45 protein-coding genes (2 of these 45 running past the window's edge) are annotated in these 57,671 nt (G+C 65.2%); 35 read left to right on the top strand and 10 right to left on the bottom strand.

Annotated features, from left to right (window positions below; genetic code table 11):
* A protein-coding gene (locus ACW5CM_RS06930; protein WP_457124595.1) for a nitroreductase family protein crosses the window boundary here: on the top strand, positions 1-170 show its 3' portion. It extends 652 nt beyond the left edge of the window; only the last 170 of its 822 coding nucleotides appear in the window; the start codon falls outside the window, past its left edge; the stop codon is at positions 168-170.
* On the opposite strand, the gene ACW5CM_RS06925 is transcribed toward ACW5CM_RS06930, so the two are convergent.
* A complete protein-coding gene (locus ACW5CM_RS06925; protein WP_457124594.1) occupies positions 156-1,685 on the bottom strand; it encodes an FAD-dependent oxidoreductase in 1,530 nt (509 codons plus the stop codon). The genes ACW5CM_RS06930 and ACW5CM_RS06925 overlap by 15 nt on opposite strands.
* A 102-nt stretch (positions 1,686-1,787) precedes the next feature.
* On the opposite strand from ACW5CM_RS06925, the gene ACW5CM_RS06920 reads away from it, so the two are divergent.
* From ACW5CM_RS06920 to ACW5CM_RS06910, 3 genes are all read left to right on the top strand, one after another.
* Positions 1,788-2,168 (top strand): fluoride efflux transporter FluC, encoded by a 381-nt coding sequence (locus ACW5CM_RS06920; protein ID WP_457124593.1) that lies wholly within the window; start codon positions 1,788-1,790, stop codon positions 2,166-2,168.
* A complete protein-coding gene (locus tag ACW5CM_RS06915) occupies positions 2,165-2,524 on the top strand; it encodes a fluoride efflux transporter FluC (protein ID WP_457124592.1) in 360 nt (119 codons plus the stop codon). The genes ACW5CM_RS06920 and ACW5CM_RS06915 overlap by 4 nt, the downstream gene beginning before the upstream one ends.
* Before the next feature lie 93 nt (positions 2,525-2,617).
* A complete protein-coding gene (locus ACW5CM_RS06910; RefSeq protein WP_438252877.1) occupies positions 2,618-5,773 on the top strand; it encodes an efflux RND transporter permease subunit in 3,156 nt (1,051 codons plus the stop codon).
* 52 nt (positions 5,774-5,825) lie between these two features.
* On the opposite strand, the gene ACW5CM_RS06905 is transcribed toward ACW5CM_RS06910, so the two are convergent.
* Complete coding sequence (locus ACW5CM_RS06905; protein ID WP_457124591.1) at positions 5,826-6,722, bottom strand: aldose 1-epimerase family protein; 897 nt, start codon at positions 6,720-6,722, stop codon at positions 5,826-5,828.
* Positions 6,723-6,958: 236 nt separating this feature from the next.
* Here ACW5CM_RS06905 and ACW5CM_RS06900 point away from each other — a divergent pair, with 236 nt between their 5' ends.
* The 12 genes from ACW5CM_RS06900 to ACW5CM_RS06845 all read left to right on the top strand — a co-directional run bounded on the left by ACW5CM_RS06900 (position 6,959) and on the right by ACW5CM_RS06845 (position 20,832).
* Entirely contained in the window at positions 6,959-9,331 is a 2,373-nt protein-coding gene (locus tag ACW5CM_RS06900; protein WP_457124590.1) for a DEAD/DEAH box helicase, read from the top strand.
* A gap of 231 nt (positions 9,332-9,562) precedes the next feature.
* Positions 9,563-10,399, top strand: coding sequence for a MurR/RpiR family transcriptional regulator (locus ACW5CM_RS06895; protein ID WP_457124589.1), 837 nt, complete (start codon positions 9,563-9,565; stop codon positions 10,397-10,399).
* 3 nt (positions 10,400-10,402) lie between these two features.
* Positions 10,403-11,368, top strand: a complete 966-nt coding sequence (locus ACW5CM_RS06890) for a phosphate/phosphite/phosphonate ABC transporter substrate-binding protein (RefSeq protein ID WP_439255645.1) — start codon at positions 10,403-10,405, stop codon at positions 11,366-11,368.
* A 61-nt stretch (positions 11,369-11,429) separates the two neighbouring features.
* Positions 11,430-12,263 (top strand): phosphonate ABC transporter ATP-binding protein, encoded by an 834-nt coding sequence (gene phnC / locus ACW5CM_RS06885; protein ID WP_438252882.1) that lies wholly within the window; start codon positions 11,430-11,432, stop codon positions 12,261-12,263.
* Between the two features lie 2 nt (positions 12,264-12,265).
* Positions 12,266-13,996, top strand: coding sequence for a phosphonate ABC transporter, permease protein PhnE (gene phnE / locus ACW5CM_RS06880; RefSeq protein WP_438252883.1), 1,731 nt, complete (start codon positions 12,266-12,268; stop codon positions 13,994-13,996).
* Positions 13,997-14,034: 38 nt separating this feature from the next.
* On the top strand, positions 14,035-14,469 hold the full coding sequence (locus ACW5CM_RS06875; RefSeq protein WP_457124588.1) for a phosphonate C-P lyase system protein PhnG: 435 nt from the start codon (positions 14,035-14,037) through the stop codon (positions 14,467-14,469).
* Entirely contained in the window at positions 14,466-15,110 is a 645-nt protein-coding gene (gene phnH / locus ACW5CM_RS06870) for a phosphonate C-P lyase system protein PhnH (RefSeq protein ID WP_457124587.1), read from the top strand. The genes ACW5CM_RS06875 and phnH overlap by 4 nt, the downstream gene beginning before the upstream one ends.
* Positions 15,110-16,231: a carbon-phosphorus lyase complex subunit PhnI gene (locus ACW5CM_RS06865; RefSeq protein WP_438252886.1), complete on the top strand. Its 1,122-nt coding sequence runs from the start codon at positions 15,110-15,112 to the stop codon at positions 16,229-16,231. The genes phnH and ACW5CM_RS06865 overlap by 1 nt, the downstream gene beginning before the upstream one ends.
* On the top strand, positions 16,231-18,039 hold the full coding sequence (locus ACW5CM_RS06860; RefSeq protein WP_457124586.1) for an alpha-D-ribose 1-methylphosphonate 5-phosphate C-P-lyase PhnJ: 1,809 nt from the start codon (positions 16,231-16,233) through the stop codon (positions 18,037-18,039). Before ACW5CM_RS06865 ends, ACW5CM_RS06860 begins: the two co-directional genes overlap by 1 nt.
* A gap of 8 nt (positions 18,040-18,047) precedes the next feature.
* Entirely contained in the window at positions 18,048-18,818 is a 771-nt protein-coding gene (locus tag ACW5CM_RS06855) for an ATP-binding cassette domain-containing protein (protein ID WP_438252888.1), read from the top strand.
* Complete coding sequence (locus ACW5CM_RS06850; RefSeq protein WP_438252889.1) at positions 18,815-20,029, top strand: alpha-D-ribose 1-methylphosphonate 5-triphosphate diphosphatase; 1,215 nt, start codon at positions 18,815-18,817, stop codon at positions 20,027-20,029. The genes ACW5CM_RS06855 and ACW5CM_RS06850 overlap by 4 nt, the downstream gene beginning before the upstream one ends.
* Positions 20,023-20,832: an alkaline phosphatase family protein gene (locus ACW5CM_RS06845; protein WP_457124585.1), complete on the top strand. Its 810-nt coding sequence runs from the start codon at positions 20,023-20,025 to the stop codon at positions 20,830-20,832. The genes ACW5CM_RS06850 and ACW5CM_RS06845 overlap by 7 nt, the downstream gene beginning before the upstream one ends.
* Before the next feature lie 3 nt (positions 20,833-20,835).
* Here ACW5CM_RS06845 and ACW5CM_RS06840 read toward each other — a convergent pair whose 3' ends face one another.
* Together ACW5CM_RS06840 and ACW5CM_RS06835 are read right to left on the bottom strand one after the other, a co-directional pair.
* A complete protein-coding gene (locus tag ACW5CM_RS06840) occupies positions 20,836-21,384 on the bottom strand; it encodes a YaeQ family protein (RefSeq protein ID WP_438252891.1) in 549 nt (182 codons plus the stop codon).
* 46 nt (positions 21,385-21,430) lie between these two features.
* Complete coding sequence (locus ACW5CM_RS06835; RefSeq protein ID WP_438252892.1) at positions 21,431-22,477, bottom strand: Rv2578c family radical SAM protein; 1,047 nt, start codon at positions 22,475-22,477, stop codon at positions 21,431-21,433.
* Positions 22,478-22,561: 84 nt separating this feature from the next.
* Between ACW5CM_RS06835 and ACW5CM_RS06830 the strand changes: the two genes are divergently transcribed.
* Both ACW5CM_RS06830 and ACW5CM_RS06825 read left to right on the top strand, forming a co-directional pair.
* On the top strand, positions 22,562-23,488 hold the full coding sequence (locus tag ACW5CM_RS06830) for a M15 family metallopeptidase (protein WP_457124584.1): 927 nt from the start codon (positions 22,562-22,564) through the stop codon (positions 23,486-23,488).
* Between the two features lie 141 nt (positions 23,489-23,629).
* On the top strand, positions 23,630-24,793 hold the full coding sequence (locus ACW5CM_RS06825) for an acyl-CoA dehydrogenase family protein (RefSeq protein WP_438252894.1): 1,164 nt from the start codon (positions 23,630-23,632) through the stop codon (positions 24,791-24,793).
* A 118-nt stretch (positions 24,794-24,911) separates the two neighbouring features.
* Here the strand turns inward: ACW5CM_RS06825 and ACW5CM_RS06820 are convergent, their stop codons facing one another.
* The 5 genes from ACW5CM_RS06820 to ACW5CM_RS06800 all read right to left on the bottom strand — a co-directional run bounded on the left by ACW5CM_RS06820 (position 24,912) and on the right by ACW5CM_RS06800 (position 29,515).
* Entirely contained in the window at positions 24,912-25,745 is an 834-nt protein-coding gene (locus tag ACW5CM_RS06820; RefSeq protein ID WP_457124583.1) for an energy-coupling factor transporter transmembrane component T family protein, read from the bottom strand.
* Entirely contained in the window at positions 25,742-27,526 is a 1,785-nt protein-coding gene (locus ACW5CM_RS06815) for an ABC transporter ATP-binding protein (RefSeq protein WP_457124582.1), read from the bottom strand. Before ACW5CM_RS06815 ends, ACW5CM_RS06820 begins: the two co-directional genes overlap by 4 nt.
* 95 nt (positions 27,527-27,621) lie before the next feature.
* A complete protein-coding gene (locus ACW5CM_RS06810; protein ID WP_438252897.1) occupies positions 27,622-28,164 on the bottom strand; it encodes an ECF transporter S component in 543 nt (180 codons plus the stop codon).
* 95 nt (positions 28,165-28,259) lie between these two features.
* On the bottom strand, positions 28,260-29,192 hold the full coding sequence (locus tag ACW5CM_RS06805) for a pirin family protein (RefSeq protein WP_457124581.1): 933 nt from the start codon (positions 29,190-29,192) through the stop codon (positions 28,260-28,262).
* The gene (locus ACW5CM_RS06800) at positions 29,189-29,515 is read right to left on the bottom strand and encodes a GNAT family N-acetyltransferase (RefSeq protein ID WP_457124580.1); all 327 of its coding nucleotides are present in this window, start codon (positions 29,513-29,515) and stop codon (positions 29,189-29,191) included. The genes ACW5CM_RS06805 and ACW5CM_RS06800 overlap by 4 nt, the downstream gene beginning before the upstream one ends.
* A 105-nt stretch (positions 29,516-29,620) precedes the next feature.
* Here ACW5CM_RS06800 and recQ point away from each other — a divergent pair, with 105 nt between their 5' ends.
* The 6 genes from recQ (at position 29,621) to ACW5CM_RS06770 (ending at position 39,625) form a co-directional block, all read left to right on the top strand.
* Positions 29,621-31,639: a DNA helicase RecQ gene (recQ, locus tag ACW5CM_RS06795; RefSeq protein ID WP_457124579.1), complete on the top strand. Its 2,019-nt coding sequence runs from the start codon at positions 29,621-29,623 to the stop codon at positions 31,637-31,639.
* 270 nt (positions 31,640-31,909) lie between these two features.
* Positions 31,910-35,824, top strand: a complete 3,915-nt coding sequence (locus ACW5CM_RS06790) for a choice-of-anchor G family protein (protein ID WP_457124578.1) — start codon at positions 31,910-31,912, stop codon at positions 35,822-35,824.
* A 76-nt stretch (positions 35,825-35,900) separates the two neighbouring features.
* The gene (locus tag ACW5CM_RS06785; RefSeq protein ID WP_457124577.1) at positions 35,901-36,725 is read left to right on the top strand and encodes a DUF5819 family protein; all 825 of its coding nucleotides are present in this window, start codon (positions 35,901-35,903) and stop codon (positions 36,723-36,725) included.
* Positions 36,722-37,813, top strand: a complete 1,092-nt coding sequence (locus ACW5CM_RS06780) for an HTTM domain-containing protein (protein WP_457124576.1) — start codon at positions 36,722-36,724, stop codon at positions 37,811-37,813. The genes ACW5CM_RS06785 and ACW5CM_RS06780 overlap by 4 nt, the downstream gene beginning before the upstream one ends.
* 59 nt (positions 37,814-37,872) lie before the next feature.
* The gene (locus tag ACW5CM_RS06775; protein ID WP_457124575.1) at positions 37,873-38,640 is read left to right on the top strand and encodes a DUF5819 family protein; all 768 of its coding nucleotides are present in this window, start codon (positions 37,873-37,875) and stop codon (positions 38,638-38,640) included.
* Positions 38,585-39,625, top strand: a complete 1,041-nt coding sequence (locus ACW5CM_RS06770) for an HTTM domain-containing protein (RefSeq protein ID WP_457124574.1) — start codon at positions 38,585-38,587, stop codon at positions 39,623-39,625. Before ACW5CM_RS06775 ends, ACW5CM_RS06770 begins: the two co-directional genes overlap by 56 nt.
* Here the strand turns inward: ACW5CM_RS06770 and ACW5CM_RS06765 are convergent.
* Entirely contained in the window at positions 39,614-40,030 is a 417-nt protein-coding gene (locus ACW5CM_RS06765; protein ID WP_457124573.1) for an OsmC family protein, read from the bottom strand. The two genes, ACW5CM_RS06770 and ACW5CM_RS06765, sit on opposite strands and share 12 nt — an antisense overlap.
* 74 nt (positions 40,031-40,104) lie before the next feature.
* Between ACW5CM_RS06765 and ACW5CM_RS06760 the strand changes: the two genes are divergently transcribed.
* The 11 genes from ACW5CM_RS06760 to ACW5CM_RS06710 all read left to right on the top strand — a co-directional run.
* Positions 40,105-40,866: a methionine ABC transporter ATP-binding protein gene (locus tag ACW5CM_RS06760; RefSeq protein ID WP_457124572.1), complete on the top strand. Its 762-nt coding sequence runs from the start codon at positions 40,105-40,107 to the stop codon at positions 40,864-40,866.
* Complete coding sequence (locus ACW5CM_RS06755) at positions 40,866-41,537, top strand: methionine ABC transporter permease (protein WP_439255659.1); 672 nt, start codon at positions 40,866-40,868, stop codon at positions 41,535-41,537. Before ACW5CM_RS06760 ends, ACW5CM_RS06755 begins: the two co-directional genes overlap by 1 nt.
* Positions 41,538-41,589: 52 nt before the next feature.
* A complete protein-coding gene (locus ACW5CM_RS06750) occupies positions 41,590-42,414 on the top strand; it encodes a MetQ/NlpA family ABC transporter substrate-binding protein (RefSeq protein WP_457124571.1) in 825 nt (274 codons plus the stop codon).
* 175 nt (positions 42,415-42,589) lie between these two features.
* Positions 42,590-44,650 carry an acyl-CoA dehydrogenase family protein gene (locus tag ACW5CM_RS06745; protein WP_457124570.1) on the top strand — a complete coding sequence of 687 codons (2,061 nt, stop codon included), beginning with the start codon at positions 42,590-42,592 and terminating at the stop codon, positions 44,648-44,650.
* 31 nt (positions 44,651-44,681) lie between these two features.
* The gene (locus tag ACW5CM_RS06740; RefSeq protein WP_457124569.1) at positions 44,682-45,251 is read left to right on the top strand and encodes a DNA-3-methyladenine glycosylase I; all 570 of its coding nucleotides are present in this window, start codon (positions 44,682-44,684) and stop codon (positions 45,249-45,251) included.
* Positions 45,252-45,413: 162 nt separating this feature from the next.
* Complete coding sequence (locus ACW5CM_RS06735) at positions 45,414-51,449, top strand: Ig-like domain-containing protein (protein ID WP_457124568.1); 6,036 nt, start codon at positions 45,414-45,416, stop codon at positions 51,447-51,449.
* Between the two features lie 30 nt (positions 51,450-51,479).
* A complete protein-coding gene (locus ACW5CM_RS06730) occupies positions 51,480-52,451 on the top strand; it encodes an AAA family ATPase (RefSeq protein ID WP_457124567.1) in 972 nt (323 codons plus the stop codon).
* Positions 52,451-53,713, top strand: a complete 1,263-nt coding sequence (locus ACW5CM_RS06725; protein WP_457124566.1) for a DUF58 domain-containing protein — start codon at positions 52,451-52,453, stop codon at positions 53,711-53,713. Before ACW5CM_RS06730 ends, ACW5CM_RS06725 begins: the two co-directional genes overlap by 1 nt.
* Positions 53,710-56,094, top strand: a complete 2,385-nt coding sequence (locus tag ACW5CM_RS06720; RefSeq protein WP_457124565.1) for a transglutaminase TgpA family protein — start codon at positions 53,710-53,712, stop codon at positions 56,092-56,094. The genes ACW5CM_RS06725 and ACW5CM_RS06720 overlap by 4 nt, the downstream gene beginning before the upstream one ends.
* Positions 56,091-57,308, top strand: a complete 1,218-nt coding sequence (locus tag ACW5CM_RS06715; RefSeq protein ID WP_457124564.1) for an RDD family protein — start codon at positions 56,091-56,093, stop codon at positions 57,306-57,308. The genes ACW5CM_RS06720 and ACW5CM_RS06715 overlap by 4 nt, the downstream gene beginning before the upstream one ends.
* On the top strand, positions 57,305-57,671 hold the 5' portion of the coding sequence (locus ACW5CM_RS06710) for a PP2C family protein-serine/threonine phosphatase (RefSeq protein ID WP_457124563.1). It continues 446 nt past the right edge of the window; only the first 367 of its 813 coding nucleotides appear in the window; its start codon is at positions 57,305-57,307; its stop codon lies beyond the right edge, outside the window. Before ACW5CM_RS06715 ends, ACW5CM_RS06710 begins: the two co-directional genes overlap by 4 nt.

The following is a 57,671-nucleotide window of genomic DNA, read 5'->3' as shown; positions in this document are numbered from 1 at the left end:
TGGCCGTCTACCGGCTCGGATATCTGCCACCAGAGGAGCGCCGACCGGCGATCGACTGGTCGAGCAGCCAGCGCAAGCTCGTCTCGCAGTACGTCTATCGCGAGAACTGCGAGACACCGCAGCAAGGCTGGGATGCTGCCACACCCGGGGCTGCGTCAACTCTGCCCTGACCTCGGGAGATTCGGCAGGTTTCGCAGCGCCGGGCCCTCGATGCGCGTCCCGTCCGGCGCGAAGCGCGACGCGTGCAGGGGGCAGTCCCACGTGCACTCCGCATCGTTCCAGTCCAGGACGCCGCCGAGGTGGGTGCATACGGCACTGACAGCGCGGGTGACGCCGTCGACAGTCGAAACGCCGACCGGGCGGCCCGCACGATTGGCCACTACACCGCTGCCCTCGGCTGGCCGCGGAACCGGTGCTGGCCGAGACTGGGCTCCGGACCATCCCGAGGCGAGGGCGGCTGCGGCGCGGCCGGTCTCGGCGGCTCCTCTGCCGATGTCGGCGGGCACCGTCAGACGCGTCCCGATCGTCCTCATCCAATCCGGACGGTCACGCCGCCTGGTACCGACGATCTCGGCGGCCAGTCGCATGGCGGCAGCCGGAGCGTTCGACAGCCCCCATTTGGCGTATCCGGTTGCGAAGCGGATGCGGCCGAGTCCGCGCGGCATCGCGCCGACGAAGGGGATGAGGTTGTGCGATTGGTAGTCCTGAGCCGACCAGCGGTGCGTCTCCTCGGCATCGGGAAAATGCTGCCGGGTCCAGGAGATGAGGTCGTCGATGGCCGCGGTCTCTCCGTGAGATCGTCCAACCGGATGCCCGTTGCCGCCGACGATGAGCTGTGCGGCGCCGCCCGGCCCATCCTCGTCCGAGACCGGACGGAGGGAACGCGTCGGCCCGTCCACGGAGATGAACGTGCTGTCCGGTACGTTCCCCGGCACCCGGAACGAGACGCAATATGACCTCAGCCCCCGCACCTTCGCGAAGTAGAGGCCGCGGTCGATGACCGGCGTTCCGGTCGCGAGCACGATGTGTGTGCTGAACAGCGGTCCGGCCGCGGTCTCGACGCGCGGTTGCGGAAGTGCGTGCGCTCCGGTGACGCGGATGCCGGTGTGCAGCGTGCCTCCTTCAGCGAGCAGCTCCCTCGCCATTGCGTGCGTGACGAGTACCGGATCGATTGTCACCTGATCGTCGAGAGCGACAGCGCCGGTGATCGGGAACGATGCCGCCGGCATGTCTTCGGCCGCTAGCATCCGGGCGGGAAGTCCGGCTTCGCGAGCGGCGGCGTGCTGGGCGCGCAGCGCATCGACGCCGCTCGCCGTCTGCGCGTACGAGTGATCTGTCCGGCGGGCGTAGGGCACGCCGGCAGTGTCGGCGAAGTCGGTCAGCCACTGCATCCCCGCGCGGTTCGCGTCGACATACGCGCGCACGAGAGCAGCCGGGTGGTGGCGACGGATATTCGCCAGTGTCAGGCCCTGGAGGAGCGACACTTTTCCGGTGTTCCCGCCCGAGGCGAGTTCGGCGACCTCGCCAGAGTCCACGACGGCCACATCCAAACCCTCCCGCGCCAGCATCACGGCGGTCGCAAGCCCGGTCAGGCCTGCGCCGACGACGATCACGTCGTGATGCACGCCGGGTTCGAACGGAGAGCGGGGAGGGGCCGTCGGGGAGACCTTCCAGAGCGGTGTCATGGCGTCAGTCAACGCCGTTATCTGCCTCGCTCACACCGCCTTGACATCGCCGTGGCGCACTGGCAAGGGAGGGGATCGGATGCCACGACTAGAGTTGCCGACGTGACCTTTCGCCGGCTGTTCCTCGTCATCGCCGGCGGCACTGTGGGAACTGCGGCTCGGCTCGGCATCGCCCTGCTGATCGCGGATGCTGGGGGCATACCGCTCGGAACGCTCGCGATCAACGTCACCGGAGCCCTGCTCATCGGTGTGCTGGCAGCCCGGATGCCACAAACATCTGACCTGCGAGTCTTCTTCGGCGCCGGCATCCTGGGCGGCTTCACGACCTACAGCGCGTTCGCGGTCGGTGCTGTCGGGCTGTGGGCGGACGCGCCTCTCGTGGCAGCGGCATACGTCGTGCTGACGCTGGCGGGTGGGATCGGCGCTGTCATTCTCGGTCTGCGCCTCGGTCGGCGCCTCGGTCGGAAGCGGGCGATCGCGTGACGCCGCTTCTGTTCGCACTCGCATCCCTCGCCGGTGGCGTCGGCGCAGGCCTGCGCTACCTCGTCGATCTCGGCGTCATGTCGGTGACGAAGGGGCGCTTCCCATGGGGGATCGTCTTCGTGAACGTCACCGGATCGTTCGCGCTCGGGGTGGTCACAGCATCCATCCCAGAGTCGGCATTCATCGTCGGCGCCGGTCTTCTCGGTGGGTATACGACCTTCAGCACCGCGATGCTCGACACGCTCGCGCTGTGGAACGACGGGCGCCGGCCCGCCTCGGTCATGCACCTGGTGGGCACACTGGTCGCATCCGTGATCGCCGCAGTCGCCGGGCTTGGAGTGGGCGCACTGCTGTGACCGCGGAATCGCTCACAGCATCCTGAATATTTGCTGTGGAATACTGACCGCGCACCTTTGTCGAGCATTTTCCTCAATCGAGAGTCTCCTGCCTTGTCGAAACTCGCTTTCTTCAGCCTGCGCAATCGCGCGCTGATCGCCCTCATCACGATCGTCGCTGCCGTGTTCGGCGGTTTGGCGTTGACCAACCTCAAGCAGGAGCTCATCCCGACGCTCGAGCTGCCGGCGCTGATCGTTATGACGACCTACCCGGGGGCGTCGCCTGAAGTTGTGGAGAACGACGTCTCGACGCCGATCGAGACTGCGATCCAGGCCGTTCCAGGCCTGGAATCCACGAGTGCCACGAGCACGACGAACGCCTCGATCATCCAGGCGATGTTCACCTATGGCGAGAACCTCGCCACGGCAGAGCAGAAGATGCAGCAGGCGATCAACCGCATCTCCTCGCAGCTGCCGGCCGATGTCGAACCGCAGGTGATGACCGTCTCGCTCGATGATCTGCCGGTGATCCAGATCGCTGTCACCGGCTTCGGTGAAGCGGATGCTGCGCAGACCGAGCTCGAGAACGTCGTGGTGCCCGAGCTCGAAGATGTCGATGGCGTGAACACCGCCGCGATCATCGGCGGCACGGGGCAGCGCGTCACGATCACCCCGGACAACGCCAAGCTCGCGGCGGCAGGTGCCAGCACCCAGGCGATCAGCAGCGCTATGGAACAGAACGGCATGCTCTTCCCCGGCGGCGACATCACCGAGAACGGTGAGACGCTCACGGTGCAGACCGGATCGAAGATCACCTCCGTCGAAGAGATCGCAGCCCTTCCTCTCATCGGCGCGGGCGTCACGATCGCCGATGTCGCCACAGTCGCACTGGAGAACGACGCGATCTCCTCGATCTCCCGCGTCAACGGCGAGGATGCCCTCTCGATCTCGATCTCCAAGCTTCCTGCCGCGAACACGGTGGAGGTGTCGGACGGGGTCATCGCCGCGCTCGACGAGCTCTCCAAGACATTCCCGGATGCCGAATTCACGATCATCTTCGATCAGGCGCCGTTCATCGTGCAGTCCATCGAGACTCTCGCCGTCGAGGGGCTGCTGGGCCTGGTGTTCGCGGTTGTCATCATCCTGGTGTTCCTGATGTCGATCCGTTCGACCCTGGTGACGGCGATCTCGATTCCCACCAGCGTGCTGATCACGTTCGTCGGGTTGCAGGCCTTCGGATACTCCCTGAACATGCTCACCCTCGGTGCGCTGACGATCGCCATCGGACGCGTGGTGGATGACTCGATCGTTGTCATCGAGAACATCAAACGTCACTACGTCGGCAGCGCCGACAAGGGCAAGTCGATCCTGCTCGCCGTGCGCGAGGTCGCCGGGGCGATCACGGCATCGACTGTCACGACGGTTGCGGTGTTCCTGCCGATCGTCTTCGTCGGCGACATGGTCGGCGAGCTGTTCCGACCGTTCGCGATGACGGTCACAATCGCGATGGTGGCATCGCTTCTGGTGTCGTTGACGATCGTGCCGGTGCTGGCGTACTGGTTCCTGCGTCCGGGTAAGGAACTCGCGGATGCGAACGGCGTCGCGATCGACCCCGAGCACCCGGATGCTCCGCCCACACGCCTGCAGCGCTCCTACCGGCCCATCCTCACCTGGACGCTGAAGCACTCCGGCGTCACGCTGGTCATGGCGCTCGTCGTTCTGGGGGGAACCCTGGCTGCGGCGCCGCTGATGAAGATCAACTTCCTCGGCGACACCGGCCAGAACACCATGACTGTCACGCAGGATCTCGGTCCGACCGCGAGCCTGGAGACCAAGGACGCCGCCGCGGCTGTCGTGGAGGAGGCGCTGCAGGGCATCGACGGAATCGAAGCCGTGCAGGTCTCGGTCGGCTCGAGCGGTTCGCCGCTGGCAGATGTGTTCTCCGGCGGCGCAGGTGTGACGTATTCGATCATGACGGCTTCCGGCGCGGATCAGGAGCAGATCCGTGCGGACGTCGCTGACGCGGTCGAGCCACTCGAAGACGTCGGCGATATCGATGTGAGCGCCGCAGCCGGATTCGGATCCACCGACATCGCCGTGAACATCTCCGCACCGAACGGAGAGACCCTCACCGAGGCGACGGAGGCGGTGACTGCAGAGCTCGACGGACGCGAGGGCATCGGCGCAGTCTCGAACAACCTCGCAGCATCCCTGCCCTACATCGCCGTGGTCGTGGACCGTCAGGCGGCAGCCGACGTCGGTCTGTCCGAGGTCGCCGTCGGCTCGATCGTGTCGAGCACGATGCGTCCGCAGCAGATCGGATCGATCGAGCTGGACGACTCCGCCCTGACGGTGTATCTCGCGGCCACCGAGCCGCCAGCGAGCCTCGAAGCCCTGCAGACGCTGGTGATCCCGAGCGCTCTCGGAATGATCGAGCTGCAGGACATCGCGGTCGTCGAGCAGCGCGAAGGCCCCACCTCGATCACCACCGAGCAGGGTCGTCGCACTTCGACGGTCACTATTCCTCCGGCGTCCGACAACCTCGCCGTCGCGACCGCTTCGGTCACCGCGGCGCTGGAAGCCGTCGACCTGCCTGATGGTGCCCGCGCCGACGTCGGCGGTGTCGCTTCGCAGCAGGCTGATTCGTTCTCGCAGCTCGGCTTGGCCATGCTCGCGGCTATCCTCATCGTCTACGTCGTGATGGTGGCGACATTCAAGTCGCTGCGTCAGCCGCTGCTTCTGCTGATCTCCGTGCCGTTCGCGGCTACCGGCGCGATCCTGCTGCAGATCATCACCGGCGTGCCGCTGGGGGTGGCCTCCCTCATCGGTGTGCTCATGCTGATCGGTGTGGTGGTGACGAATGCGATCGTGCTCGTCGACCTCGTGAACCAGTACCGCGAGAAGGGGCTCTCCGCGGTCGATGCCGTCATGGCCGGCAGCGAGAAGCGCCTGCGGCCGATTCTCATGACGGCGCTCGCGACGATCTTCGCGCTCATCCCGATGGCGCTGGGCATCACCGGGCACGGCGGGTTCATCTCGCAGCCGCTCGCCATCGTGGTGATCGGCGGTCTGATCTCCTCCACCGTGATGACCCTGATCGTGCTGCCGACGCTCTACAACCTCGTGGAGGGCGCCAAGGAGCGTCGTCGTGCGCGTAAGGGCGGACCGGATGCTGCCGCCGCTGACTCTGCCGATGGCGACGAGCCGACACCCGAGGCGCCCGCAGGGCAGCTGACACGCCGCGAACTGCGCGAGCAGCAGTCAGTCTGAGGCGTTTCGGCTCGCCCCGCTCGCGACGGTCGGGGCGAGCCGAAACGCGGCTCTAGCTGAGTTCGACGCCCCAGGACACGCTCCAGCTCTCGCCGGTTGCGAGGCGGCGGATGCCGAGACCGCTGTTGAGTGCATCGGCTGGAGCCGTCATCGGCTCGATAGCGACGGCGAGCGACTGGCCGGGGTAGCTGCTGGTGGTGTACACCTGCACGAAGTCGAAGCCCTCGCCCTGCCAGAGGGAGACCCGGCGGCCATCCGGTGCGGTCAGACTATGGCGCACACGTCTATCGGAGTCACGGTCCAGGTCGGTGAATCCGGTGTCGAGTGTGATGTCGCCCAAGCGCACACCGGCACGCAGATTCTCCGGCGCGGCGGATGTTCGCGTCGGCAGCATCCGCTCGTCGGTCTCGAACTGCGTTGCGGCGGGAATCGTGAGCATGAGATCGTGCGGATCAACGTCGCCGATCGTGACGAACGGGTGGGTTCCGAGGGCGACCGGAGCTGCGGCATCCGATCGGTTCGTCAGCGTGTGTGTCACTTCGATGCCGGCATCCGTCAGCGCGTACCTGACGGACGTTTCGACCTCATAGGGGTAGCCGGTCTGTGGGTGGATCGTCGCGCTGAGAGTAGCCGTGGCATCCGTCTGCTCGATCTCATAGGCGCTGAATCGGAGGAGTCCGTGACTGGCGTTATCGAGCTTCGGCTCGGTGAGCGCCAACTGCTGCCCGGTGCCATTGTCGTCCCAGCGTCCGTCGCGCACGCGATTGGGCCAGGGTACGAGCACGACCCCGGAGCAGGAGGGGGTAGGAATGTTCTCGGGATAGCGCGCGATGAGATCGACGCCGCCGACGGTGAGGCCGCGAAGTGATGCTCCGACCTGAGCGATCTGCGCCGTGACGGCGCCGTGCTGCAGGTGGATCTGGATGCCAGTGGGAGAGAGAGATGTCACCACGCAATCGTACGGGGGTCTTTCCCAGGTCGCTCGGATAAACTTGTGGGGTCGGCTTCGGGCAGCCGCGCTACTGCGCGGGTGTTTTTGTTCCAGTGTGAGCCCAGGGGCCGATGGTTCAACAACCATCACATGAATGGCCCCGGCCGACGAACGCCCGGGTATATCCGCCGTGCGCTGATCTCTGTGCGCCGGAGCGGACGCTGTTCTCGTGTCAGAGACAGTCAGGAAATACCATGCCCAAGAACGGCAAGCCCAAGGGCGGACGCCCCGCTCGCAACTTCGAGCCGCGTTACGCCAAGAAGACTCCCTTCCACGAGCGTCACGCTGGCGGACGTCCGGCACGCGATGAGCGGTCGGATTCCGGTGAGCAGCGCTCATCGTCGACGCGCGGTGGTTACGACCGCCGTCCGGGAAGCACAAGTCCCAATCACCGCGGCTTCCGCACCGATGAGGGCGGTGCCCCCAAGCGCCGCTGGACCGATCAGGAGCGCGCCGGACGCGATGAGGCCCGGGGCATCCGTGGCCGCGCCGAGTCCGGACGCCGCGAGACCCCTCACCACCGTGATGAGCGCCCGCGCTATGACGAGCGTCCTCGCACTGAGGGTCGTCGCTCGAACGACGACCGTCCGCGTCGCGATGATCGCGGTGGCGCCGGTGAGCGTCCTCGGTACAACAGCGAGCGTCCGCGGTTTAACAACGATCGCGGTGGCGAGCGTCCTCGTTTCAACGACGATCGTGGCGGTGACCGTCCCCGTTTCAACAACGACCGTGGTGGTGACCGTCCGCGTTACAACAACGATCGCGGCAACGACCGTCCTCGCTTCAACGACGATCGTGGTGGTGACCGCCCCCGTTACAACAACGACCGTGGTGGCGACCGTCCCCGTTACAACAACGACCGTGGTGGTGACCGTCCCCGTTACAACAGCGACGACCGTCCCCGTCAGGGCAACGACCGCGGCGAGCGTCCCCGTTACAACAACGATCGTGGAACTGAGCGCCCCCGCTTCAGCGACCGCCCGCGTTTCAACAGCGATCGCACGAACGAGCGTCCCCGCTTCAACGATGACCGCGGCGGTGACCGCCCGCGTTACAACAACGACCGAGGCAGCGATCGTCCGCAGTTCAACCGCGACGAGCGTCCGGCACGTGACACCCGTCCGAACCGTGACACCCGTCCGAACCGTGACGCGGGCGACGACCGCCCCCGGTACAACGCGCGTCCCCGTGTCGAGGGGCGTCGTTTCGAAGACGACCGTCCCCGCCGTGATGACCGCCCCCGCCGCGACGACCGCCGCGAGCAGCGCCCGAGTCGCGACGACTGGAACAAGACAGCTGCGAAGCCGTTCGAGCGGACTGAAGACGTCGTGCACGAGCGTCTTGAGGCTAAGACCATTGCCGCTCCGGAGGTCGAAGGCGCGTCATTTGCTGGCCTGGGACTTGGGGCCAATATCGTCGAGACGCTGAACACCCTGGGTGCGGCGGCGCCGTTCGCGATCCAGGCGGCGACGATCCCCGCGATTCTCGCCGGCCGCGACGTGCTCGGCCGTGGCCGCACCGGCTCTGGCAAGACCATTGCCTTCGGTGCGCCTCTTGTTGAGAACGTACTGAAGTCGCAGGCCGGCAAGCGTCGTGAGTACGGGCGCAAGCCTCGGGCGATCATTCTCGCTCCGACCCGCGAGCTTGCCCTGCAGCTGGATCGCACGATCCAGCCGATCGCCCGGAGCGTCGGCCTGTTCACCACGCAGATCTACGGTGGTGTCCCCCAGGGGCGTCAGGTCGGTGCGTTGATGAAGGGCGTCGACATCGTGATCGGAACCCCCGGTCGTATCGAAGACCTCATCAAGCAGCGCAAGCTCGACCTCTCGGAGTGCCGCATCGCAGTTCTCGATGAGGCCGACCACATGTGCGAGCTCGGCTTCGTTGAGCCGGTGCAGCGGATCCTCCGCCACACCGCAGACGGTAGCCAGAAGCTGCTGTTCTCGGCGACGCTGGACCGTGAAGTTGCAGCTCTTGTCGACGAGTTCCTTGTGGACCCGGCTGTGTATGAGGTTGCTGGCGAAGACCAGGACTCCAGCACGATCGAGCACCGTGTGCTGGTGATCGAGCACCGCGACAAGGCTGACATCCTGAGCTCTTTGGTCGACCGTGAAGGCAAGACGCTTGTCTTCGCCCGCACCCGTGCGTACGCCGAGATGCTCGCCGAGCAGTTCGATGATGCCGGCATCCCGGCGGTTTCGCTGCACGGTGATCTCAACCAGGCCAAGCGCACGCGCAACCTTGAGCGACTGACCTCTGGTCGCGTCAACGTTCTCGTTGCCACGGATGTCGCAGCCCGCGGCATCCACGTCGACGACATCGATCTGGTGATCCAGGCCGATGCCCCTGACGAGTACAAGACATACATGCACCGTTCTGGTCGTACCGGTCGCGCCGGCCGTTCAGGCCGTGTGGTCACGTTGATCACGCGTCAGCGGCAGCGTCGCATGACCGAGCTGCTGGATCGCGCCGAGATCGACGCCCCCTTCGAGCCCGCTCGTATGGGTGACGACATCATCGAGGAGATCACCGGGCGTCTGCTCACGAACTCCCAGCTGACCGCGTAACCCCGCAAGCGTTCACAACTCCTGAGAATTTGGCAGGATCTGGGCCCCGGAAGCGATTCCGGGGCCCTTCTGCGTCGTTCTTCAGGAGCTATGAACCGCGCCGCGCAACGCGAACCGCAGAATCCACCAACGCACGGAACGATCTTCCATTTCCCAATGGCAAACGGAATGTTCGTTCCATAGCCCCAGCGCGACACCTGCCTGTAACCGTCGATTCTTAGCGTCGTAGACATGCACACGGCGATCGAACGGGAACGGGCTTGGGCGCGTGCCGACCCTGCGCCGATCGGCGTGCTGGAGAGTCTGCGCGCAGCGCTCCCCTCGCTGTCCGCACGCAGTCGCCAAGCGGCCGGTTTCGTGCTCTCTCATCCCGACCGCATCGTCGGGATGTCAGCCGCCCGAATCGCTGGAGCAACGAACACCTCTGTCGGCACGGTCGTGCGGCTGTGCCACGCCGTCGGACTTCCCGGCATCCAGGAGCTCAAGCTCCGGTTGATCTCTGAACTCGGACTTGGCCGCATCGCCGACTCCGTGCCGACCGACAGCCAGGGCGCAGCAACCCTGGCGCGCATCATCGAAGACCTCTGCCGCACTGCCGCCGCGCTTGATCACGATCTCATCGAGCGACTTGCCGCCGCTCTCGGGGGAGCGGATCGCGCGCTCCTGGTCTCCAGCGGCACATCTCAGCCGCTCGCGATTGAGTTCGGCAACTGGCTGAGCTCACAGGGCCGCGCGGTGTCCTACCCGACCGACAGTGGCACCCAAGCGGCAGTCTCCCGTCAGCTGGGACCCAGTGATGTCTGCTTCGCCATCAGTCACTCGGGCGTCACCGAAGCCACGCTCGCTCCGATGCGCACGGCCGCTGCCAACGGCGCACGCACCGTCGCCCTGACGAGCTACTCCGGCGCGCCCCTGGCCCACCTGGCGGATATCGCGATCGTCGCTGGCGCCGCCGCTGACGGCGCGCGCAGCGAGGAGATGGCAAGCCGCATGGTGCACCACGCCGTTCTTCAGGTGCTCAGAACACTTCTCTCCGTCTCCCACCGCACCCCTCTCCCCAAGGAGTAATCGATGTCCAAGCGCATTCTCACAACAGTGGCCGCCGGTGCCCTCGTGCTCGCCACCACTCTTCTCACTGGTTGTGGCCCCAGCGCCGCAGGCGATGAGGCCACTCCCGCCGAAGACGGGGCATGGCCCGAGAAGATCGTCATCTCGCAGATCCCGACCGAAGATCAGACGGAGCTCGACATCGAGAGCTCTCTGGCTTTCGAGATCCTCGAACGTGAACTCGGCATTCCGATCGAGTTCCACATGGCAACCAGCTATGCGGCGACCATTGAGGCGCAGCGCGCGGGCAAGGTCGATATCGCACGGTATGGTGCCTTCTCGTACGTGCTCGCCAAGGACAGCGGCGTGAACATCGATATCCTCGGCGCGCAGGCATCGACGGCCGACGGCGAACTCGGCTACTACTCGGTCGCCAGTGTTGCTGCCGGCAGCGACATCACCTCGCTCGAGGATGCTGCGGGTAAGACGGTCTGCTTCGTCGACCCGGCCTCCACCTCGGGCTACCTCTTTCCTTCCGCCGGCCTGATCGAGGCGGGCATCGACCCCGAGGTCGATATCACGCCGATCTTCGCGGGCGGACATGACGCCTCGGTCCTCGCTCTCGTGGACGGCCAGTGCGACATCGCCTTCAGCACGGAGGGGATGGCCACCAAGCAGCTCATCGAGAGCGGTCAGGTCACCGAGGGGCAGCTCACCCAGATCTGGGAGTCGGAGCTCATCACCCCGACGCTCGCGACGGTCAGCAGTGAGCTGCCCGCTGACCTGGTCGAGAAGATCAAGGCCGTCTACCTCGAGCAGCTGAACGTGCCGGCGCTCACGGCGAGCGGCGAATGCGACACCAGCGATCCTGACGAGAAGTGCGGCATCGGCGTGTACAGCTATGAGCCGATCGAGGACGCGGACTACGACGGCGTGCGCAAGGTGTGCGAGGTCACGAAGTCCGAGGCGTGCGACATCACAAATCAGTAAGCAGATCATCCACCGGTAAATAACGGATCACTCCGCCGAGCAGTACCAGAGGAGAACAGACATGACGCACACGCCTGGCGAAATCGCCATTCGCCTCAGCAACGTCACGAAGCAGTTCAACGAGGACGTCCGCGGCCTCGATGATGTCTCCTTCGCTGTCCCCAAGGGGCAGCGACTGGTGCTGCTCGGAAAATCCGGATCCGGCAAGTCGACGATGCTGCGCACCATGAACCGGCTGCAGCAGCCGACTTCCGGAACCGTCGAGATCAACGGACGCGATATCAACGAAGTAGGGCGTCGCGACCTGCGCCGTACGCGTCGGGAGATCGGCTTCATCTTCCAGAACTTCCATCTCGTGGGCAGTATCACCGCCCTCGAGAACGTCTGCACCGGGTTCCTCGGCGGGCTTCTCGGGCCTCGCTCCGGACTCTGGATGTACCCGAAGTCGGATCGGCGCAGGGCCCTGGAACTTCTGGATCGCGTGGGACTCGCCGATCGCGCGTTCCAACGCACCGACACGCTCTCCGGCGGACAGCAGCAGCGCGTCGCGATCGCTCGAGCACTGGCGCAGAACCCGTCGATCCTGCTCGCGGATGAGCCGGTGGCATCCCTCGACCCTGACTCGAGCGCGGCGGTGCTCGAGCTGCTCACTCGCGTCAGCGACGAAGACCGGTTAACGGTCGTCTGCAGTCTTCACCAGGTGGAATATGCGCTCGGTTTCGGCGAGCGCATCATCGGTCTCAAGGATGGACGGGTCGTGCTCGACAAGACCACCGAGGGACTGAGCCGCGAAGAGGCCATGACGATCTATCGTGAGCCGATGAGCGCTGAGGGTCTGCCCACCACTGCGCAGATCACGCAGGCGACCCAGCCCAGCGCGGCAGCCGCGGTCTGACCATGAGCATCCTCCTTGAGCGTGCTGTCTCGTCGAGTGCGCAGCCTCCGATGCCCAAGAAACCACCGATGTCGTGGAGCAAGCGCGGCCTCATCGTCGTGATGCTGGGTGTGCTGGGGCTGGGCATCTGGTCGACTGTCGAGCTGCGCATCAACATCGCCACCTTCATCGACGGCTGGGACAATGCCGTCAACTTCCTCAGTCGAACGGTGCCGCTGAAGTTCCCCGAGCCGCTACGGCTCGTAGAGATGATCGGCCAGACGATCGCCATCGTCGTACTCGCCACCGTTCTCGGGCTCGTGCTCAGCCTGCCGATCGCCTTCCTTGCGGCGAAGAACACCACGGTCAACTCGACGGTGCGCGCCGTCGCCCGCTCGCTCATCGTGCTCGAACGCGCGGTTCCTGACTTCATCATCGCCATCTTCTTCGTGCGGGTGTTCGGTCTCGGCGCCCTCCCCGGCATCCTCGCCCTCGGCATCGGGTCGATCGGCTTCATGGCGAAGCTCTTTGCGGATGCCATCGAAGAGGTCGATCCCGGTCCTCGCGAGGCACTGCGCGCTGCCGGTGCCAGTACGTTCCAGCAGATCGTTGGCGGGGTCCTGCCGGGGCTGCGCCCCACCCTCGTGGCGACGACCCTGCACGCCTTCGACATCAACCTGCGTGGGTCAGTGATCCTCGGGTTCGTCGGCGTTGCCGGCATCGGTATGTACATCTCGGCTGCGCTGGACACGATGAACTATCAACTCGGCCTCGGGCTGACGCTGGTCCTGCTGATCCTGTGTCTGATCGCGGAGCTCGTCTCCGGCCTCGTACGCAAGGCCCAACTCGGGCACGAGTCTGCGTCTTCATCGAAGTCGCGACGCTGGCTCACCGTTCTGCTTCCGCATCTGCCGGAGAAGGGCTGGGCGAAGGGTAAGACGACTCCCGCCGAGCGTCGCGCCGCGGCCGCAGGCCGCGTCTCGCCGCCGTGGAATCGCCAGCGCATCAACCGGACCTGCTGGAGCGTCTTCACCGCGCTGCTCGTGCTCGGCTCGGCGATGGCATCCGGTGTCTCTCTCAGCCAGCTCGCCGGCGGTTTCGCCAAGGCGCTGGAGACCATCGGGCTGTACTTCCCGCCGTCGGACGGTGGCATTCCGGAGAAGCTGATTTTCTCCATGCTCGAGACCGTGCAGATGGGCCTGGCTGGTACTGTCATCGGTCTCATCGTCGCGATTCCGTTCGGGCTGCTCTCGGCCCGCACGATCGCGCCGAATGACACGGTGGCCGCGATCTTCCGTGGCATCGTCGTAACCATTCGAGCGGTGCCCGGAATCATCGTCGGTATCTTCTTCGTGGTGATCACCGGCCTCGGCGCGACGGCAGGAGCGCTCGCGCTCGCGGTTGGAGCCATCGGATTCTTCAGCAAGGTGATCGCTGATTCGCTGGAGGAGGTCGATGTGCGAGTCGCGCACGCCATTCGCTCCTCCGGGGCGAGTAGTACGCAGACCTTCTTCGCGGCCACGCTGCGCCAGGTCGCCCCCGCTCTCTCGGCACACACGCTGCATCAGCTCGACTCCAACCTGCGTGCTGCCACCGGCCTCGGCATCATCGGGGCCGGTGGCATCGGCTTCTACATGATGAACGCATCTCGAGTGCTCGAGTACGGCGTCGTCACCAGCTGCCTCATCCTCGTCGTGATCACCGTGCTGCTCTCCGAAGCGCTCGCGGTGTGGGCGCGACGCGAAGTCCAATGACCCCGTCCACGGACGGGGCCGAAGAAAGAAGGGTCACCATGACCGATTCGCTCACCAGGGCGGAGATCACCTCCGAACTGAACATGGCGGATGCCACAGCCGTGATTGCGCTCTCGCACGCGTGCCTGGCGGATGACGCAGATGTCGTCATCACCCGCTCGCCTGTCGTCGGCACCGTCGTCACCCAGGTGCGGGAGCCGGTCGCAGAGGAGCGCTTCATCCTCGGCGATGTGCTCGTCACGCAGGCAGAGGTGCGCCGTCGCGGCGTCGACGGTTGGACGATGCGCATGGGCGCCGACCGCCTCGCCGCGCTCGCCGCGGCGATCTGCGCCACCGAATACCTCGCGGACGGACCCCGCAGTGGCGAGGTCGTCGCACTCTGCGAGAGCACTCGCACCGCACGCGAGACGGCGCGCGCGGCGGAATGGAAACGGCTGTCCGCATCCATCGTCGAATTCGAGGAGATCCCGTGACTTTCATCGACGTACCCCGGGTTGCACCCGCCTGGGATCAGCTGCGTGAGCTCACCCCGACCGTCTCGCAGCAGGTCTTCCGGGCGATCATGGATGCTTTCGCTCGCCCAGGAACCGTGCAGCGCGTCTCCACCGAGGGTCTTCCCGAAGGCGTGCCTGCCGCAGCGCTGCCGCTGCTGGCGCTGGCCGACATCATGACCCCGATCGGTGCCCTGCGTTCTGCGGATGATGCACACCTCGACGCGGAAGCCGTCACCGCTGCGATCGCGGCGATCGGACGTGTCGTCGCCGCGCGCGTCGTCGATGCCGCCGACGCCCGCTACGCCTTGGCTCTCGCCGAGTCCGCCGAGTTGGGACTGCTCTCTCCCGGCATCCACTGGGCGCCCGAGAAAGGGACGACGCTCGTGCAGCGCGTCGAGGCGATTCACGTCGGCGCGGCCGCTCCGCGGTGGCGACTCACCGGCCCGGGCATCCCGCCGCATGCTCCCGTCGAACTGAGCGTCGACGGGCTCGGCGATCGCTTCGTCGACGCCCGCGACCTGCTGGTCTCCGACTACCCGGCGGGCATCGACAGCATCCTCATGGCTGATGACGGCGAGCTCATCGCGCTGTCCCGGACCACCCGAATCGAGAAGATCTGATGTACGCAGGAACCAACAAGGGCGGCACGGAGGCGATCATCGCTGCCGAGCGCCTCGTGCTCGAGCGTCGTTCCAGCCTCGACCAGGCACTCACGGTCGAGGCCGTCATCCAGAGCTTTCCGATGGCGATCGACCGGATCATGGGTGAGGGCGGTCTCTGGGATCCGGCCACGGCCGCGGCGGCTTACCTTCAGGGCAGCGGAGACATCTCCGAGGCCGTGCACCTCATCCGTGCGCACCGCTCGACGCTGCCGCGGCTTACGCACAGCGAGCCGCTGAACCCGCGCGAGATGAAGCTGCTGCGTCGCGTCGTCTCCACCCAGCGTCAGCCCGACGGGCCCATCCTGCTCGGCGAGACGGTCGACTACACCGCCCGCATCCTTCATGACGGCCCTGACCTGCCGCTGCCGATCGTCGAGCCCGTCGATGAGACGCCGCTGGAGCACCCGGCTGATGAGCCGTTCCGCCGGTTCCGCGACTATCTCGCCGACAAGGGAGTGCTGGTCGATCGTGCGTTGGAGACCGACGAGGAGCCGTTCGACATCCAGATGGTCGCCGCTCAGTTGCCTGCCCAGCGCTCAGCTGTGCTTTCGGCATCGGCCCAGGCCGACACCGGTGCGCTGATCAACATCTGGTACCAGTCGATCCTCGGCCCTGACTCTTATGCCGCAGAAGCAGTCACTCTCGGCGAGGTGCGCCACGGCCGCCTGCCACTGCGCGTCGCCGATCCGCACACCGGCGAGTTGGTGCAGATCGGCGAGTTGCGCGCATCCGAATGCGAGGCGGTAGCCTCACTCGGCGGCATGCGGGGAGAGGATCCGACGACGTTTGACGTCGGCTACGCGATGGCGTTCGGACACAACGAGCGCAAGGTGATCGCGGCAGCCAGCCTCGATATGTCGATCGTGCGTTTCAAGGACACCGAGACCGGTCGGCGCCTGGAGCAGGTGATGCTCTTCACCACCGACGGGCTCTCCGCGAGCGGATTCCTCGAGCACCTGAAGCTGCCGCACTACGTGACGTTCGAATCCAAGCTGGATGCCTCATTGGCCGCTCGCGCCGAGCAGGATGCTGAACTCGAACGGCTTCTCGCCGATCACCACCAGGAAGGGGGCATCTGATGACCATGCTGGCCGATGCCGAGACGCCCGTCGATGAGGGCGTGGATCTGCTCGCCGAGATGCTGCCGGAGGACGCCCACGAGGGGCGTCCGGTGGTCATGGACGAGCAGGCCAAACGCGAAGCCCGTCGCGCCGTGATTGCCGGAATCTGCGTGCCCGGATACATCGTTCCGTTCGGATCCCGAGAGATGCCGGTGGCTCGCGGCTGGGGCTCCGGTGGCCTGCAGGTGACGCTGGCGATCGGCGGTACCGACGACCAGGTCAAGGTCATCGATCAGGGCGATGAGGAAGGTGTGAACGCGGTGAACCTCCGTCGCCTGATTATCGGCACGCTGGGAGCTGCTGCCACCGCCGACACCGAGGTCGCCACGATCGTGCAGTCGCGTCACCGCGTGCCGGAAGAAGCGATGAGCGTTCAGCACACCCTCGTACTGCAGGTTCCGCAGTCTGAGCCGTTGCGCGCGGTAGAGAAATCCGTCTACGAATGCAAGCGTCGGCATGCCGACGCCGACTACGCCAAGATGTGGGTGCTGCTCTACGAGCGGCTCGCGTTGACGGGCGTGATGGGAACCGGCACCGGTCACCCGGTGATGGTGCACGACCGCTACCTCATGGCGCCGAGCCCGATCCCACGGTGGGACATCCCTCGTCTGCACCAGAGCGAACATCTGACGCTACTCAGCCACGGTCGCGATAAGAAGATCTATGCGGTGCCGCCGTACACCGATGTCGAGCCGCTGAGCTTCGATGACGTGCCATTCGAGGTCGAGTACCTCGAGGGTGTGCGCTGCGCGAAGTGCGGCACCGAGGCGTCCTTCATGGTGGAGACGAAGACGAACGAGCACATCTGCTCGGACGTGCAGTTCTGCCTCAAGGTGCGCGCCGGCGAGGCCGACCTCGAGGCACATGACGCGCTCATCCCTCACCGGTACTTCCCTGATCCGAGCAAGCGTGTGCGCGCGCGGTCGGCGGTGGAGGTCGGCCTGCCGGTTCCGCCACCGGCCGGTGTCACCGCCCCGGGTGCGGACTGGTCGTTGAAGGTCGAAGGCCTCGGCAAGATCTACCGTGGCAGCCGCGGATCGAGTGAGGTCATCGCCGCAGCAGATGTCTCGTTCGATGTCGCGCCGGGGGAAGCGCTCGGTGTGATCGGCGAGTCGGGTTCGGGCAAGTCGACGGTGATGAAATGCATCATCGGCGACGAGGCGGATGCCACCGGATCGGTGCGCATCGGTGCTGTGCAGGAGGGCACGAGTAACCTGCTCGACCTGGATGCTTCGGCGAGACGTCGTCTGCGCACGAACACGCTCAGCGTCGTATACCAAGATCCGGCGATGGGCCTGGACCTGAATATCTCGGCCGGTGGCAACATCGCCGACGCCCTGATCGCGGCCGGATGGCGCTCGTACCACATGATCCGCAGACGTGCCGCGGAGCTGCTCGCCCGAGTGGACGTTCCGTTGGAGCGCATGGACGACGTGGTCGGACAGTTCTCTGGCGGGATGCGTCAGCGGGTGCAGATCGCGAAAGCACTCGCCACCGACCCACAGGTGCTGCTGCTCGATGAGCCGACCACCGGTCTGGATGCCTCGGTAGCTGCCGGCGTCCTCGACCTGCTGCGTGAGCTGCTGACCGAACGCGAGCTCGCGGTGGTCGTGGTGAGCCACGATTTTTCGGTTATCAAAGCGCTCACCGACCGCGCCGTCGTGATGCGTCAGGGCCGTGTGATCGAGCAGGGCCTCACGGATCAGCTGCTCGCCGATCCGCACCACCCCTACACCCAGCAGCTCGTCGCTGCCGCGCAAAGCTGAGAGGCATCATGAATACGAGCATCCGGAAACCGATCCTTTCGGTTCGTGAGCTGAGTAAATCATTCACCCTGCATGCGATCGACCGCACGGTTGCCTCGCTGCGCGCGGTGTCGTTCGACCTGATGCCCGGTGAGCACCTTGCGCTGGCCGGTGCCAGCGGTGCGGGCAAGTCGAGCCTGCTGCGCTGCATCTACCGCAACTATCTGCCGGACTCCGGCACTGTGGTTCTGCACGACGGGGAGCGCGACGTCGAGCTGACCGCCCTCGACGACCGGGCGATGGCGCGGATCCGCGGTCGTGATTTCGGATATGTGTCACAGTTCCTTAACGCCCCGCCGCGGCAGGGTCCGCTCAAGCTCGTCGCCGCGGCCGCGCGTCGCCGAGGGCTGGACGACGCGGTCGCCACGGAAGCGGCAGCCCTGGCCCTGCGCAGGCTCGGCATCGAAGAGCGGCTGTGGGATGTCGACTGCAGTGTGCTCTCCGGAGGGGAGCGCCAGCGTGTGAACCTGGCCGCGGGCACAGTCAGCCCGCCCCGGCTGCTGCTGCTCGATGAGCCGGTCTCCGCGCTGGACCCAGCGAACCGCGTCCTCGCGCTCGAGGTGATCGAGGATCTTCGACACCGTGACGTCAGCGTGCTGGCGGTCTATCACGACATGAAGATCATCCGCCGGGTGGCGAACCGCGTGCTCTACATGGAAGATGGCGCGATCGTCGCTGACGGCGGTGTCGATGAGGTGCTCGACGCCGGGCACCGGGTACTGGATGAGGTGTACGCATGAGCGGCGTGATCGCTGAAGAACGTACAGGCGGGCGCTGGTCGTTCGGTGCGAATCCGTCGAGCTACGTGCTCGGTGACGTGCGAGTCGTGCTGCCGCATGCCGTCACCGAGCGTGCGAGTGTGGTCGTCGAGGACGGCCGGATCGTCGAGATCATCGAGGGTTCGTCGCTGGCCTCCGATGTTGAAGGCTCCGGGATGCTGTTGATGCCCGGTCTCATCGACGTGCACAGCGATGCGCTGGAGAAAGAGCGCGTGCCGCGTCCGGCGGCTCCGCTGCCTTTGGACTTTGCGCTGCGTTCCTTCGATGCGAAGGTGGCGGCGGCAGGCATCACGACGATCTTCCACGGTGCAGGATTCCATCGGAAGATCGCCGGCGGAATCAACCGCACGCCGGTCTCGGCGTTGGAGACGTGCGAGGCGATCGACGTGTTCTTCAGCGATCGGGTCGATCACCGCGTGCTGCACCGTTTTGATGTGCGCGGCGATGAGGGGGCCCAGCTGATCCGGCAGCGTCTGGAAGCACGCCCCGCGGATGCCGAGCCGATCCTGCTCTCGCACGAAGACCACACGCCAGGGCAGGGGCAGTACGCCGACGTCGAGCACTTCATCGATGCTCTCGTCGTCGGTGGAACAGATCGTGAGACCGCGCGATTGAACGTCGAAAATCGGATGGCGGATGCTGCGCGCACCGATCCTATCCGCGACGAGAACCTCCGCTGGGCGGGTGCTCAGGCACGGGCCGGACGGGCGCGTCTCGTCGGCCACGACCTCGACTCCGCGGATGCCGTGGATGCGCTGGTCGAACGTGGGGGCGCGGTCGCCGAGTTTCCCACCACGCTCGAAGCCGCGCGGCGCGCGCGTGAGCAGGGCCTCGTGATCGTCGCCGGTGCGCCGAACGTTCTGCGCGGCGGCTCGCACTCGGGCAACGTCGGGGCGGTCGAGCTTGTGCGTGCCGGTCTCGTCGACGCTCTGGCATCCGATTACCTGCCCAGCAGTCTGCTCGCGAGTGCCGTGTTGCTCGCTCGCGACAGGGTGCTGGCGCTTCCCGAGGCCGTCGGGCTGGTCAGTGCGGGTGCAGCGCGGGCAGCCGGGCTGAGTGATCGCGGCCGCATCGTGCCAGGGGAGCGTGCGGACTTCACCCTGGTCGATGATCGCGCGCAGTGGACGACGGTCGTGACGACCTTCAGCGCGCCGAAGGATGCCGCATGCTGACGCCGAAACGCCATCTTCTCCTCATCGGCATCGACGGACTGCGTGTTGATCGCGCATTCGGCACCGGGCTTGCGCCCGCTCTGGACGCTCTGGCCGCTCGCGGTTCGATGCAGCCCGCGACAGTCGAGGGACCGACGATCTCGGGGCCCAGCTGGCTGAGCATCCTCACCGCCAAGACGCAGGAAGAGCACGGGGTGTTCGATAACACCTTCGTCGGACGCCGCACGCCGGTAGACGAGGATCTCTTGGCCCGTGCCTGGCGTGAGGACCCCGCGGCGCGCACGATCGCGCTGTCGAGCTGGCCGGGCATCGCCCACCCGGACGGACCCGGTCCGGTCGTCTCGACCCGCGCCGAGCAGATCGACGAGGGGCTCCACAAGAACATCGTGATCAATCGGGAAGATCACGATGACGATCCGGATGTTGAGGTCTGTCGGCAGGCGCTGATCGAGCTAGATGAGCACACACCCGATGTCGCGTTCGTCTACTTCTGGATGACCGATCATGTCGGTCATGCCTCGGGTGGACTGTCCGTCGAGTACGACGAAGCCATTCGCACTACGGATGCTCGCGTCTCGCAGCTGCTCGATGCCGTGGAACGTCGTGTCGCTGAGGAAGGGGAGGAGTGGCTGGTCGCGGTCACAACAGACCACGGACACACGGATGGGGGCGGCCACGGCGGCGACTCCGAACTTGAGCGTCGCACGTTCCTGCTCGTTGCATCCTTCGGCACCCCGGCGGTCGAAGTGCCTGCCGGCATCCGTCCGGTGGAGTTCTCGACGCTCCTGTTGAACGCCCGCTGAGTCTTAGCCCTCCGCGGTCGCGCCGCGGACGTGGAGGGCTGAGCTCAGGTTCGTCCCGTTCAGGTCAAGGTAAATCTGACGTTCGGTGACCGTCAGGGTCACGGAGTTACGGCGTTCGATCACCCGGACGGCGTCGTCGATGAACCCCGGGTCGAAACTGAAGACTTCGATCTTGTCGATGTCATGAATGCGCTTGCCTGCCCAGGGTGCGGTCACCTTCGCCGGATCACGATGGGTGTAGACAACGGTGCGGTCGGCGAGGCGGCTGCCGTAATGCATCCGTTCGGCGTCTGGTGCACCCACTTCGATCCATGCGGTGATCATGCCGGTGAGATCGCGAGCGAGCACTGCTGGTTCGTCCGTTGACGAGAGCCCCTCGCTGAATGCGATCCCCTCGCCGTACTCGAGGCAGTAGGCGAGCAGACGGGTCACCATGTACGCGTCCGTCTCTGAGGGATGCCGCGCGACACGGAGCGAGAAGTCGTCGTAGACGCCGCGATCTGTGTCGGCCAACTGCACTGTGAATGTGTGGATCATTGCGCCGATTGCCATAGCTGTTGAGCCTACGCGGCCCGGTCTGTGTGTTCTCACCTGGCTGTCAGAACAGCATCGGGGCTGAGTGTGTGGGGGCAGACGAAAGTACGGATGTCGGCCGGTTCAGCTGTCGTGTCGGATGCGCATCATTGGAGTGCCGTGCATCGAGTCCGTGCATGCGGATGAGCGGACGTGCCCTCTTCGCCAGCCATTGCCGGTAGGGCTTCGGCGCTTCGGAGGTGGACCCGGGGTAGAGGCCGCGGTACGACGACATGAGTTCCGGATGCTCGCGCTCCAGCCACTGCATGAACCAGGGTTTCACTCCCGTGCGCAGGTGCAGAGCGCCGTAGATGACGTGGTCGGCTCCGGTGTCTTTGATGCGCCGCAGCGCATGATCGATGGCCTCAACAGAGTCGGTCAGATGTGGCAGAACCGGCATGAGGAAGACGCCGACGCGGAATCCGGCATCCGTCAATGCACGCACAGTGTCCAGGCGCGCCTGTGTCGACGGTGTGCCCGGCTCGATCGAATGTTGCAGTTCATCGTCATACATCGCGATCGACATCTGAATATCGATGGACACGTGTTTCGCGGCATCCACCAGTAACGGGATGTCGCGACGGATCAGCGTTCCCTTCGTGAGAATCGACATCGGCGTGCCTGATTCCGCTAGCGCGCGGATGATGTCGGGCATGAGTTTGTAGCGACCCTCGGCGCGCTGATAGGGGTCGGTGTTCGTTCCCAGTGCCACGCTGTCGTGCTGCCAGGTGCCGCGGCGCAGTTCTTTCTGCAGGACCTCGGCGACATTCGTCTTCACGACGATCTGTGAGTCGAAATCACCGCCGCCGTCGAGGTCGAGATACTCGTGTGTTCCCCGAGCGAAGCAGTAAACACACGCATGGCTGCAGCCGCGGTAGGGGTTGATCGTCCACGAGAACGGCATCCGTGATCCGGCGGGCACACGGTTCAGCGCAGACTTGGCAAGCACCTCGTGAAAGGTCATGCCGGCGAACTCCGGCGTAGTCACTGATCGGACGATTCCCGTGCGGTTCTCCATGCCAGGCAGCGCCGCGGCATCCGCGTCGTCGATCGTTTGTCCCTGCCATCTCATAGTATGAATTCGAACAAATAAACGAGATTAAGTCAAGAGGGGGTGAGAGTTATGTTCGAGTAAATGTTAAGCGACAATGGGATGATGAGTGATGCAGCGCAGCCCCGGCATGCGTCGCGTCGACCCTCGTCGTTGAAGTTCGCACTGCCCATCGGGTTGGCAATCACCGCGCTCGGTGCGCTGTGGGCGATCGCCGACGATCCGGGTTTCAGCGCCCCTGAGCTCCCGCCCATGCCGATCGCTGCCGCGCATTTGCCGGTGATCGACGTCGCCGCGGTCACCGCCGCCGACCCATGCTCGAGCCCGGCGGTCATCGATGCGCTTGCTGCCGGTGATGATGAGGCGGTCATCGCTGCGTTCGGCGACGGCTTGGCATTTCGGGATGCCGTCGTGGTGGGTAACGCTCCATGTATCTCTCTCACCGATCCTGCGCGGCGGTGGGTCATCGTCAACAAGTCGCTCTCGCTGAGTCCCATCGACTATCAGCCTGCTTCGCTGGGACGGGCAGCGGTCGAAGCGACGACGCCGTCCGACCTGTTGCGTGAGGACACAATCGCGGCCGTCAATGAGATGGCCACGGCGCTGAGTCAGGCTGGCGCCGGTGTTTTGGGGATGAATAACGGCTATCGCTCCTACCGGCTCCAAGTCGCGACGCACTCCGGCCATGTGAGTGCCCGCGGCCAGGATGGTGCCGACCAGATCTCGGCCCGTCCGGGGTTCAGCGAGCACCAGACCGGCCTGTCGCTGGATGTCGTTGCCTGCAGCAATGGCTGCGGTGAGATCGAAGCCTTCGGCGATACGGCCGAGTCGGCGTGGATTGCCGAGCACGCGTGGGAACACGGTTTCATCGTCCGTTACGAGGACGGTGTTTCAGACACCACGGGTTACGTGCCAGAGCCCTGGCATCTGCGCTACATCGGTCCGGCGCTCGCGGCCGCCTATCACGAGAGCGGATGCCACTCGCTGGAGGAGTTCTTCGGGCTGCCCGCTGCGCCCGACTACGTCCACTGATGTCTGTTCTGTGGCATCCCACAAACCCGGCACGCAGTCCCATTGATCGTGAGATGCATTCTCACAAGCCTCTGCTCAAGCATCCATCGTCCGGCATAGAATCGCGGGAGCAACGACGCCACAACCGTTCGGGAGGACGACATGGAACGCGACATCTACGAAGAAGATCACGACGCCTTTCGCGAGCTGGTCAAGGACTTCGTCAAGCGTCACGTGAGCAACGAGAGCATTGAGAAGTGGGATGCCGCGGGCGAGATCGACCGCGAGACCATGCTCGCCGCGGGCGAGGCCGGGATCATCGGCCTCTCCGTCCCGGAAGAGTTCGGCGGTGCGGGCATGCTGCAGGACTACCGCTTCCGCACGATCGTGAACGAAGAGGTCATCGGCGCAGGCGCCGGTTCGCTGGCGGGTGCCTTCGGCATTCAGGACGATCTGGCAGTTCCCTACCTCGTGCACATGGGCACGCAGGAGCAGAAGGAGAAGTGGCTGCCGCGGATGGCGACCGGCGAGATCCTCGGTGCTCTGGCGATGACCGAGCCGGGCGCCGGCAGCGACCTGCGCGGCATCAAGACCACGGCGAAGAAGACCGATGGCGGCTACATCGTCAACGGCGCGAAGACGTTCATCTCGTCCGGCAAGACTGCCGATATCGTCGTCACCTTCGTCAAGACCGGTGAGGGAAACCGACCCGACGCATTCAGCCTTGTCATCATCGAAAACGGCATGGAGGGCTTCGATCACGGCAAGAAGCTCAACAAAATGGGTTCGCACGGCCACGACACCGCTGAGCTGTCGTTCAGCGATGTGTTCGTTCCGGAGGAGAACCTCATCAGTGGGCAGGAAGGTCAGGGCTTCCTGCAGCTGATGATGAACCTGCCTTTGGAGCGCCTGTCGATCGGCATTGCCGCTGCATCTGCATCGCAGGCGGCGTTCAAGTGGACCGTCGATTACACGAAGGACCGCGAGGCTTTCGGCGAGCGGATCATCGACTTCCAGAACACGCGGTTCAAGCTCGCCGACGTCGCCACCACGGTCGATGTGATGTGGGCATACCTCGACCGCGCCCTGCTGGCGTACAAGGACAAGAAGCTCACGGGCGAAGAGGCCGCGAAGATCAAGTTCTGGACGACCGAGCGCGAGTGGGAGATTCTCGATACCTGCGTGCAGCTGCACGGTGGCTACGGGTACATCACTGAGTACCCGATCGCGAAGGCATTCCTCGACGCCCGGGTGCACCGCATCTACGGCGGCACTAACGAGATCATGCGCGAGATCGTCGGGCGTCAGATCGCCGGGAAGCGCTGATTCTCTGAGCTGCTCCGGTGGCACGGTTATCGCTACCGGAGCAGCAGATTCCCGCGAGACTTCACGAATGTCACCATTTGCGGGCGATTTAGAGACATTGGTGAAGTTTCGCGGGCTGTTAGAGCAGCGTGATGAAGATCGCGGCGGATGCTGCGAGCAGCACAACGATGAATACGACGTCGCGGGTGCGGAAGGGTACGAGGTACCGCTCCGTACGAGTGGGGTAGGCGCCGAAGGCGCGGGCATCCATCGCCAGAGCCACGCGCTCGGCGTGACGGATAGCACCGGCCAGCAGCGGCACGATGTACCCCCAGCCGCGAGCAATGCGGGCAAAGGGTCCGCGTCCACCCCACAGGCCGCCCGCGCTGTGACCGCGCACGCGATGCGCAGCCCGGATCACACTCAGCTCGTACCCGAATCGGGGCACGAAGCGGTAGGCAGCCAGCGCCGTGTAGCCGATCCGGTACGGCACCCGCAATTGTTGGATGCTGGCACGAACGAGGTCAGGACCGGTCGTGGTGAGTCCGCCGATGAGCGCGAGCGCGAGGATCGCACCCAGGCGCAGCGCCGTGGCGAAGCCGACCTGCAGCGCGCCGCTGAACAGGATCCAGTTGCCGATCTGCAACAGCGCGGCCGTATCGTCGACGCTGGCCGCATCCACCCAGAGCGAGAATCCGACTCCGACTGCGCTGATTCCGAGGGGCAGTACGAGAAACAGCAGAGCCGCGGAGCGCCAGGTGATGCGTGCGCCGACAAGGATCACGGCGTATGCGAGCACGAGGAAGGATGCCGGGATCGCAAGGTCGCGCACGAATACGAGAGCGACCATCGCCGGTGCGACCGCCGCGACCTTCGACAGCGGATTGAGTCGGTGCAGGAAGCGCCACGACGGCGCGGGAACTCCCGGTGTGTACGGATCGATCGTCTTCGTGGGGGAGGTGATGGTGGTCATCGCACACCCTCGGTGAGCAGGCCGCGCATCTGCGGAGACAGTGCGCGATGCAGGACCGGCAGTCGCAGCCCGGCGGATTCGAAGAGCGAGTCAGTCGCGAACAGCTCGGCGGTGGGGCCAGAGGCGTGGAGGCGTCCGTCGTTGAGGATCACCGTGTGGGTGGCGTGCTCGGCGACGAGCTGCAGATCGTGAGTGACGATGATGATCGTCGTACCCTCGGCGCGCAGCTCGCTGAGCAGGTGCAGCAGTTCAGCTGCCCGGGCGCGGTCTTGTCCGAACGTGGGTTCGTCCAGTGCGAGCACGCGCGGGCGGGTGATGAGTGCCGTGCCCACCGAGAGACGTCGCTTCTCGCCGCCGGAGAGGAGGAACGGATGCACGTCTGCCTTCTCGGTCAGGCCGAATCTCTGCAGCAGCTCGCCCACGCGATCGGCGATCTCCGCCGCGGACGGTTTCGTGGGGTGCGACCATGCTTGGCGCAGTCCGTGCGCCAACTCATCGAACACGGTGTGCGCGATGAACTGATGTTCAGGATTTTGGAACACAAAACCGATGCGAGAGACGAGATCGCCCGGCGACGCGGTGGCGGGATCGAGGCCATCGATCGAAACACGCCGCTTCGGTGGCGGAACCACGCCCGCAAGAGCCTGGATGAGCGTGGTCTTCCCGGCGCCGTTGGCTCCGACGATCGCGGTGAGGGAGCCCGCCGGGATGTCCAGGTCGATGCCGTGCAGGATTTCGTGGCGGCCGCGCTTCACTTTCAGACCGCGGGCGCGGATGACACTGGTCGAAGTCGCCTCCGGCTGGCCCGGATGCACGGTCGAAGTCGCCTCCGGCCGGGCCGGATGCAGGGCCGATGCGCGGATGTCGGGGGAAACCTCGGCGTGTTGCCCTGCAGGTGTGATTTCTCCCTGCAAGTGTGCCGTCGGGATGCCGGAGGTCAGTGCGGCCAGCTCGTCCGGGGTCAGCGGGAGCGGGGTGTGCGGAGGCAGGATGCCGCGCTCGCGCAGTGTCCGTCCTGCCAGAGTCGCTGCAGGCAGCCAGACACCCATGTCGATGAGTTCTTCGGTGTTTCCGCGGAGGATCTCATCGACCGGACCGTCGAAGGCCAGCCGGCCCTGCTGATCGAGCACGATGGTCCGGGTGACGAAGCGCATGGCGGCATCGAGATTGTGCTCCACGAGGATGACTGCCCGATCGCCGACCGAGACCAGATCGCTGAGGGCGTCGTACACATCGTCGATGCCCTGCGGGTCCAGGTTCGCGGTCGGTTCATCGAGCACGATCAGCGCAGACCCGGTTGCGATGGCGCAGGCGATGGCCAGGCGTTGGCGTCCGCCGCCGGACAGCCGGTCGGGGTTCTCGTTGCGTCGCTCCCAGAGGCCCACCCGGCGCAGCGCGAGTTCTGCGCGTTCGAGCACCTCGTCGACGGGAACAAGCAGGTTCTCGAGCGCGAAGGCGACTTCGTCGAACAGTGTGCCGGTGACCAACTGCGCGTCGGGGTCTTGGAAGACCATCGCCACTGAGGTGCTGAGTTCTGCGACCGGGGTGTCGATCGTGCTGCGCCCCGCGACGTCGACGGTGCCGGTCACTTTTGCCGGGATTGACTGCGGGATCAGACCGTTCAAAGCGAGTGTCAGGGTGGACTTGCCGGATCCGCTCGGGCCGAGGAGGAGGATCACTTCGCCCGGATGCACGTCGAAGGTGACGTTGCTCGGGGAAGGACGCTCAGCACCAGAGTGGGTCAGCGAGAGGTTACGCACGCGAAGCAGAGGTGTGCGCACGGCAACCCTTCGGCAAGCTCAGGGACGGCAGTCCCGGTGAAACGGTACGAGTATAGGTTAGCCGACCCTTACCTGGCGCGCACCACCGGGTTGACTCAGACCCGGATGACGCCAGCGCGGCGCAGCGCGGATCCGATGCCGAGTCCGATAACCGTCCACAGCACCGGGCCGAGAATGAAGAGGACGACGAAGCCGATGTTGCCCCAGAGCGGGAAAGAGCCGACGTCGAACGCGAACCAGAGGGGGACGGCGATAACGACGCCAGTGACAGCGGCGGACAGCAGGAACCGCCATGCTTCCCAATGGCGGTAGCGCAGCAGAGCGGAGACGCCCTCCTGTACTCCGCCGAAGACGACAGCGGCCAAGATGTAGCGTCCGGCCATGGCAGGTACGAATGCGATACCGATGAGCGCTGCGATCGCGTGCGTGATCAGGGCGACCCAGGGAGCGCGGAGCACCTGCTGTGCGATCACACCGGGGAGGGCATGGAATCCGAGTACGAGTCCGTACAGTGGCACCGCACCGAGTGCGACGACAACGTGCAGACCCGCCCACGCTGCGGAGACGAGGCCGGTCGCGACGCCGATGGCCGCGCAGACGAGGAGCACTCGGGTCGACAGCACACGGGTTTTCGGCACAGGATCAGCCTACTGTCGCGCGGCTACACCCGGCTTCGCAGCATCCCGGAACAAAACATCCCTGTCCCAGCTGCCGGCATGCCCGGCGCGAGGTCCTAGATCCGTCGATGCCGTGGTTTCAACACCACGCGCGGCAGTTCCGGGGCGGGGATGCGCTCGGTGCCGTGGGTGACGACATGACCGAAACGCTGTGCCGACGCATCCGGATTCTCCCAGTCGGCACGCGCACTGGCGATCTCGTCGTGCGTGCGAGCGGCGAAATTCCACCACATGATGAGGTCTTCTTCGAACGGCTCACCACCGAGCACGAAGAGCAGCGCACCATCGGTCGTCGACACATCCACGTGTTCGCGCGAGTCTCCGAGATAGAGCATCTCGTTGCGGGCCAGGGGCTGCTCGGCGACCGAGATGTCACCGTCGACGAGGATGATCGCGTGCTCCCACGCAGGATTGAGCGGCAGCGTGACGCGACCGCCGGCGGGGACCGAGATCTCCGCCCCGACGATCGGCGTGTGCACGGTCGCGGGTGAGCGCATTCCGGCGAACTCACCGAGCACGATCGTCGCTGTGGCATCCGCGCCCTCGGTGGCGGGAAGTCTCACCTCAGGCAGCGAAGTGTGCTGCTCGAAGCCGGGCGCACCATGGCGCGCTGACTCCGGCAACACAACCCAGAATTGCAACGCATCGAGGGGGAGCGCCTCTTCACCGAGCGAATACTCGGAGTGCGAGATGCCGTTGCCCGCGGTCATGAGGTTCAGCTGTCCGCGTTTGAGGGTGACATCACTGTCCAGCGAATCGCGGTGGCGCTGCTCGCCCACCAGGGGCCAGGTCACCGTCTGCAAGCCGATATGCGGATGCGGTTCGACCCGCATGCGCACTTCGTCGGGGCCGAACCGGTCGAGGAAGCACCAGGCTCCGACCGTGGGCAGATCGCGGTTGGGAAGCGTGCGCAGCACCGTCATCGCGCGCACACCGCCGAGGGGGACTTCGCGCGGCTCGAGCGAGATCACGCGTTGCCCGATGGTCATGTGCCCGCCGCATCCACGGGGTCTGTGGGAAGCTGCGGCCAGCGCACGGTTGCGCCCGCGACCTCGTTCTTCTTCAAGTAGCTCGCGATGTACGGGCAGTAGGGCACGATCGTGGCGCCTGAGGTCACAGCATCCGCCAGCGCATTCGAAGCGAGGATCGACGCCAATCCCTTGCCCTGAAAAGCCGGGTCGACTTCGGTGTGGGTGAACAGGATCTCGCCGTCCCGAAGCCGGAAGTCAGCGAAGCCGGCGAGAACGCCACCGAGATGGATCTCGTAGCGGGACGCCTCGTCGTTGCGGGTGACGGTGGGTTCATCAGTCATGGCTGCTCCTTCGCTGTGCTCCCACCCTAGAACAGGGCGCGGACACAGCGGCCGATCTGTGGAAAGACGCCCAGCGCTGTCAGCGCGGGTGGATACGCTGGAGGGATGCAACAGATTCCCGGTGACCCGTACGAGGACCTGCCGTGGGATGACCGGGCGCCCGAGCCGTGGGACGACGAGCAGCCCCCGGAGCCGATGGACTGGGAGCCTCAGGGGGCAGGCTACGAGCCGCCTTTGGATTGGGGGCCGGGCCCTGTTGCCACGGTGGGGGCTCCTGCCGCGGCATCCGCTGTTCGAAAGGCGGCGCCGTCGCGTTACGCGACCGCTGGCGAGGCCCTGCACACGGTCTTCGGTTATGACGCGTTTCGAGGTGACCAGGCGGCGATCGTCGATCAGGTGATCGGCGGTGGGGATGCTGTCGTGCTGATGCCAACCGGTGGGGGAAAGAGCATCACCTACCAGGTGCCCGCGCTCGTGCGAGAGGGCACCGGATTGGTGATCAGTCCGCTTATTGCTCTCATGCACGATCAGGTCGATGCGCTGCGCGCCAACGGCGTGAATGCCGGGTACCTGAACTCGACGCAGTCCGCATCCGAGCGTGCGGAGATCGAGCGCGCCTACATCGCCGGTGAACTCGACCTCATCTATGTTGCTCCCGAGCGGCTGTCGTCGCCGGCGACGACGCGACTGCTGCAACAGGGCGTGCTCAGCGTGATCGCCATCGACGAGGCGCACTGTGTGTCGCAGTGGGGGCATGATTTCCGCCCCGACTATCTGACGCTGGGCGACCTGGGCGAGCGGTTCCCTGGGGTTCCGCGGATGGCGCTGACGGCGACCGCAACACGCGCCACGCACAAGGAGCTCACGGAGCGTCTGCAGCTGGATTCGGCGAAGCATTTCGTCGCGAGTTTCGACCGGCCGAACATTCAGTACCGCATCGTTGCGAAGGTCGAACCGCGCAAGCAGCTGGTGGCATTTCTGCGGTCGCAGCCCGAGGGATCTGCCGGCATCGTCTATGCGCTGAGTCGCAAATCTGTCGAGCAGACGGCGACGTATCTGGCCGCGCAGGGATTCGATGCATTGCCGTATCACGCGGGGCTCCCCGCTGATGTGCGCATGTCGAACCAGTCGCGATTCTTGCGTGAGGACGGCGTCGTCATGGTCGCGACGATCGCCTTCGGAATGGGCATCGATAAGCCGGACGTGCGTTTCGTGGCGCATATCGATCTGCCGAAATCCGTCGAGGGCTACTACCAGGAGACCGGTCGTGCCGGGCGAGACGGTGAGCCGTCGGTGGCGTGGATGGCATACGGGCTCGGTGACGTGGTGCAGCAGCGGCGCCTGATCGATAAGAGCCCGGGCGATCGCACGTTCAAGATGCGGATGGGTCAGCACCTCGACGCGATGCTGGGGCTGTGCGAGACGGTCGAGTGCCGTCGGCAGAACCTGTTGAACTACTTCGGTCAGCGCTCCGGGGCGTGTGGGAACTGCGACACGTGCCTCGAGAAGCCGGAGACGTTTGACGGGTTGGTTCCGGCGCAGAAGCTGCTGTCGACGATTGTTCGGCTCAAGCGCGAACGGAATCAGGCTTTCGGCGCGGGGCACCTCATCGACATTCTGCGTGGGACGTCAAACGATCGCGTTCGCCAGCAGAAGCATGACGGCCTGGCCACGTACGGGATCGGCGCAGACCTCTCGGATCAGGACTGGCGCAGTGTTGTGCGGCAGTTGCTGGCCCGGGGCATCCTCGTGGCGCAGGGAGATTACGGAACGCTCGCGCCGGGTGGCGCGGCCGGGGGAGTGCTCAGCGGCGAGATGGCTGTGCCGCTGCGTAAAGACACGATCGGACGCGTCAGCGCGAGTCGTGCGCGTAAGGCGTCGGCAGCATCGGATGCTGTGGCCGAGGGTGACCGTTCGCTCTTCGAAGCCCTGCGGGTCTGGCGTGCGGAAACGGCCAAGGAGATCGGCAAGCCCGCGTACATCGTGTTCGGCGATGCGACGCTGCGGGCGCTCGCCGAGTTGCGTCCGGCGTCGCTGGCCCAGCTCGACGGGATCACTGGCATCGGCGAGAAGAAGCGTGAAGCATACGGGGATGCCGTGCTCGCCGTGGTCGCTGCGAACTGACGCACAACGGCGATAACGATTTCATTTCGGTTCGAGGGGGCGGACAGGCGCGCGTTCACAAGGAGCTTCACGCGAAGTTCATCTGAAAGGGTGTCTAAAACCTGAGAATCTGCTGGACACTTTCTTAGGAAATAGACCATACTTGCAGGACACGAGCTCTGTCGGCATGCGTCGACGCCTGGGGAGGGTCTTGTGACGCGTACTTAGTCCGCATCACGGGAGGGGCAGTAAGTGGTTAATAAGAGGAGAGCTCTGCGAAAGCGGAGATTCGTGGCGATCGCGACGGCAACCGCCGTGGTCGCAGGAAGTGCCTTCGGCGCCAGCGGCGCAGTCGCCGCACCCACCGATGATTCTGAGGCGCTCGGCCAGGTCATCAGAACCGAACTGCTGGGCGGGGGACTTCTCGATGTCTCGCAGGCTGTCAGCGGCAACCCGAGCGACGTCGGGCCTGAGGTCACGCCGCTCGATCTCACCCTTCTCGAGGGCTTGACTGTCGACCTCGGCGGCGGTCTTCAGCTTCCGCTGATTTCGACGCCAGCCGCGGCTGGATTGCTGGATCTTGGTGAACTCGGAGCCCTGAGCTCGTTCGCCGGATCGCCGACGGCGAATACATCTACGGCAAGCGCGGGTGCGTTGGGTGCAGATGGGGCAATCGCCACCGACATCAACAACCCTGGTGCCTACGGCAATGCCACGGTCAACCTCACCGACTTGCTCACGCAGCTCGGTGTCGCCGGCGTCACCGACCTCATCGTCGACAACCTCGCGCTCGAGGTCGGCGCTGTCGCGTCGACTGCGACTGCAACCGGTACCGCGACCGGAGTCGACTTCGCGCCAGAATATGTCGTAGCTGACGCAGGCCTGGAGATCTCCAGCCCCCTCGTCGGTGGAGTCAGTACCGGACTCGACGGCGTGCTGAACAGTGTCGGGGACACACTGAACGCAGCTGTTGGTGCTGGCGGAGTCCTGGACTCCGTCGTCGGGGCGGTGGACCTTGACCTCGGCATCCCGCTCCTTCTCAACATTGCGATCGGCGGCGGAAGCGTCGAGCTTGTCGGTCTCGATGACGCGATCACCGCGGCGAGCAACACGCTTATCAATGAGCCCCTTGCGGACCCGAACGGCATCGTCTCGATCGATCTTGCGAGCGGCCTCGTCTCGGTCGATCTAGCCAAGGTCGTAAACGGTCCCGCGGCGACGGATCTGAACGGGCTCCTCCCGAACACGCCGGTGCTCAACGACGCCACGATCGCTACGATCACGACGGCGGTCGCAGACGCGCTCGGCACGCTGACCACGAAGGTTACGACGGTGGTCACCGATCTGGTAAACAACCTCGGCGTTCACATCGAACTGGGCGCGGAATTGTCGGTTGCGCTCCTCACCGCCGACCTCGATGTGACGGTCGATGCGACGCTCGGTCAGCTGACCGGTGCGCTTCCTGGGGACCCGGTCGTGGACGTTGTCGGCGATCTGCTAGGGATCGATATCGGTACACTCCTCGGCCTGATTACGACCCCGGTGATCGACCTGCTGGTGGACGGCCTCGCTCCGGTTATCAACACACTGCTCACCACGATCACAACGGGCCTCGCCCCGACGGTCAACGGCATCGTGAACCCGGTTCTTACGGGGCTCGCTCCGGTTCTGGACGCGCTGAACGAAGTCGTGGAGATCACGATCAATGAGCAGCCGACAGAGAAGACACCGGTTGAAGAGGGCTACCTCGGCGCCGAGTCGTTCACGGTGAATGCAATCAGCCTGGAGCTGCTGCCCAGCCTGAACGCTCTGAATCTGGATCTGGGCTCATCGACGGTGCGAGCGGATGATCTCGTTTTCACTCCGGTTCTGGATGCGTCGAGCCCGGTTGTTGCGGGTTCGGACACGACGGTGACGTCGACGGGTTGGCCGGCAGACACGGCTGTGACCGTGCAGATCGAGGATGCGGACGGCAACGTTGTCGCTGGTCCGATCACGGTCACGACTGACGCTGATGGCGCGTTCCCGGCGGACACGGTTCTGACCGTTCCTGCGGATGCTGCTGCTGGTGACTACACGGTTGTCGGTACGGACGCGGATGGAAACACCGCTGAGGACACCATCACGGTCGAGGCAGTTGTCTTCACTCCGGTTCTGGATGCGTCGAGCCCGGTTGTTGCGGGTTCGGACACGACGGTGACGTCGACGGGTTGGCCGGCAGACACGGCTGTGACCGTGCAGATCGAGGATGCGGACGGCAACGTTGTCGCTGGTCCGATCACGGTCACGACTGACGCTGATGGCGCGTTCCCGGCGGACACGGTTCTGACCGTTCCTGCGGATGCTGCTGCTGGTGACTACACGGTTGTCGGTACGGACGCCGCGGGTAACACGGCGTCTGACACGATCACGGTTGAGGCTGCTGCGGCAGCTGACGCCGCGGCGACTGCTGATGCTGATGTGAACGCGAACGCGGCGGCTTCGGCTTCTGCTTCGGCGAACGCGGATGACGACAGCAATGCTTCGGCTCAGGTTGCGGCTCAGGCTGCTGCTCAGGCGGATGCGTCGACGACGGCTTCGGCTGCGGCGGATGCAACGGCTTCGGCTGCGGCTGATGTTGCGGCGACGGCGACGTCGTCGGCTGATGCTTCGGCTGATGTCACGACCGACGCGAACGCTTCGGCTGCGGTTGCTGCTCAGGCTGCTGCTCAGGCGGATGCGTCGTCGACGACGAGTGCTGATGCGACTGCTGCGGCAGATGCGGACGCGGGTTCTGCGGCAAGCGTTGCTTCTACGGCAACGTCGTCTGCTGATGCCTCTGCGGCTGCGGCTGCGGATGCTGCTGCTGACCCGGATGCTTCGGCAACGACGGACGCTACTGCGACGGCTGATGTGAACGCGAACGCGGCGGCTTCGGCTTCTGCTTCGGCGAACGCGGATGACGACAGCAATGCTTCGGCTCAGGTTGCGGCTCAGGCTGCTGCTCAGGCGGATGCGTCGACGACGGCTTCGGCTGCGGCGGATGCAACGGCTTCGGCTGCGGCTGATGTTGCGGCGACGGCGACGTCGTCGGCTGATGCTTCGGCTGATGTCACGACCGACGCGAACGCTTCGGCTGCGGTTGCTGCTCAGGCTGCTGCTCAGGCGGATGCGTCGTCGACGACGAGTGCTGATGCGACTGCTGCGGCGGACGCGAACGCTGCTGCTGCAGCTGACGCTGCTTCGACGGCTACCTCGTCGGCTTCTGCATCGGCCACGGCCGCGGCAGACTCGTCGGCTTCGGCCGCTGCTGACCCGGCAGCTGCAGCGTCGACCACGGCAACTGCCACAGCTGACGCCGACTCGTCTGCCACGACTGATGTGAACGCAAATGCTTCGGCATCCGCGTCTGCGTCAACGAACGCGGATGACGACAGCAACGCTTCGGCTCAGGTTGCGGCGCAGGCTGCGGCTCAGGCGGATGCATCGACCACGGCTTCGGCTGCGGCGGATGCCTCGGCTCAGGCTGCGGCTCAGGCTGCTGCTACCGCAACCGCTTCGGCGGATGCTTCCACGGATGCAACGGTGAACGCGAACGCGTCGGCTGCGGTTGCTGCTCAGGCTTCGGCCCAGGCAGACAACTCGTCGAACTCGAACGCTGCTTCCACCGCAACGGCGAACGCGAATGCTTCGGCATCTGCGAGCGCAGCGTCTACGGCGACGGCATCTGCGGACGCTTCGTCTGACGCGGCGGCGTCGGCTTCGGCCAGTGCTTCGTCGAACGCAAGTGGTAGTAGCTCGGCCTCTGGTTCAAGCGATGCGGACGCTAACGCGAACGAACTCGGGATCACCGTCAAGGCGCCTGTGCTCGAGCGTGGCGACAAGCAGACTGCAATCGGTACCGGCTTCAAGGCAGGCGAGGTCGTCACCGGTGTGATGAACTCCGCCCCGCTGGCACTCGGCACCCAGGTGGCGAATGCGGAAGGTACCGTGACGTTCACTTGGACGATCCCGGCAGGCACCGATCTCGGCAACCACTCGGTGACTCTCACCGGTGCGGAATCCGGTTCGGTTTCTGGCACGTTCAAGGTCGTCGCAGATGGACTGGCGGCAACCGGTGGCGAGCCCACGATGGGATGGGTTGCGCTCGGTGCGCTGCTCGTCATGCTGGGGATCGGCACCGCGCTGATCGCTCGCAACCGTCGCACCCGGATGCACGCAGAGTAAAGCAATGACACTGTAGAGGTCGGGGCCGCCTTGGTGGTGGTCCCGACCTCTCGGTGATGATAGGGAACGGTCGCGCATGACGACGAAACGAAATGAAGAACCTGTCGATATGACGGAGGACGCCACACCATCTGCATCCGCCGCCGTGCGACCGTACCCGAAGCCGACGTGGGTGGTGCGCCTGATCGCGCTCATCGCCTGTTTGTTCTGTCTTTGGCACGTGGCAGCGTCGTTCCTGTGGATCGCACCCCCGTCAGCACTGCGTGAGATCCCTACGCAGAAGGTGCTGTCTGCCTACATGCTTCCGATGTTCGGCCAATCATGGAGCGTGTTTGCGCCCGAGCCGATCAACGGCGACTACCACTTCAACGTACGTGCCGTCATCGACGTAGACGGTGAAGACGTCACCACCGGATGGGTGAGCGCCACAGATGTGGAGCTCTCAATGATCCAGTACAACCTGTTTCCTCCCCGCGCCGGAGTCCAATCTACCGAGGTAGCGAGCGGACTGGCAGGCGCCTACAACAAGCTCAACGCAGAGCAGCAGGCTGTCGTCGCACTCGATTTCGCCAAGGACGGCTGGGAAGACTGGATGGTGGGATCCTTCGACAAGCTCGAAGACGGCCCGTCCACCGTGACGTATATGGAGCAGGAACACCTGTCCACGGCATACGCCACACAAGTCGCTTATGCGATCTGGGGAAGTGACGTGCTTCAAGTGCAGTACCGTGTCAGCCGGCAGAATGTCGTACCGTTCGCCGAGCGCAACGACGCTGCAGCGCAACGCCCAGAACCGAGTATATCGACCACGGGTTGGCGAGCTCCGGTGGAAGAGCCCGGCCAGAGTCGTGACAATTTTGGTGACGTGTTCCGCGCGCAGTTCGAGAGGACCCAGGGATGACGGCCACTAAGACCGAGGCGTCGACCGGCCAGGTCGTCCCTGTGAGTACACGGGTGCTCACCTTTGCCGGCAGTATGATCGCGGGCCTCTGGGCAATGGTGGTCTCAGCGATCGCGCAGATCAGCGGGTTCATCGAGCGTTTCCTCTACGACGGAAAGAAAGCGCTCTACGGACTCGCGGTGACCCGTATCCTCTTCGGCGTCACAGCGCTCGGCCTACTGGCAGCGAACTTTGGCACCCGGCTGTACACGTTCGGGTCCGGCTCGGCATGGAACGGCGAACTCGCCGAGCCCGTCAGCGACTTCCCGAAGATCTGGATCTTCAGTACGTTCCATGCGGCGATGGGCAACGACGTCCTTTACACGATGCTCTACCTGCTGCTTGGCGTGCTCGCGGTGCTCTTTGTCGCCGGCTGGCGCTTCCGCATCGTGCATCCGATCTTCTTCTGTATGTGGGTCGGTTTCATCGAGGCCAACGACATGGTCGGCGACCAGGGCGACAACATGTTCCGGATCGCGCTCCTATTGCTGTTCTTCGCCGATCCCGCCGCCCGCTGGTCTCTGGACGCGCGCCGGCGCGCCAAAAAGGGGGAGTGGTTCGCTCCCGGAAGCCAGCCAGCGCAGATCGGGACGGTGTTTCACAACCTCGCCCTGGTGGCGCTCACCGCGCAGGTCTGCTTCGTGTATGCATCCGGTGCGCTGTTCAAGGCCGGCGGAACGCCGTGGTCGGAGGGGTACGCGGTTTACAACCCGCTGCACACTGCTCGCTTCGGCACCTGGCCGGTGCTCAGTGATCTGGTGACCGCGTGGGGGCCGATGGTCGTCGCGTTCAGTTGGGGGTCGATCCTCCTGCAGGTCGCGTTCCCGCTGATGCTACTCACCCGACCGACACGGCTCATCGGGCTGATCGGGATCCTGTCGTTCCACATTGGCATCGGCGTTCTCATGGGACTGCCGTGGTTCTCGCTCACGATGATCGCTATTGACTCGATCTTCATCCGCGATCGCAGTTGGGAACGGCTCAGCGCCGGCACCGTGGCCCGGTGGAAGAATTCGAGTCGATTGCCGGTATCCACGCTCGTGACGTGACCGTACAGCCGCGTCGGAGCAGGGGGAACCAGAGCGTCCCCGCTCGCTAGAGTGGGAAGATGAATATGGCGCAACGCGTGACGGGAATCGTCGCCACGATCGTTGTACTCATCGTCGCGATCGGGACGATCCTTATCGTCTCGCCCCCAGGCACCCCACTGCGTAGCGAGGTCCGCGCCGTTGCGCTGCCGTACTTCGGGCAGACGTGGAAGATTTTCGCACCGAGTGTCATGAAAGCGAACCGTTCCCTCGAGTTTCGAGCCAGCTGGCGAGACGAGGGCGGGGATCTGGTCAAATCCGGATGGGTGAGCATCACTCAGATCGAGCAGCGAACAGTACAAGGAAATCCATTCCCTTCGCGTATCCAGAAGCCCGCGTGGAACGCTGCGGGGACCTTTCTTGAGCGTTACAACAAGCTGGATGCCGATCAGCGGACGCGCGTGCGTGACACCTTTATTGAGGTGGATGGCGACGACTTCCGACCGATCCCCACCGAAACGCTGGTCGAAGAGCTCGGGAAGGATGACGGCGATGTCATCCGCTACCTCCGCATGGACTACATGATGATGCGGGTGGCGACTCTTTTTGCGACCGCAGGGTTCAACGAGAAGATCGAACGAGTCCAGTGGCGCATAGTCAGCGAGCGTCCCAACGACTTCACACATCGCTTTGATGAAGAAGCGCAGTTCACGCCGTCCGTCACTACGTTCGGATGGCGTGAGTCCAACGTCGTGACCGCCCCTGATGTTGTGGCTGACTACCGCGCGCTCATTGAGCGCACCGGCGCGACATTCGAGTTCCAGGAGGCCATCCGTGAAGCTGAGTGATCGCTTCGACAGCTGGCTTGGGTGGCTTACCTCCGCATCGCACAACCTGCGCAGCTTTGCAGTGCTGCGTATCCTCTACGGGGTGGGGCTGCTGATCACGCTCGTCCCAAGCATTCCCGAACGCTCCCTGCTGTGGGGTACCGCATCTTTTTGGGTTGACCCTGAAGCGAAGCGTCGGGGCTTTTTCACCTTTGACACGTTGCTCCCTAAGGACAACCCGCTGGTGTTCGACATCGTATTTTTCCTGTTGATCGTGCTCGTGATCCTGTTTACGATCGGCTACCGCACGCGACTAGCCACCGTGTTGGTCCTGGTGCTCGTATTTGCCGTGCAAGCAAATAACCCGTACGTCCTTAACGGCGGCGACACTATTTACCGCATCACCTTGTTGTTCCTTATCTTCGCGAACCTCGGCGCGCACTTCTCGGTTGATTCGTGGCTGGCCAAGCATCGGGCATCACGCCGTGGAATTCGCAGGCGGCTTGTACCCGCGTATCTCGCAAATGCAGCTCACAACGCGGCTCTGGTCCTGTGCTGTTTCCAGATCATCATCATCTACGTCGTTTCGGGTATCTGGAAGCTTTCCGGCGATGAATGGTTGGGCGGGACGGCGCTCTTTTACTCGCTGCGCATCGACGCCTTCATGCTCTACCCCGCATTCAACGAACTGCTGTGGCAATCGTCCCTGGTCATCTACATTGCGACCTTCGTGGCGCTGTGGGTGCAGACGCTGTTCCCGATCGCGCTGCTCTGGCGTCCTAGCCGAATCTTCGTGCTTGTCTCGCTCGTGTTCATGCACGCGGGGATCGGCATTCTGCTCGGCCTCTGGCCGTTCTCCCTCGTGATGATCGCTCTTGACCTGCTCTTCATCCGCGACTCCACCTGGGTGAGCGTCACGGGTTGGCTCCGCTCGACGAAACTGGGTGCACTCATCGAAGAGAAGGTCGCAGAACGTGCACCCGCCCCCCGGCGGTCAACTGACTGAGTAAGCCTCGACGTTCACGCGCACGTTCGCTGCCCCACCCAATAATTTCGATACCGGGCAGCGGGCGTGCGCTGCCGCGAGCACGCGCTCGGTCTCGGCAGCATCCGCGCCTTCCACAGACAGATAGCCGTCTACGTGGAACTCGTAGCCAGACTCCTCTGAAGCGTGATGCAACTCGACCTCGACGCGCACGGCCGTCCGCGACTGGCGAGCAACAACAGCCTGCGCCGTAGCATTCAGGCACGTCGACCAGGCGAGCGCGAGAAGCTGCTCGGGGTTCGTGCCGGCAGGATCACGATCGGGATTCAACGGCGATGACACGGTCACGGTGAGCCCGTCGGGAATCTGGGCGACCCCATCGCCGCCGTCACGGTTGATTGCCTCGGTCCGGTACTTCATGCTCATATCTCAACTATAGTTGGACGCAGTACACCAACTCTGGGCGATGGGGCCGCGAGCAACGGAAGCGGCAGGCATCGATGGAATCAACGAGCACGACGATCGTCGAGTTCGACGACGTCACCAAAGACTACGGTCGGCGCGGCCAGCATCCGGCCCTCGACAGCATCGCCTTCGCCATCAAACGCGGTGAGATCTTCGGTGTCATCGGCGAGAGCGGCGCGGGCAAGACGACCCTTCTCGAACTCATCAACGGCCTCACCATCGCCGAACGCGGAGAAGTGCGCGTCGACGGCGCACCGGTCGCCGGTCGCACTCGCCGAGAACTGCGTGCACTCCGCCGCGATGTCGGCGTCGTCTTCCAGGGCATCCATCTGCTCAGCAGTCGCACGGTGCGCCAGAACGTCGAACTGCCCTTCACGATGTCGAAGACGCGAACAACCCGCGCCGAGCGACGTGCTGCCGTCGACGAGATGCTCGCCTTCGTCGGACTCACCCACCGCGCCGACCATTTCCCCGCCCAACTCAGTGGTGGCGAGAAACAGCGCGTCGGCATCGCCCGCGCACTCATCACCCATCCGGCCCTGCTGCTGTGCGACGAGCCCACCTCATCACTGGATGCCGCAACCACCGCCGAAGTGCTCAAAGTGCTCCTCGCGGCCCGAGAAAAGCTCGGCACCACCATCGTCGTCATCTCGCACGACCTCGACGTCGTCAAAGCGATCTGCGACCGCGCCCTGCTGCTCGAACGCGGCCGCATGCGCGCACTCTTCTCGGTCAACAAGAGCGACCTGAACGCGATGCCCAGCTACTACGAGCAGGTCAAGCGGGAGCTGATGTGATGACTTGGCTCACTGACCTGCTCGCCGAGTACGGCGAAGACATTGCCGAAGCCCTCGCCGAGACCGGATACATGATGATCGTCTCGCTCGCGGCGGCCGTGCTGCTCGGACTCCCGCTCGGGATGCTGGTGTTCCTCACCCAGCGCGGCGGCATCGCAGAGAACCGGCCAGTCTGGTCGACGGCGAACATGTACATCAACATCGTCCGCTCCTTTCCGTTCCTGCTCCTGGTGGTCTTCCTCATCCCCTTCACCCGCACGGTGATCGGCACTAGCTTCGGCACCCAAGCCGCAACGCTGCCGCTGTGCTTCGTCGCTGTCGCGATCTACGCGCGTCTGGTCGAGCAGATCCTGCGGGAGATCCCGCCGGGCATCTCCCGCGTCGCCGTAGCCATGGGAGCCACGCTCCCGCAGGCAGTCTGGCGCGTGCTGCTGCCGGAGGCGCGCTCGGGCCTGGTCTACGCACTCACCTCGGCCGCGATCAGCCTGCTGTCGTACTCCACCGTGCTCGGCGTCGTCGGAGGCGGCGGCATCGGCGACTTCGCCATGCGCTACGGCTACCAGGAGTACAACGACGCCCTCATGTACATCACCATCGCGATCATCGTCGTCTGCGTGCTCGCGATCCAAGCGGTCGGCCACCGCACCTCCGAGCGGCTCGACCACCGCTGACAAGCGCCCGCCACCACGCACAGCACTGCACCTCATATAGAGAGAAGGAATCATGCGAGCTCCTCGCCTCGGCATCCTCGCCGCAACCCTCGGCCTCACCGTCGCACTCGCCGGCTGCACAGCATCCGGAACGGCAACCGGCGAAACGGATGCCGCACCCGCCGAACCCACCATCCTTAAAGTCGCGGCCGTCACCGCTCCGATGACCGACGTCGTCGAGGCTGCTGGCGAAGCGATCGAAGACGGCTTTGAGATCGAACTCGTCGAGGTGTCCGACTATGTCACGGCGAACACGATCGTCAACGACGGAGAGGCATACGCGAACTTCTCGCAGCACGAGCCGTACATGCAGGAGTTCAACGCCGGCAACGACGGAACCCTCGTCGCTGTGCAGCCGGTCTACAACTTCGTCATCGCGTTCTACTCGAAGACGCTCGACGACATCGCCGACTTGCCCGACGGCGCCACCGTGGCCGTGCCGAACGACGCCTCGAACCTCGGTCGTGCGCTCAAACTCCTTGACGCGAACGACGTAATCACCCTGGAAAGCGGCGTCGACCCGTACGCGGCGACGATCGATGACATCGCCGAGAACCCGAAGAACGTCGAGTTCCTCGAGGTGCCGATCAGTTCGCTCAACGCCGCTTATGAAGAGGCCGACCTCGTCTACCAGTGGCCCTCGCACATTTCGGCGCTGGGCCTGAATCCGGAAGACGACGGGCTCATCACCGAGCTCGACGACCGGTTCGCGCTGTACGTCGCCGTGCGCGGTGAGGATGCTGACAGTGAAGCCACCGCAGCGCTCAAGGCGGCATTCGCCAGCGATGAGGTGCGCGAGGTCATCGAGTCCAACGGCACCATCGACGTAGCGTTCTAAGCACGCCGACACAGCGCGCCGAACAGCACGCCGAAACAGCGCAGACTGTGGCCTGGTGACAACAGCACCGGGGCACAGTCTGCGTTGTCGTTGGAGGACTTGCACAGCCCGCTTGGGTGAGCGTTGGAGGACTCCTACGGTTGAAGCATCCTTACTTCTCTCTGAGGGGAAAACCATGGTCGACGCCGCTGTCCGCACTTCGAAGAACACCGATGCCGCAGACGACACTCCGCGCATTGATGTCGCGCGCGTTAATGATCTGCTGCTGGGCACCTGGGCCGACACGCGCCGCACCGCCCGCGAGATGATCAAGGACCCGGCCTTCTGGCGCATCGATGATCTCGGCAAGGACGAACACCGCGAGCGCGTGCTCAGCCAGCTGCACCTGCTCGTCGAGAACAAGTCCGTGCACCGCGCTTTTCCGAAGGCTTTCGGCGGCGAAGAGAACAACGGCGCGAACATCTCCGGCTTCGAAGAGCTCGTCGCCGCCGACCCGAGCCTGCAGATCAAAGCCGGCGTGCAATGGGGGCTGTTCGGCTCAGCGATCCACCAGCTCGGTACGGACGAACACCACCGGAAGTGGCTGCCCGGAGTGATGGATCTGTCCATCCCCGGCGCGTTCGCGATGACCGAGATCGGGCACGGATCGGACGTGGCATCCGCCAGCACGACCGCCACCTACGATCCCGAGACCGAAGAGTTCGTCATCAACACTCCGTTCCGCGCAGCGACGAAGGAGTTCCTCGGCAACGCCGCCCTGCACGGCATCGCGGCCACCGTCTTCGCGCAACTGATCACGAACGGTGTCAGCCACGGCGTGCACTGCTTCTACGTGCCGCTGCGCGGCGACGACGGGAACGATCTTCCCGGAATCACCCGTGAGGACGACGGGCTCAAGGGCGGGCTGAACGGCATCGACAACGGCCGGCTCTCGTTCGACAACGTTCGTGTCCCGCGTACGAACCTGCTCAACAAGTACGGCGATGTCGCCGTCGACGGCACCTACACGAGCCCGATCGACAGTCCCGGCCGCCGCTTCTTCACGATGCTCGGCACCCTGGTGCAGGGCCGCGTTTCGCTCGATGGCGCGGCGTCGTGGGCATCCGCCCTCGCCCTGCACATCGCCATCACGTATGCGACCCAGCGCCGCCAGTTCGATGGCGCCGACGGGCAGGAGGTCCTGCTGCTCGACTACGGCAAGCACCAGCGCCGCCTGCTGCCCCGCTTGGCTACCACCTACGCGCAGATCTTCGCGCACGACGAGTTCCTGCAGAAGTTCGACGGCGTCTTCTCGGGCCGCACCGACACCCCGGATGACCGCGAAGACCTCGAAACGCTGGCCGCAGCGCTCAAGCCGCTGTCGACCTGGCATGCGCTGGACACCCTGCAGGAGGCCCGCGAAGCCTGTGGCGGTGCCGGGTACATGTTCGAGAACCGTCTCGTCGGCCTCCGGCAGGACCTGGACATCTACGTCACGTTCGAAGGCGACAACAACATCCTGTTGCAGCTGGCTGGCAAGCGGCTGCTCACCGATTTCGCCGCGCAGTTCAAGGACAAGGATGCTGCCGCCCTCGCGAAGTATGCGGTCGGGCACACCGCGGGCAAGGTGTTCCACGGCGCGGGGCTTCGCCGCTTCGGCCAGAACATCGCCGATTTCGGATCGACCGCGCGTTCGGTGGAGAACGGGCTGCGCGCTGACCAGCAGCACGAACTGCTCGCCGACCGCGTGCAGCAGATGGTCGCGGACATCGCCGGACGCCTGCGCCCGGCGGGCAAGGACCGGGTCCTCGGCGAGAAGCTCTTCAACGAGAATCAGGCAGACCTCATCGAAGCGGCGCGTGCGCACGGCGAGCTGCTGCAGTGGGAGGCCTTCACGGATGCCGTGAACAGTATCCCCGACGAGGACACCCAACAGGTGCTGACGTGGTTGCGTGACCTGTTCGGTCTGCAACTGATCGAGAAGCACCTCGCCTGGCACATCATCAACGGCCGGCTGTCGACGCAGCGCGCGGCCGCCGTGTCGAGCTACATCGACCGGCTGTGCCTGCGGCTTCGTCCGCACGCGCTCGACCTGGTCGGGGCATTCGGCTACGAGCCCGAGCACGTGCGCGCACCGATCGCGAGCGGTATCGAGCAGCAGCGCCAGGACGAGGCGCGGGCGTACTACGCCGATCTCGAAGCATCCGGCACAGCCCCGATCTCGGAGAAGGCGATGAAGAAGAAGGCGAAGGGCTGACGGCGTCGGAGGCCCGCCATACCCTGGTCTCATGACCTCTCTTCTCACCGGAACTGACGGCCGTGCGCGCTGCGCGTGGGTCGGGGTGGATGCCGAATATGCGCGGTACCACGATGAGGAATGGGGCGTCGCCCTGCACGGCGACCGCGCCCTGTTCGAGAAGATGGCGCTGGAGGGGTTCCAGGCGGGCCTGAGCTGGATCACCATCCTGCGGAAACGCCCGCGGTTTCGCGAGGTGTTCCACGGGTTCGAGCCGGCCGTCGTCGCCGCCTACGACGACGACGATGTGGAACGCTTGATGACGGATGCTGGAATCATCCGCAACCGCGCCAAGATTCTCGCGACGATCGGCAACGCGCGGCTGGTGACCGACATGGAACCGGGCGAACTCGATGACCTGATGTGGTCGTTCGCCCCGGCCGTGGGCATCCGCCCGCGCTCATTCGCCGACGTCCCGGCGATCACTGCTGAGTCGACCGAGATGAGCAAGACGCTCCGCAAGCGCGGTTTCCGATTCGTCGGCGCGACCACGATGTACGCCCTCATGCAGTCGTCCGGAATGGTCGATGATCACGTCGAAGGGTGCTGGCGCGCTCAGTGACGATGGGCAGTTCTCCCCGCCTGTGCCCGGAGAAACGGCAGTTAGGATGTACCGGTGTGTCGGGGCCCGCTGTGGCCGAACGACCTATCAAGTACACCGGGGGGAATACTGACTATGAAGGCGCTGTCATGGTTGCGCGCGAAACCGAAGACAGCTGCCTCCGTGTCAGCAGTCACGGCCGCGGTCGTCGCCATCGGCACACTCGCCTTCGTCTATGACGGCAATCCCACTACCAAAGTCGACCTGAACGACGGCGGCGTCTGGATCACCAAAACCTCCAGCCTGCTCGTCGGCCATTTCAACCACGAGTCGACGGTCCTCGACGGCGGCCTGCGCAACAGCGGTGAGCAGTTCGACATCCTGCAGGACGAGGAGACCGTACTCGTCGTCGACTCAGGCGACTCCGCGCTCACCTCGGTCGACCCGGCCCGAGTTTCACTCGGCGACAGCACGACCCTGCCCGCGGATGCAAAGGTCGCACTCGGCCACGACACCGCTGCGATTCTTGATCAGAAGTCCGGCGATCTGTGGGTCGTGCCGGTTGCCGGCATCGCCGGGCTGGAGATCCGCGGCAGCGAACCGCTCGTCGAACTCGGCCCGAACGCCGACGTCGCGGTCGCCCAGGACGGCACCGTGTTCGGGCTGTCCGGCGAACGCGGCGAGGTCGTCACCGTGCCCGTCGACAACGAGGGTGCGCCGCTGGAACCGACCGTTGAATCCGTCGGCGAGATCGGCACATCCGTCACGCCGAGCATCACCGCGGTCGGCAGCACACCGGTGGTACTTGATGCCGCTGAGGGCGCCGTGATGACTCCCGGCGGGTTCCGCACCGAGATCGAGCGCGCAGACGGCGCCGTGCTGCAGATGGCATCAGCACAGACGGATGCTGTGGCCATCGCGACAACGTCGGAACTGTTGAGTGTTCCCCTGGATGGCAGTGAACTGCAGCGGACCAGCACCGGAGCGCAGGGCGCTCCGGCAGTCCCGGTTTCACTGCGCGGCTGCGTCTACGGCGCGTGGGCGGCATCGGGGAAGTTCATCCGCGAGTGCCCCGGTGACGGCAGCGACGTGCTCGCCGATATCCCGGAGGGCACCGAGTCCGCCAGTCTCACCTTCCGCGTGAACCGCGACGTCATCGTGCTCAACGACGCCATCGGCGGCGCAGCCTGGCTCGCAGACGAGAGCCTCCAGCGCATCGACAACTGGAGTGACCTCACGCCTCCGGAGGGCGATACCGAAGAGGATGAGGAATCCACTGAGGAGACCGTCGAGACGACGCTGCCCGAGCGCACCGAGATCAACACCGTTCCGGTCGCCGAAGACGACTCCTACGGCGTGCGTCCTGGCGGTACCGCGCTGCTGCCGGTGCTCGACAACGACAACGACTCGGACGGCGACGTCCTGGTGGCATCCCTCATCCAGGACCAGCCCTCTATCGGCACCGTGCAGCAGATCCAGAACGGCGGTGCGCTGCAGATCGCGGTCGCCGAGAACGCGTCGGGCTCAGCCTCCTTCGCCTACGAAGTCGATGACGGCCGCGGCGGAAAAGACACCGCGACCGTCACCCTGAGCGTTCATGATTCGACCAAGAACGGCGCGCCGAAACCGAAACGGCAGACCACGCTCGCAGTGGAGAGCGGCGGCACGCTGTCGTACAACATCCTTCCGGACTGGATCGATCCTGACGGCGACGACATCTATCTGAAGGATGTCGTTCCTGCCGAGGGCGATGAGGTCGACTTCACCACGGACGGCCAGATCACCTATCGCGCTGTCGCGAGTCCACAGGGTCGTAAAGAGATCCAGGTGATCGTCGCCGACGGTCAGCAGAAAACCGCCACCAGCACGATCATCCTCGATGTGCGGCCTCCCGGATCGACGGATCCGAAGACGAACGCCGATCACGTGGTGACGCGAATCGGTGAGCAGGTCACCGTCGCGCCCCTCGCCAACGACACCAGCACCAGCCGCGAACCGCTTCGGCTCGCACGCGTGTTGGAGGTGCCCGGCACGACGATCCTTCCCGACTTCGACAACAAGACCTTCACGTTCTCGGCAGATAAAACCGGTGTCTATTACGTGCAGTATCTCGTCACCGCCGGCGCGAAGGGTGGCAAGGGTCTCGTCCGCATCGACGTGGTTGATGCCGAAGAGACCGACCTGCCCCCGGTCGCGGTGCGAGATGTCGCACTGCTGCCGACCGGCGGCGATGCGCTCATCGGCGTGCTCAACAACGACTCCGACCCGGCCGGCGGCATCCTCGTCGTGCAGTCGGTCTCCGTGGAGCCGAGCAGCGGCATCTCGGTGTCGGTGCTGAACCACGAAATGCTGCGGATCACCGACCAGGGCACGCTGCAGGATCAGGTCCGCGTCACCTACCGCATATCGAACGGCTCGAAAACGGCCGAGGGTGAAGTCATCGTCATCCCGATCCCCGCGCCAGAGGAGATCCTCGCGCCGGTCGCGAACGACGACAGCGTGCAGGTGCGCGCCGGTGACGTCGTCACCATCCCGGTTCTCGACAACGACACGCACCCCAGCGACGACGCCATGCACGTCTCCCCGGACCTCATCGATCCGCTCATCGACCCGGAGGACGGCGAAGCGTTCGTGTCGCAGGACACCGTCCGGTTCCGCGCCGGCGATGAGCCGAAGACCGTCTATGCGACCTATGAAGTGGTCGACTCCCATCAGAACAAGGCCGCCGGATACATCACCATCCAGATCCTCCCGGTGGATGTCGAGACCAACGCCGCCCCGCGCCCCCGCGATGTCGTGGCGCGAACCCTCAGCGGCAGTACGGTGCACATCCCGATTCCGTTGCACGGCATCGACGAGGACGGCGACTCGGTCGAGCTCATGGGGCCGGCCACCAACCCCACCAAGGGGCGCATTGTCGATGTCGCAGCGGACTACATCACCTATGAGGCACTCGACACGTCCACCGGAGCCGACACCTTCACCTACCGCGTGCGTGACCGCCTCGGCAAGGAAGGCGTCGCTACGATCCGTGTCGGTATCGCCCCGCCCGAGCAGATGAACCAGGCACCCTTCGCGGTGAAGGACGCTGTCGTCGTGCGACCTGGACGCGAAGTGGCGGTACCGGTCACGGAGAACGACTCCGATCCGGAAGGTGACCAGGTCGCGCTGGTCGAAGACGGGCTGCAGCTGCCCGACATCGAGGGCTTATCGGCGCGGGTGTCGGGGGACCGTGTGCTGGTCCAGGTGCCGGATCGTCCCCTGGAGACGTCGTTGCAGTACACGATCCAGGACTCCCGCGGTGCCACGGCATCTGCGGTGCTGAGCATCACGGTCAATGAGGACGTGCCGCTGCTGCCGCCGATCGCGGCCGATGATCGGGTGCAGCTCACGGACCTCGAGGAGGATCAGCTGACCGCCGATCTCGACGTCCTCGCCAACGATGAGGATCCGGACGGCACGGTCGAAGAGCTGGAACTTGCCGTCGGCGCGGGAGCCACGCTGCTCGACGACGGCAAGGTGCGCGTCACGGTCGGCGAGACCCTCCAGCTCATCCGCTACACGATCACCGATCGTGACGACCTGCAGACATCGGCATTCATCTTTGTTCCCGCGTCGAAGGACCTGCGACCCGACCTGAACCCTGCTGTGGAGCCGATCGAGGTTGTCAGCGGCGAGACGAAGATCGTACCGCTCGCGGACTACGTCACCGTCGCTGGCGGCGGCAGAGTGATGATCACTGAGCACGCCAAAGTGAGCGCGATCCACTCCAACGGCGCCGATCTGGTGCAGGACGCGCACACTCTCGTCTACACGTCCGCCGAGCGGTACTTTGGCCAGGATGTTCTGATGTTCGAGGTCACAGACGGCACGAGCGTGGACGACCCGAACGGTCGCAAGGCAACACTGTCGATTCCCGTCACCGTGCTGCCGCCGGCGAATGAACCGCCGACATTCACCGGGGCCACCGTCACCGTGGCGCCGGGAGAAGAAGCAGTAACGGTCGATCTCGCCGCGCTCACGACTGACCCGGATGAAGACGACACCCACGACTACACACTTGTGCGCAACCCGGGCGACGGCGTATCGGCGAGCATCGAAGGCAGCATTCTGTCGGTCGAGGCGTCGACCGACGCCGATAAGGGCACCGCGCTGACCCTGCCGCTGCGCATCACAGACGGCGAGACCGACCCGATCGAGGGCTCCGTCTCGGTGACGGTGTCGGCGTCGACCAGGCCTATGCCTGCAGCTAACACGGACACGTTCACGCGGGCGGATCAGGGCGAGATGATCTCTGTTCCCGTGCTCGAGAACGACTTCAACCCCTTCCCGGAGACGCCGCTGAAGGTGGTGCGGATCGAGCGGGAATCGGGCGAGGGTGCAATCGCTATCAAGGACGACCGCGTCGAGGTCACCCCGGATGCCAACTTCGTCGGAACCATGGTTGTGAGTTATCGCATCCAGGATGCGACCAAAGATCCCGACCGCGAGGCCGATGGCCAGATCGTGCTGACGGTCCAGGGCGTTCCGGATGCCCCGGGGATCCCGGTCGTAACGAGCGTGCAGGATCGCACCGTGGTGCTGTCGTACTCCGCCCCGTCGAACAACGGCGCAGAGATCGATCACTACACGGTGAAATCGGTCACGGGCAGCCCGTACACGAAGGAGTGCACGTCCACGACGTGCACGCTTTCGGGGCTCACCAACAACGTCGAATACGCCTTCGAGGTCACCGCGACGAACCGGGTCGGAGAGTCGGAGCCGTCGCAGAGCTCCGAGATCGCGCGACCTGATGCGCGCCCGGACACTCCGAACCCGCCGACGCTGGTCTTCGGCGACCGCTCGCTGAAGGTGGCGTGGAAGACGCCGACGACACCGGGGTCGCCGGTGGACAGTTTCACGCTGGAGATTTCGCCCGCACCGCCGTCCGGAATCGTGCAGAAGGTCGTCACCGGCAACTCCGTCGTCTGGGAGGGGCTGGAGAACGGCGCTGACTATGAGGTGAAGGTGCGAGCGCACAACCAGGCGCCCGAGCCGTCGAGTTGGAGCGGCTGGTCGGCATCGGTGATCCCCGCCGGGCCTCCGATGAAACCAGCACAGCCGACCACGGCCGAGCTCACCTCGGTGGGCAACCAGGCGCAGATGCAGATCAACTGGGTCGCGCCCGCTAACAACGGTGATGGCATCGACGGATACCAGTTGGAAATCCGCCGCGGATCGACCGTTGTGAGAACCCACGATGTGGCCGCAGGGACGACCAGTTTCGCAGCCACCGTGGACACCTCCGAGTCCGGGTACACCTACCGGATCCGCGCACAGAACAAGGCCGGCTGGGGCGAGTGGAGCGACCCCTCGGTCGAACGCCGCGGCGTCATCGCCCCGGGCGCACCGACCGCTGTCACCGCGGCTCCCGGCGACAAGTTCATTGACGTCGCATTCACTCCCGGTCCTCGCAACGGCGCCCGCGCCGACGAGATCGTCTATGAGTACCGCCTGAACAGCGGCGCGTGGCAGCGCAACTGGGATGGCACGCGCATCGGCGGCCTGACCAACGGCACCACCTACGCGGTGCAGGTGCGTGGGGTTGCGACCGTGGGCGGAAGCACATACGCGGGAGCGGCATCCGGTTCCGCATCGGCGGTCCCGTACGGCACACCATTCGCGCCCACCGCCGACGCTGTCGGCCACGCGCAGAAGGTGACGCTGTCGTGGAATGCCAACGGCTCCGGGAACGGCCGGCCGATCCAGGTCGATATCAGCATTAACGGCGGCGCGTGGCAGCTCAATGTCGGTAAGACCGGAACCCGCGATGCGGGTAACGACTACGACCAGACCCACGACATTACGGTCCGCGTGACTGATTCGCTGGGCAATGTCGCACCGATCGCCTCGGCAGTGGCCAACACTGCCCCCAAGCCGCCGCCACCGCCGCCCCCGGCTGAGGTGCTCACAGCCGGCAAGGGCGACCCTGTCAACCGAGCCGAGTGCTCGACCTATTCGTGCGCCTACGTCACGCTCACCACCAAGAACTTCCGTAGCTCCGGCAACTATGCGCTGTATTGCGATGACGGTGGAAGGCCTCGTTTCGGCGGAATGACGAAGAATGTTCCGGCGAACGGAACCGTCCAGTTGAGCTGCTTCTACGGCAACCCCGGCAACACAATCCGCGTTTACATCCAGGAGCTTGACCGCTACTCAGAGCCCTTTACCTGGCGCTGATCACGCGAAGAATTCGAGAATGGAACACCCATGACAATGACCCCCGAACAGGCCTCCTGGTTCCAGGGCACCTTCCAACGCCTCGTCGAGAACATCGATAAGGCGGTGCAGGGCAAGAAAGAGATCGTCTCGCTGGTCGCCGCGGCCATGCTCGCCGAGGGCCACGTGCTGCTTGAGGACGCGCCGGGAACGGGTAAGACCAGCCTCGCGAAGGCGCTGGCGGCGACTGTGCAGGGCACGAGCAGTCGCATCCAGTTCACTCCCGATCTGCTGCCCTCCGATGTCACCGGTGTGACCATCTACGACCAGCAGTCGCACCGATTCGAGTTCCACAAGGGCCCGATCTTCGCATCCATCGTCCTGGCCGATGAGATTAACCGTGCCTCACCGAAAACGCAGTCGGCGCTGCTGGAGGTCATGGAGGAATCGCGGGTGACCGTCGACGGCACGACCCACGAGACCGGGCGGCCGTTCCTCGTCATCGCGACGCAGAACCCGATCGAGCAGGCAGGAACCTACAAGCTTCCCGAGGCGCAGCTCGACCGCTTCCTGATCAAGACGTCCATCGGATACCCCGACCTCGCGGTCACCGAGAGCATTCTGGCCGGGGCATCCGATCGCAACCCCTCGGCGAAGCTCACCGCCATCATCACCACGAACGCGGTCGCCGACATGGCAGACCTCGGATCCACCGTGCACGTCGAGCCGGCCGTGCTGCGCTACGTGGCCGAACTTGCCGAGGCCACACGTCAGGACGCCGCGATCCGCCTGGGCGTCTCCGTGCGCGGAGCGATCGCCATGATCCGTCTCGCGAAGGTCTGGGCTGCAGCGCAGGGCCGCCACTACGTGCTGCCCGACGACATCAAGCTGCTGGCGCGCCCGACGTGGCAGCACCGCCTGCTGCTGGACGCCGAAGCCGAATTCGCTGGCACCACGCCCGACACCGTCATCGCACGGGTGCTTGACAGTGTGTCGGCCCCGCAGGCACGAACGGCGGCCTGATGACCTCGGAGACGATTCAGGCTTCGCCTGCCCAGACAGATCACGACGCCGGTTGGCGTGACGTCGTGGTCGTCCTCGGCATGCGCGCGCTGGAGCGTCTCCGCAAGATCACTGCCGTGTTCCGTCCGCTGGCCTGGGTGCTGATCGCCGCGGCCATCGTCCTGTGGACCACGGGTCAGATGCTCGGCTGGTCGGAGCTCGTCATCGCCGCCCTCATCGTCGCGCTCACTGTCGCCAGCTGCGCGCTCTTCCTGATCGGGCGCACCGAATACGACATCGCGCTCGACCTCGCCCGCACTCGGGTCGTCGTCGGTGAGCGTGCCGTCGGCGCGCTCACCCTCGCCAACCACGGCGACCGCGCCATCCTCCCGTCGCGCGTCGTGCTGCCGGTGGGCGCCGGACGCGGTGAGTTCGGCATTCAGCGACTCGCCCCCGGCGAGGAATCAGAAGAGCTCTTTGCCATTCCCACGCAGAAGCGTGCCGTGGTTCAGGTCGGGCCGGTCAGCATCGTGCGTGGTGACCCGCTCGGACTGTTCGAGCGCGCGCACCCGCGCGACGAGCCGGTCGACCTCTTCGTGCATCCGCGCACGGTCCTTTTCGGCGGGCAGTCGCTCGGGTACCTGCGCGACCTCGAAGGTCTGCCGGCAGCCGACCTCTCCCGAGACGATGTGTCCTTCCACGCGCTCAACGAGTACCAGCCGGGTGATGACCTGCGCCATGTGCACTGGCGTTCCACCGCGCGCACCGGCGTCATGATGGTGCGCCAGTTCGAAGAGACCCGCCGCTCGCACTTCGTGATCGGGCTCTCCCGGTCGACCGGCGACTATATGAGTGATGACGATTTCGAGTTAGCGATCTCGGCGGCCGGGTCCATCGGACTGCGCGCGATCCGCGACTCGCAGCGGGTGGATGTGCGCGTGCAAGGGCGCGCTCTCTCCGCCGGGACGGGCAAGCAGCTGCTCGACTCGCTCTCCGCGCTCGAGTCCAGCAAACCGCGTGAGGGCGGCATCGCCGAACTCGGCGGCATCATCGCGGCGACGATGCCGCTGGCCAGTGTCGTCGTCCTGGTCTGCGGAACCAAGGTCTCCACAGATGAACTTCGTCTTGCCTGCGCACGCGTACCGTTCGGCGCGCGTGTGATCGCCGTGGTCGCAGATACCAGCGCCCCGTCGCCGTCGTTGCGCCGAATCGGGGAAGCGGATGTCGTCACCGTCGGTGACCTGGCACAGGTTCCCCTCGCCCTGCAGAAGGTGCTGGCATGATCGCGCCGGCCTCAGACATCACCCTCCGTCGTTGGGTCCTGGACCTCGGCGCGAGCGCGCTTCTCGTCGCCGTCGCCTTCGTCGGTTTCTGGCCGACCTTCGGTGGACCCAGCTATCTGGGCGCCGCGATCGGCGGCACACTGCTCGGTCTCGGAATCGCGGCCGTGGCCGCCTGGCGCCAGTGGAGCATCCTCGTCATCGCAGGACTGGTCGTCGGGGCGTATTTCGTGTTCGGAGGTGCGCTCGCGCTGCCGCATACGACGATGTTGGGGTTCGTGCCCACGCTCGAAACGCTGCAGAAATTGGCCGTGGGAACGGTGACCTCGTGGAAGCACATGCTGACCACGGTCGCCCCCGTCGGCGCCGCCGACGGCCACCTCATCGTCCCGTTCCTGTTGTGCCTGGTCGTCGCCGTGTGCACGGCATCCTTCGCGCTGCGCCTGACGAGCGTCGCGTGGGCGCTGCTCCCCGTGGCAGCCATGCTCGTGCTCACGATCGCGCTGGGCACACCTGAGCCGGCGTTCCCCGTCGCGCAGGGCCTGCTGCTGGCGGTGCTGGCAATTGCCTGGCTTGCCGTCCGGCAGCTGTGGGCGCCGCACAATGACGCCGTTTCGGTCGGCCAGGTCGACCCGGCGCGTGCCGGTCAGATGCGCCGACGACGCCTCATCGCCGGAGCCGCGGTGCTCGCCGTCGCGAGCGGCGCTGGTGTCGCCGTGAACGCGGTCGCCGCTCCCACCGAGGTCCGCCACGTCTTCCGCGACGTGATCATCCCGCCGTTCAACGTGCGCGACTATCCCAGCCCGCTGCAGAGTTTTCGCAAGCACGTGCGCGATGACGCCAACAAGACGCTGTTCACTGTGCAGGGCCTGCCCAAAGACGCTCGCATCCGCATCGCGACCATGGACCAGTACGACGGCATGGTCTACAACGTCACCGATGGTGGTCCGCACTCCTCGAGCGCATTCACGCAGCTGCGTTCAAATATGTCGCCCGATGCCGAGGGCATTCCGGTGACGCTGCAGATCGAGATCGACAATTACAGCGACGTGTGGGTTCCCGATGCCGGATCCGTCACTGAGATCGACTTCACCGGTGAGCGCGCCGATGCTCTTCGCCGCAGCACCTATTACAACCAGTCGACGGGAACAGCTGTGACGACGTCCCCGCTGACCGCGGGCGACACCTACACCGTGCACACGATCATGCCCGCTGAGCGATCTGACGCGCAGCTCGCCGATGACAAGTTCGGGAAGGTCGCACTGCCGACACAGAGCACCGTTCCGGAGGAGCTCACAAACCTCGCCGGCGAAGCCGTCGCCGCAGCGGAAACGCCGATCGAGAAGGTCCGGGCGCTGGAGACGTTCCTCTCCGAGGAGGGCTTCTTCAGCCACGGGCTCGAGGGCGATGTGCTCTCCCGATCCGGACACACCGCGGAGCGTATCTCGAGCCTGGTCGGCGGCGATCAGATGATCGGCGATGACGAGCAGTATGCGGTGACGATGGCGCTGCTCGCCCGCGAGCTCGGAATCCCGGCCCGGGTGGTCCTCGGCTTCTACCCCGAGAAGGAAGATTCCGGAACCGGAGCGTTCTCGGCCAGCGGCAATGACGTGCATGCCTGGGTGGAGATCAACTTCGCGGCCGCCGGTTGGCTCGCCTTCGATCCCACACCGCCCGAGGACCAGATTCCGAACGCGCAGAACACCAAGCCGCGCGCGGACCCGAAACCTCAGGTGCTGCAGCCGCCGCCTCCGCCGCAGGAGCCGGTCGATCTGCCGCCGACGCTGCCGGATGATCGCGAATCCGAAGAAGAGAAGACGGACGTCGCCGGAATCATCGGTCTGATCCTCGCTATTGGCGGGATCTCGCTCGGAGTCATCGCGCTGCTTGCTTCGCCCTTCATCATCATCGGTGCGTGGAAGGCTTCGAGGCGGCGCAGCCGACGAACCGCCGAGCGCAGTGCGGATCGCATTTCCGGCGGCTGGGACGAGCTCACCGATCGCGCGGTCGACTACGGGGCGCGGCTCAACTCCGGAGCGACACGAGGCGAGGAGGCGGCTCTCGTGGCTGGCGCACTCGCGGTGCCGACCGTGACGGCCCTGGCTGAGCGGGCGGATGCTGAGGTCTTCGGCCCACGCGAACCGAGCGCTGAGGACGTTGAATCCTTCTGGAAGGAAGTCGACGAGATTGTCGTCGGTGTGGGCCGCGAGGCCGGTTTCTGGAAGCGGATGAAGGCGCGATTGAGCCTGCGCTCACTGCTGGGTGGTTCGTCGCTTTCGCGTGGCGTCCAGGGCCTGAAGGATGCGGCATCCGAGCGCAGACGGCGTGAACCTGGCACCATCAAGAACAATGAACCTGTAGCACCCGAGAGTGAGAAACCATGACACAACTGACGTTTGGCACCGTCGCTCCAACGTCGCGACGTGCCGTGGCATACATCATCGATGCAGTGATCGCCGGCGGCATCGGCATCGTTCTCAGCATCATCCTCTCCATTGCCATGTTCACGGCAGGCAGCCCCGAGGCGATCCTCGGCGTGCTCGCGATCGGCGGGCCGCTGATCAGCCTGGTGCTGCTGGGATGGTTCATTGTCTACACGTTCATGCAGAGCGGCACAGGCTCTATCGGGATGCGTGCGCAGGGTTTGCGCCTGGTCCAGGAAACCGACGGCTCACGGCTCGGCTTCGGCCGGACGCTGCTGCGCAACATCATCTTCGGCCTCGCCGCAGCGATCATCGTCGGCTACTTCACGCCGCTGTTCGACAGTTCGGGCCGGTTCCAGGGCTGGCATGACAAGGTCGCCAAGTCGCTGATGATGGATGCCCGCACCGTGACCGCTGCGACCCCCGCCCCGCCGACGGAGGCGATGCCGATCCCGCCGCGTCCGCCCCTGCCGAATGCCGCGCCCGCAGCGCCCGCTGCGCCTGTCGCTCCTTTTATGCCCGGCCTGCGGGGTACGCCCGGACTCGCCAGTCCCATCCCGGCACCGGTGGTTGCGCCGCAGCCGGCGGCACCTGCACCGGCACCGGTAGTTGCGCCGCAGCCAGCAACGCCAGCAACGCCAGCAACGCCAGCAGCGCCAGCACCGCTCGTACAGCCGGCGTCACCCGCCACCGGTGAGGAAACACTGATCGCGTTCGTCCCCGGCATCACGCAGGACGGCCCACCGGCGGCGGCCCCGCCAGCACCCGCGCAACCGGTCCCGCCGGCACCCGCGCACCCAGCGCCCGCCGACGACCTCGGCGACATCGAGGACACGCGCATCAGCATCCCGGGTCACCGTCTCGTGTTCACCTGGGATGACGGAACCCGCGTGACCGTCTCACGCCGCACACTGTTCGGACGCAACCCCTCGCCGGAGGACGGCGCTGTGGTCGTGCCGGTGCGCGACGAGACCCTCTCGCTGTCGAAGACCCATTTCGAGGCGGCGGCCGAACCCTCCGGCGGATGGATAATGGATCGGCACTCCACGAACGGCACCGTCGTCGTGCGCGACGGCCACCGGATCACGTGCACGCCGGGCGAGCAGACCCCGATCCGGCTGGGCGATGCGATCGAGATCGGTGATCGCATCGTCACCGTCGGCGGCTACGCATGAGCGCCCCGATGATCGTCACAGCCGGAGCCTGGACCCACGCCGGACTGCGTCGCTCGCTGAACGAGGATGCGCTCCTGGCCAGCGCACCGATCTTCGTCGTGGCCGATGGCATGGGCGGACACGAAGCGGGGGAGCGGGCCAGTGCTGCGGTCGTCGCTGAGTTCTCGCGATACATCGGGCGTTCGAGCCTTGTCCTCGACGATGTGCTCGAAGCCCTCAGCCGGTCACGAGACGCCGTAGAGGCGCTGTCGGACTCAGCGATGGGACGAGCCGGCACCACGCTCAGCGGAGTGGTTCTCGCCGATGTTGACGGAATGGGGTACTGGCTGACTCTCAACATCGGAGACTCCCGAACCTACCGTC

It is taken from the genome of Microbacterium wangyouchuni (assembly GCF_054072595.1).
This window is presented reverse-complemented; position numbering and strand designations above follow the sequence as displayed.

Bases quoted from the DNA above. Each gene is read 5' to 3' on its own strand.
- ACW5CM_RS06890 (WP_439255645.1), top strand. From the start codon at position 10,403: ATGTCCAAGCGCATTCTCACAACAGTGGCCGCCGGTGCCCTCGTGCTC.
- ACW5CM_RS06755 (WP_439255659.1), top strand. From the start codon at position 40,866: ATGACTTGGCTCACTGACCTGCTCGCCGAGTACGGCGAAGACATTGCC.
- ACW5CM_RS06800 (WP_457124580.1), bottom strand. From the start codon at position 29,515: ATGACTGATGAACCCACCGTCACCCGCAACGACGAGGCGTCCCGCTAC.
- ACW5CM_RS06740 (WP_457124569.1), top strand. From the start codon at position 44,682: ATGACCTCTCTTCTCACCGGAACTGACGGCCGTGCGCGCTGCGCGTGG.
- ACW5CM_RS06775 (WP_457124575.1), top strand. From the start codon at position 37,873: ATGAATATGGCGCAACGCGTGACGGGAATCGTCGCCACGATCGTTGTA.
- ACW5CM_RS06865 (WP_438252886.1), top strand. From the start codon at position 15,110: ATGTACGCAGGAACCAACAAGGGCGGCACGGAGGCGATCATCGCTGCC.
- ACW5CM_RS06855 (WP_438252888.1), top strand. From the start codon at position 18,048: ATGAATACGAGCATCCGGAAACCGATCCTTTCGGTTCGTGAGCTGAGT.
- ACW5CM_RS06850 (WP_438252889.1), top strand. From the start codon at position 18,815: ATGAGCGGCGTGATCGCTGAAGAACGTACAGGCGGGCGCTGGTCGTTC.
- ACW5CM_RS06895 (WP_457124589.1), top strand. From the start codon at position 9,563: ATGCACACGGCGATCGAACGGGAACGGGCTTGGGCGCGTGCCGACCCT.
- phnC (WP_438252882.1), top strand. From the start codon at position 11,430: ATGACGCACACGCCTGGCGAAATCGCCATTCGCCTCAGCAACGTCACG.
- phnE (WP_438252883.1), top strand. From the start codon at position 12,266: ATGAGCATCCTCCTTGAGCGTGCTGTCTCGTCGAGTGCGCAGCCTCCG.
- ACW5CM_RS06875 (WP_457124588.1), top strand. From the start codon at position 14,035: ATGACCGATTCGCTCACCAGGGCGGAGATCACCTCCGAACTGAACATG.
- ACW5CM_RS06925 (WP_457124594.1), bottom strand. From the start codon at position 1,685: ATGACACCGCTCTGGAAGGTCTCCCCGACGGCCCCTCCCCGCTCTCCG.
- ACW5CM_RS06785 (WP_457124577.1), top strand. From the start codon at position 35,901: ATGACGACGAAACGAAATGAAGAACCTGTCGATATGACGGAGGACGCC.
- ACW5CM_RS06720 (WP_457124565.1), top strand. From the start codon at position 53,710: ATGATCGCGCCGGCCTCAGACATCACCCTCCGTCGTTGGGTCCTGGAC.
- ACW5CM_RS06835 (WP_438252892.1), bottom strand. From the start codon at position 22,477: ATGAGATGGCAGGGACAAACGATCGACGACGCGGATGCCGCGGCGCTG.
- ACW5CM_RS06765 (WP_457124573.1), bottom strand. From the start codon at position 40,030: ATGAGCATGAAGTACCGGACCGAGGCAATCAACCGTGACGGCGGCGAT.
- ACW5CM_RS06860 (WP_457124586.1), top strand. From the start codon at position 16,231: ATGACCATGCTGGCCGATGCCGAGACGCCCGTCGATGAGGGCGTGGAT.
- ACW5CM_RS06840 (WP_438252891.1), bottom strand. From the start codon at position 21,384: ATGGCAATCGGCGCAATGATCCACACATTCACAGTGCAGTTGGCCGAC.
- ACW5CM_RS06715 (WP_457124564.1), top strand. From the start codon at position 56,091: ATGACACAACTGACGTTTGGCACCGTCGCTCCAACGTCGCGACGTGCC.
- ACW5CM_RS06760 (WP_457124572.1), top strand. From the start codon at position 40,105: ATGGAATCAACGAGCACGACGATCGTCGAGTTCGACGACGTCACCAAA.
- ACW5CM_RS06805 (WP_457124581.1), bottom strand. From the start codon at position 29,192: ATGACCATCGGGCAACGCGTGATCTCGCTCGAGCCGCGCGAAGTCCCC.
- ACW5CM_RS06830 (WP_457124584.1), top strand. From the start codon at position 22,562: ATGAGTGATGCAGCGCAGCCCCGGCATGCGTCGCGTCGACCCTCGTCG.
- ACW5CM_RS06725 (WP_457124566.1), top strand. From the start codon at position 52,451: ATGACCTCGGAGACGATTCAGGCTTCGCCTGCCCAGACAGATCACGAC.
- ACW5CM_RS06845 (WP_457124585.1), top strand. From the start codon at position 20,023: ATGCTGACGCCGAAACGCCATCTTCTCCTCATCGGCATCGACGGACTG.
- recQ (WP_457124579.1), top strand. From the start codon at position 29,621: ATGCAACAGATTCCCGGTGACCCGTACGAGGACCTGCCGTGGGATGAC.
- ACW5CM_RS06750 (WP_457124571.1), top strand. From the start codon at position 41,590: ATGCGAGCTCCTCGCCTCGGCATCCTCGCCGCAACCCTCGGCCTCACC.
- ACW5CM_RS06825 (WP_438252894.1), top strand. From the start codon at position 23,630: ATGGAACGCGACATCTACGAAGAAGATCACGACGCCTTTCGCGAGCTG.
- ACW5CM_RS06745 (WP_457124570.1), top strand. From the start codon at position 42,590: ATGGTCGACGCCGCTGTCCGCACTTCGAAGAACACCGATGCCGCAGAC.
- ACW5CM_RS06900 (WP_457124590.1), top strand. From the start codon at position 6,959: ATGCCCAAGAACGGCAAGCCCAAGGGCGGACGCCCCGCTCGCAACTTC.
- ACW5CM_RS06780 (WP_457124576.1), top strand. From the start codon at position 36,722: ATGACGGCCACTAAGACCGAGGCGTCGACCGGCCAGGTCGTCCCTGTG.
- ACW5CM_RS06820 (WP_457124583.1), bottom strand. From the start codon at position 25,745: ATGACCACCATCACCTCCCCCACGAAGACGATCGATCCGTACACACCG.
- ACW5CM_RS06730 (WP_457124567.1), top strand. From the start codon at position 51,480: ATGACAATGACCCCCGAACAGGCCTCCTGGTTCCAGGGCACCTTCCAA.